Source organism: Endozoicomonas sp. (assembly GCF_051008435.1).
Lineage (GTDB): Bacteria > Pseudomonadota > Gammaproteobacteria > Pseudomonadales > Endozoicomonadaceae > Endozoicomonas_A.
Genome location: NZ_JBPCXO010000302.1, coordinates 1 through 43,467 on the forward strand (window position 1 = coordinate 1; position 43,467 = coordinate 43,467).

General features: G+C 46.5%; 35 protein-coding genes and 2 tRNA genes. 26 read left to right on the forward strand and 11 right to left on the reverse strand.

What is annotated here, in order from left to right; translation table 11 throughout:
* Positions 1-51: 51 nt before the first annotated feature.
* Positions 52-144 (forward strand) — tRNA-Ser (locus ACR2PX_RS15210).
* A gap of 51 nt (positions 145-195) precedes the next feature.
* Here ACR2PX_RS15210 and ACR2PX_RS15215 read toward each other — a convergent pair.
* Positions 196-1,191: a phage integrase gene (locus ACR2PX_RS15215; RefSeq protein WP_434000203.1), complete on the reverse strand. Its 996-nt coding sequence runs from the start codon at positions 1,189-1,191 to the stop codon at positions 196-198.
* 93 nt (positions 1,192-1,284) lie between these two features.
* Between ACR2PX_RS15215 and ACR2PX_RS15220 the strand changes: the two genes are divergently transcribed.
* Positions 1,285-1,587, forward strand: coding sequence for a hypothetical protein (locus tag ACR2PX_RS15220; RefSeq protein WP_434000204.1), 303 nt, complete (start codon positions 1,285-1,287; stop codon positions 1,585-1,587).
* Positions 1,588-1,718: 131 nt separating this feature from the next.
* Positions 1,719-3,026 carry a hypothetical protein gene (locus ACR2PX_RS15225; protein ID WP_434000205.1) on the forward strand — a complete coding sequence of 436 codons (1,308 nt, stop codon included), beginning with the start codon at positions 1,719-1,721 and terminating at the stop codon, positions 3,024-3,026.
* Positions 3,027-3,057: 31 nt separating this feature from the next.
* Here the strand turns inward: ACR2PX_RS15225 and ACR2PX_RS15230 are convergent, their stop codons facing one another.
* Positions 3,058-3,285 carry a hypothetical protein gene (locus ACR2PX_RS15230; protein WP_434000206.1) on the reverse strand — a complete coding sequence of 76 codons (228 nt, stop codon included), beginning with the start codon at positions 3,283-3,285 and terminating at the stop codon, positions 3,058-3,060.
* Between the two features lie 682 nt (positions 3,286-3,967).
* Between ACR2PX_RS15230 and ACR2PX_RS15235 the strand changes: the two genes are divergently transcribed.
* The 4 genes from ACR2PX_RS15235 (at position 3,968) to ACR2PX_RS15250 (ending at position 10,102) form a co-directional block, all read left to right on the forward strand.
* The gene (locus ACR2PX_RS15235; protein ID WP_434000207.1) at positions 3,968-6,472 is read left to right on the forward strand and encodes a hypothetical protein; all 2,505 of its coding nucleotides are present in this window, start codon (positions 3,968-3,970) and stop codon (positions 6,470-6,472) included.
* 15 nt (positions 6,473-6,487) lie between these two features.
* A complete protein-coding gene (locus ACR2PX_RS15240; protein ID WP_434000208.1) occupies positions 6,488-8,278 on the forward strand; it encodes a DUF2357 domain-containing protein in 1,791 nt (596 codons plus the stop codon).
* A 548-nt stretch (positions 8,279-8,826) separates the two neighbouring features.
* Positions 8,827-8,903 (forward strand) — tRNA-Arg (locus ACR2PX_RS15245).
* 284 nt (positions 8,904-9,187) lie between these two features.
* Positions 9,188-10,102: an alpha/beta hydrolase gene (locus tag ACR2PX_RS15250; protein ID WP_434000209.1), complete on the forward strand. Its 915-nt coding sequence runs from the start codon at positions 9,188-9,190 to the stop codon at positions 10,100-10,102.
* A 26-nt stretch (positions 10,103-10,128) separates the two neighbouring features.
* Here ACR2PX_RS15250 and ACR2PX_RS15255 read toward each other — a convergent pair whose 3' ends face one another.
* From ACR2PX_RS15255 to ACR2PX_RS15270, 4 genes are read right to left on the reverse strand one after another with little or no spacing between them, the layout of a single operon-like run.
* A complete protein-coding gene (locus ACR2PX_RS15255; RefSeq protein ID WP_434000210.1) occupies positions 10,129-11,097 on the reverse strand; it encodes a Wadjet anti-phage system protein JetD domain-containing protein in 969 nt (322 codons plus the stop codon).
* Positions 11,097-15,500: a chromosome partition protein MukB gene (gene mukB / locus ACR2PX_RS15260; RefSeq protein ID WP_434000211.1), complete on the reverse strand. Its 4,404-nt coding sequence runs from the start codon at positions 15,498-15,500 to the stop codon at positions 11,097-11,099. The genes ACR2PX_RS15255 and mukB overlap by 1 nt, the downstream gene beginning before the upstream one ends.
* Positions 15,497-16,231 carry a chromosome partition protein MukE gene (locus ACR2PX_RS15265; protein WP_434000212.1) on the reverse strand — a complete coding sequence of 245 codons (735 nt, stop codon included), beginning with the start codon at positions 16,229-16,231 and terminating at the stop codon, positions 15,497-15,499. Before ACR2PX_RS15265 ends, mukB begins: the two co-directional genes overlap by 4 nt.
* Complete coding sequence (locus ACR2PX_RS15270; protein WP_434000213.1) at positions 16,221-17,576, reverse strand: hypothetical protein; 1,356 nt, start codon at positions 17,574-17,576, stop codon at positions 16,221-16,223. Before ACR2PX_RS15270 ends, ACR2PX_RS15265 begins: the two co-directional genes overlap by 11 nt.
* A 742-nt stretch (positions 17,577-18,318) precedes the next feature.
* On the opposite strand from ACR2PX_RS15270, the gene ACR2PX_RS15275 reads away from it, so the two are divergent.
* On the forward strand, positions 18,319-18,540 hold the full coding sequence (locus ACR2PX_RS15275; RefSeq protein ID WP_434000237.1) for a PCC domain-containing protein: 222 nt from the start codon (positions 18,319-18,321) through the stop codon (positions 18,538-18,540).
* Here the strand turns inward: ACR2PX_RS15275 and ACR2PX_RS15280 are convergent.
* The 4 genes from ACR2PX_RS15280 to ubiG all read right to left on the reverse strand — a co-directional run bounded on the left by ACR2PX_RS15280 (position 18,512) and on the right by ubiG (position 22,596).
* Positions 18,512-20,149 carry an HAD family acid phosphatase gene (locus ACR2PX_RS15280; RefSeq protein ID WP_434000214.1) on the reverse strand — a complete coding sequence of 546 codons (1,638 nt, stop codon included), beginning with the start codon at positions 20,147-20,149 and terminating at the stop codon, positions 18,512-18,514. The genes ACR2PX_RS15275 and ACR2PX_RS15280 overlap by 29 nt on opposite strands.
* A 158-nt stretch (positions 20,150-20,307) precedes the next feature.
* Positions 20,308-21,081 carry a YciK family oxidoreductase gene (locus ACR2PX_RS15285; RefSeq protein ID WP_434000215.1) on the reverse strand — a complete coding sequence of 258 codons (774 nt, stop codon included), beginning with the start codon at positions 21,079-21,081 and terminating at the stop codon, positions 20,308-20,310.
* The gene (locus ACR2PX_RS15290; RefSeq protein WP_434000216.1) at positions 21,074-21,793 is read right to left on the reverse strand and encodes an HAD family hydrolase; all 720 of its coding nucleotides are present in this window, start codon (positions 21,791-21,793) and stop codon (positions 21,074-21,076) included. Before ACR2PX_RS15290 ends, ACR2PX_RS15285 begins: the two co-directional genes overlap by 8 nt.
* A 71-nt stretch (positions 21,794-21,864) precedes the next feature.
* Complete coding sequence (ubiG, locus tag ACR2PX_RS15295; RefSeq protein ID WP_434000217.1) at positions 21,865-22,596, reverse strand: bifunctional 2-polyprenyl-6-hydroxyphenol methylase/3-demethylubiquinol 3-O-methyltransferase UbiG; 732 nt, start codon at positions 22,594-22,596, stop codon at positions 21,865-21,867.
* A 32-nt stretch (positions 22,597-22,628) separates the two neighbouring features.
* On the opposite strand from ubiG, the gene ACR2PX_RS15300 reads away from it, so the two are divergent.
* The 16 genes from ACR2PX_RS15300 to ACR2PX_RS15375 all read left to right on the forward strand — a co-directional run bounded on the left by ACR2PX_RS15300 (position 22,629) and on the right by ACR2PX_RS15375 (position 41,352).
* On the forward strand, positions 22,629-22,967 hold the full coding sequence (locus ACR2PX_RS15300) for a hypothetical protein (protein WP_434000218.1): 339 nt from the start codon (positions 22,629-22,631) through the stop codon (positions 22,965-22,967).
* Positions 22,968-23,270: 303 nt separating this feature from the next.
* On the forward strand, positions 23,271-25,898 hold the full coding sequence (gene gyrA, locus ACR2PX_RS15305) for a DNA gyrase subunit A (protein ID WP_434000219.1): 2,628 nt from the start codon (positions 23,271-23,273) through the stop codon (positions 25,896-25,898).
* Between the two features lie 476 nt (positions 25,899-26,374).
* A complete protein-coding gene (serC, locus tag ACR2PX_RS15310; RefSeq protein ID WP_434000220.1) occupies positions 26,375-27,493 on the forward strand; it encodes a 3-phosphoserine/phosphohydroxythreonine transaminase in 1,119 nt (372 codons plus the stop codon).
* Positions 27,494-27,883: 390 nt separating this feature from the next.
* Positions 27,884-28,969 (forward strand): prephenate dehydratase, encoded by a 1,086-nt coding sequence (gene pheA / locus ACR2PX_RS15315; protein ID WP_434000221.1) that lies wholly within the window; start codon positions 27,884-27,886, stop codon positions 28,967-28,969.
* A gap of 247 nt (positions 28,970-29,216) precedes the next feature.
* Complete coding sequence (hisC, locus tag ACR2PX_RS15320; protein ID WP_434000222.1) at positions 29,217-30,326, forward strand: histidinol-phosphate transaminase; 1,110 nt, start codon at positions 29,217-29,219, stop codon at positions 30,324-30,326.
* 87 nt (positions 30,327-30,413) lie between these two features.
* Positions 30,414-32,660: a bifunctional prephenate dehydrogenase/3-phosphoshikimate 1-carboxyvinyltransferase gene (locus ACR2PX_RS15325; protein ID WP_434000223.1), complete on the forward strand. Its 2,247-nt coding sequence runs from the start codon at positions 30,414-30,416 to the stop codon at positions 32,658-32,660.
* A gap of 11 nt (positions 32,661-32,671) precedes the next feature.
* The gene (cmk, locus tag ACR2PX_RS15330) at positions 32,672-33,346 is read left to right on the forward strand and encodes a (d)CMP kinase (protein WP_434000224.1); all 675 of its coding nucleotides are present in this window, start codon (positions 32,672-32,674) and stop codon (positions 33,344-33,346) included.
* Between the two features lie 117 nt (positions 33,347-33,463).
* A complete protein-coding gene (locus ACR2PX_RS15335; protein WP_434000225.1) occupies positions 33,464-33,709 on the forward strand; it encodes a hypothetical protein in 246 nt (81 codons plus the stop codon).
* Positions 33,690-35,369, forward strand: coding sequence for a 30S ribosomal protein S1 (gene rpsA / locus ACR2PX_RS15340; RefSeq protein ID WP_434000226.1), 1,680 nt, complete (start codon positions 33,690-33,692; stop codon positions 35,367-35,369). The genes ACR2PX_RS15335 and rpsA overlap by 20 nt, the downstream gene beginning before the upstream one ends.
* A 374-nt stretch (positions 35,370-35,743) precedes the next feature.
* Positions 35,744-36,037 (forward strand): integration host factor subunit beta, encoded by a 294-nt coding sequence (ihfB, locus tag ACR2PX_RS15345; protein WP_434000227.1) that lies wholly within the window; start codon positions 35,744-35,746, stop codon positions 36,035-36,037.
* 256 nt (positions 36,038-36,293) lie between these two features.
* Positions 36,294-36,614 carry a lipopolysaccharide assembly protein LapA domain-containing protein gene (locus ACR2PX_RS15350; protein ID WP_434000228.1) on the forward strand — a complete coding sequence of 107 codons (321 nt, stop codon included), beginning with the start codon at positions 36,294-36,296 and terminating at the stop codon, positions 36,612-36,614.
* On the forward strand, positions 36,614-37,789 hold the full coding sequence (lapB, locus tag ACR2PX_RS15355; protein ID WP_434000229.1) for a lipopolysaccharide assembly protein LapB: 1,176 nt from the start codon (positions 36,614-36,616) through the stop codon (positions 37,787-37,789). Before ACR2PX_RS15350 ends, lapB begins: the two co-directional genes overlap by 1 nt.
* 109 nt (positions 37,790-37,898) lie before the next feature.
* Complete coding sequence (locus ACR2PX_RS15360; protein WP_434000230.1) at positions 37,899-38,087, forward strand: hypothetical protein; 189 nt, start codon at positions 37,899-37,901, stop codon at positions 38,085-38,087.
* Positions 38,088-38,513: 426 nt separating this feature from the next.
* Positions 38,514-38,747: a FeoA family protein gene (locus ACR2PX_RS15365; RefSeq protein ID WP_434000231.1), complete on the forward strand. Its 234-nt coding sequence runs from the start codon at positions 38,514-38,516 to the stop codon at positions 38,745-38,747.
* Positions 38,744-41,098 (forward strand): Fe(2+) transporter permease subunit FeoB, encoded by a 2,355-nt coding sequence (gene feoB, locus ACR2PX_RS15370; protein WP_434000232.1) that lies wholly within the window; start codon positions 38,744-38,746, stop codon positions 41,096-41,098. The genes ACR2PX_RS15365 and feoB overlap by 4 nt, the downstream gene beginning before the upstream one ends.
* A complete protein-coding gene (locus ACR2PX_RS15375; protein ID WP_434000233.1) occupies positions 41,098-41,352 on the forward strand; it encodes a FeoC-like transcriptional regulator in 255 nt (84 codons plus the stop codon). The genes feoB and ACR2PX_RS15375 overlap by 1 nt, the downstream gene beginning before the upstream one ends.
* 18 nt (positions 41,353-41,370) lie before the next feature.
* On the opposite strand, the gene ACR2PX_RS15380 is transcribed toward ACR2PX_RS15375, so the two are convergent.
* Positions 41,371-41,910: a hypothetical protein gene (locus ACR2PX_RS15380; RefSeq protein WP_434000234.1), complete on the reverse strand. Its 540-nt coding sequence runs from the start codon at positions 41,908-41,910 to the stop codon at positions 41,371-41,373.
* Positions 41,911-42,170: 260 nt separating this feature from the next.
* Between ACR2PX_RS15380 and ACR2PX_RS15385 the strand changes: the two genes are divergently transcribed.
* Together ACR2PX_RS15385 and ACR2PX_RS15390 are read left to right on the forward strand one after the other, a co-directional pair.
* The gene (locus ACR2PX_RS15385; protein WP_434000235.1) at positions 42,171-42,944 is read left to right on the forward strand and encodes a hypothetical protein; all 774 of its coding nucleotides are present in this window, start codon (positions 42,171-42,173) and stop codon (positions 42,942-42,944) included.
* Between the two features lie 181 nt (positions 42,945-43,125).
* Positions 43,126-43,353, forward strand: a complete 228-nt coding sequence (locus ACR2PX_RS15390; protein ID WP_434000236.1) for a MazG nucleotide pyrophosphohydrolase domain-containing protein — start codon at positions 43,126-43,128, stop codon at positions 43,351-43,353.
* The last annotated feature ends 114 nt before the right edge of the window (positions 43,354-43,467 follow it).

Here is a 43,467-nt window from a genome sequence, read left to right on the forward strand (position 1 = left end):
CGGACGCGCCATTTGAAAATAACGACAAATGTCGTTAGCATAGATTGCAACGGTGAGGTGGCCGAGTGGCTGAAGGCGCTCCCCTGCTAAGGGAGTATACGGTTTGTAGCCGTATCGAGGGTTCGAATCCCTCCCTCACCGCCATTTCCTTTCTCTAAGTTGCTGATTCTGCAACGATTTATTTTCCTAGAAATCTTAACTTTCCTCGTGTGTCCACGAAGTGTCCATTTTATTCAATGGGTTCAAGCGTACGGCATCTGTCAGATGATCTTTGCTGAATTTCGCATACTTCACAGTCATCTTGATGTCTGAGTGTCCGAGGATGGTTTGCAGTACTCGTATGTTGCCACCGTTCATCATGAAGTGACTGGCAAAGGTATGTCTGAGAACGTGGCTTGCCTGACCTCTGATCGTTCGTACTCCGCACCTCAATAAAGCCCGTCTGAACGATTCCTGGCTGTTGGTGAACTCGCCTTTCTCCTTTATATGCTGCTTCACCTCCTGAAACAGTTCTGGGTCTAGCGGGATCACACGGTTTTTCTTTGACTTGGTGTAGGTCAGGTAAACCTGATTATCCTTGAAGTGGTGATCTTTCCGGCTCTCGATTTCTCCCCATCTGGCTCCAGTGGCAAGGCAAGCCTTGGTGATTATATAAACGTGCTTATTTATGCAGTTCTGGCGAATGTCCTGAAACAGAATGTGGATCTCATCACTGGTGAGATAGATCAGTTCCTTCTCATGGATTCTGACCTTTTCGACAGACTGTAGCGGATTGCTATAGCCAATAATGCTGTTCCTGCTCAGGAAGTTAAAAACGGCGTTCACATAGCCCAGAATGTTGTTCAGAGTTTTGTCTCCCATTCCTTCATCCCTTTTCAGCTTCTTATAGTGATGCCAGTCACGGGCGGTCATGGTTTTGGCTACGAGGTTGCCTATGGCTTCACAGAAGCGCATCAGGTTTCGCTTAGTACGCTCATTGTCTGCCAGTTCTGCACCTCTGGCCTCGTACCAGATCTCTATCAGCTCATTCAGTCGGCGGTCGTCTTTCTCGACTTTGCTCTTATTCTTGTTGGCGATTTTCTCGTCCCGAAACTGAATGCATTCCAGTTTTGTATTGGCGGTGTGGCGGAATCGCTTCTCACCAATGCGGAAATCTATTTTCCATTGGTTGCCTATCTTTTTTATGGCCATGTTTATGCAGTCTTGGGATATCAGTTAGCTGTTGTTTTTAAAGTACTTTTCCTGATTTTTTAGACAAGTTTTTTACCGTTTGGTTCTCTGTTAATGAAGGAAAAAGTCTGGTATTTGCAGGTTGAAAGTGAATTTTCATCATTGCCTTGGATGCCGTTGTGCTTGGCTTGTTTTTGCGGCGATTTTCCCATCGCCTCAAAAAAAGACGACAGCACGACGGCAAGGTTCCGAGGCAATAATGAAAATTTTTCATGCGGTTTTTGGTTGTTGTTAGTCAGTATGTGTCGTCCGATACTCGGTTGTTGCAGCCCTCAAAAATGCGGTGTATTACTGCAACTAATGGCGCTTGATTTTGTGGCAGAGAAAGGGTTCGAGAGCAGAGAAAGCTCTTTCTGACCTCTTCACTGATTAACCCATTCTGTGCGTGGCTGCAAAGCGCAGCGCAGCCTGCACAGGCAGACGTTCCTGTAGCACGTCTTATAAAAGAAGTAGTAGAAAACATTTTGGTTATAAGAGAAGGATTTCTTATGAAACATTTAGAAAGATACGAACTTTCAGAGGATATGGCGTCCACTACTCCCAACGACAAAGGGTTGCTATTCATTCATCCAAAGTTTGGAAAGGTTGCGGATCTCTATCAGGAGAACTTTCAGATTGTCGGCACCTATGTAGATACTCTCAGGCAACTCTACAGAGGGGCAATGAATCTGAATTTTCTGACAGACTGTGAACATGCCATTGAATACGGTGAAAAGTGTTTTCGATTTCTGGGGTATGACTGGCTCATTGGCAAAAGCTCAAAAGTATCGGGTTATCAGTTCAGGCTCCAGAACAACCAGTTAGGAGTCATCATCTTTTTCAAGATGTTCCATTCAAAAGCCGAAAGTATCGGCTCTCATCTGAAAATAGAATGCTCCCCCTGGTTCCTTGATAACAGACCACCAAAGAAGGTAGATCAGTTTCTCGACAAGATTGCCGCAAGAATACTCAAGTGTGCAGAACCTCACTATCCAGCCATCCACCTTGCGGTAGATATGCAGGGATGGAAACCAGATAACGACCTGTCAGAGAGAATGGTCTGTCGCTCAAAGCGTATAGCTCAGTTCAATGGTATAGATAAGGCTGAGTTTCATTTCTCAGAAATATCCAGCATCTATGATCGTTCTCAGTCGTTTAAATTTGGTTCTCCCAGTGCTGTTCAGCTTGCAATCTACAACAAAACCATACAGGCCAGAACCATCGACAAATTTGATTACATGGAGCATAAGTGGAATGAATCTACGAAGCTAAAAAATGGTAGCTCCGGCTACGATTCTGAACAGGATGTATTCAGAGTAGAACTGCGTTTTCATCACTCCGTGATCGAACAATTTGCTCTTGGTACCTGTAATGCAGAGACAGGTGAAATCGGTGTAAAAATGAACACTTACTCAGATATCATCAATCACATACAAGCGCTATGGGGCTACGGTCTGAAGTCCTTCAAGCTCAAATTCAACAGTAACTACATCGATCCCATCTGGTCAATTCTTCAAGACGACATTATGTTCAGGTTTCCTGAGCCAAGTTATACCGACAACCTGCACTATAAGCGGTACTACAAGAAAGCTACATCATTCAGCGGGAAAAACTACCAGCTGTATTTGGGTAATTTCCTGTCTGCCTGCGCCAGAAAAGCAGAACCCTTCACAAAGGTGTTGAGGGAATTACAGCGAAGCATGATCTGGGAAGATATAGCTCTACATTATGAAAGAAAGCAGACAACAGAGAATCAGCTGATAGAGCGTCTTAAAGACTCTTATCAGGAACGTATTCTCATGGGAGTATCCGTATAGAAAAAAGAAAGGGAGCGAACTCCCTTTCAGGTTACTTCTTGCGGGATGAGGATGCCTGAGGCTCATCTTGAGTCTTCAGCTGCTCATCGAGAATTGCTTTGATAGCGACCAGTTCTTCAACCTCTGCGTTATAGCTCTCACGGATCACTTTGGTCGTGTATTGAGACAGTTGAGCAATTTCGTGTCGCTTATTTTCCAGCTGATTTTTGGTCAGGTGGATTAATGTGCAAAGCATTGAGTTAGTGAGTGTTGTTTTCATGATGTTTACCTCTCTTTTGAATGTAATTTGTTCAAGGCTGACGAGAGGTCGGATCAAATAATTGTTTTCACTTAAAATGTGATCAGAATTTTTGAGTAAGATCGATGTCAGACAAAATTACCAATATTCAAAAGTGAGGTAGTGGGGAGGTAGAAAACAATACGGATAAGATACTGCTCATATACATCAGCCGTGAACGGAGAAAAAAAGCTGAAGTATCTCTGTTGTAAAGGTAATTTTACTAATAAGATATAGAGCTCTCTGGCTAGGAGAGGTAGTATTGCTCTAGATTTTTACTAGATAGTAGACCGCTTCTACGCCATCATGGTGAGCCAAGCCTTAGTTTTCAAGAAATGGTTGAAGGGGCGGTAGCGTAGATAAACTTGCTACGTATTCATGAATAACGACGATTTCGATGGGTATATGTTTTTCTTCTGATTTCTATTAACTAATTTTTAGTGTGTTTTTTTAGAAAATGCAATTAAGTGTAGTTTTGCAAGTTTAAATATAATTAGAAATTAATATTTAAAGGTATGCCATGTTTAAGGTGTTTTGTTTTTATTGGTTTTTATTTGGAAGAATAAAAACGATATTTTAAAGGTTAAGACTAGTGAGAAATGATATCAAAATTTCTATTGTGTTTTAGCTATGTTGATTTTAATTGTAAGATAAGGTGAATAGGATGTACGACACTACAGGAAAAGAATTACTTGTTGTCAAAGATACTGCCTTGGGCTCTCCTGATAAAGGTACTGTAAAAATAGTATTTACAAGAAGTATTCATGATGGAGTAATTGGCCTACCTGATGAAAAAGAGTTCCCCACAGGAGGAGTATGGATAAGTAAAGGATATGAGGATATCGATCAGAAATTTAAAGATGGTGAACTTTTTTTACTAGAAGGGTTTAGTTATCTTGATGATAGAGATCTTCAGGGGGGATCACAAAAGCATCACTCTCATTGGTCTACAGGGCATGCAGCAAAACCTCTTGAAACTAATCAAATGATCCCTGTTATTAATTCTAGCCTCCCTGACAAAAGTACAGGCCTGTGGGACTTTTTAGGTACCCCTCCACAAGGTGCATTCTTTATATTGAGTGAGAATAATGTTTATGGACCTTTTACTGCTGATGTTGTGGATGATGAAGTAACTGTAGCACCATCTTCACAAATGGCGCTTGGGTTACCAACGCACCATATAGCCATGATTAATCTTGATGAATTGCAAAATCAAGGAGTATTCATAAAGCATGGACTTTCATCAGAGGCTCAAGTTACTGCAGGATATGTGCCATCTATAAAAATATTATCACAAAAACTAAATCAAAAAATCACCCAGATAGATTACATAACAGATACGCAGCTAATAACATTTTTCTCGAAAAATAAATTTGGGAAAAGTAGTCCAAGCATTAGTCGAAAAGCAGCAGAAACATTAAAAAAGACGATAGGTGATATTTTAAGACGAGAAAAGCAGGCTAAAAATAATGAGCGGATAAATAGACTAAAAAAACTATTGGATCAATATTTAGAGGGGAGTGATGCTGGCGAGGTAATTGTTGATAACTACTTAAGAAGCTCTGCGGGAAAGGAGTTTCTTACAAGTTATATTAAAGAAAATCCAAGTATGGCGAATAATTATCTTCCAGAATTGAGTTCGAAAAAAGAAGCTTTGGAGATGGATATAAGGGATTTGTCTGCGAAGAAATTGAAGAAGGAGCAGGAGGCGGAATTATCTATTACTGAAGCAAAAGAAAAGGCTGAAGAGGAAATAAAACGAATAAAAGAAAAGTCTGATGATGAATTAAAAAAAGAAAGAAATAAGTTTATGGGGAATCTTGAAAAGGATATTCAAGATAAGCAAAAAGAACTAGAGGATTTGTCGACCAAACGTAGTGAAATGCTTGATGATATTGATCTTCTTGATAAGGCTCATGAGCTCAATGATAAAGTTAAGTTTCTAGAGTGGAGAGAGATTGGTTTAAGGGATACAGTAAAGGCACAAGAAGCAAAATTAAAAAGCCCTGATCTGCCAAAAGAGATGACTGAAATAAAAACTATATTAGATCTTTTGCAAGGGCATTCATACAATAGAGAAAATAATAAAGTAAATTATCTTCCAGCGAAAATAATGGGTAATCTGCCAGATGCAGGATCTAGTTTAATACAGGCTTTTGTAGAAAAATTTGATGATCGTGGTCGAGAGTTTTCCTTTGAAGAAATGGCCAACATTATAATTACCACACAACAATCTTTTCTCACTGTATTTAAAGGTCTGCCTGGTGCTGGTAAAACATCTACAGCAATCAGGTTGGCGAAAGCTCATGGGTTGTTAGAGAATGAAAATGACACCTCTAATTTCTTGAATATTCCCGTCAGTAGAGGATGGGTATCAGGAAGGGACTTTATAGGTTTTTACAATAGTTTGAAGGGGATTTATCAACCATCTAAAACAGGGCTTTACCAATTTTTACAGCACAGTAAAGAGAAAGGAGTCAACAACTCTCTCAGGATGGTTCTTCTTGATGAGGCTAATCTTAGCCCTATAGAGCACTACTGGTCAGATTTTTTAGCCATGTGTGATGGTGAAGGGCGAAATCGACTTATTGATACAGGAATGCATGGCGAGGAGCGGTATCTAACTTCTGGCAACAATCTTAGATTTATAGCAACAATCAATAATGATCATACGACAGAACCTCTTTCGCCTAGATTGTGTGACCGTGTTCCAGTGATATCTATGGATATTCCACAGCTTTCATCACAAACTGAAGGTGATTCCTTTTCATTAAGTGGAGCTGTTCCATATGAGCAGCTTGAGACCTTTTTTGGCTTGCCAAATGAGATGCTAGAAGATGAACCTCTTGTGCTGACTAGCTTTTATGACATATTAGAGAAAAAAGACAAAAATTTTGGTAATCCAGTAACCGTTAGTAAGCGAAAAAGAAATGCAATGTCAGCGTATTACGAGGTCGCTTGCAGATATATGGATAGAAAATATGCAGCTGATTTTGCAATCTCACAGCATGCACTGCCATTGATAAATGGTTATGGAAAGCAGTTCAAGGATCGCTTGGAAAAATTGAGAGATCACGCAGCACAAAACAATCTCTCCAGAACATCGGAGCTTTTAGAAGGCATTTTGATAGATGGTGATGCCTACGTTGGAAGTTATAACTTCTTCTAGGGAGCTCGTTTAACTATGGAACTTTATGTAGAGGTTCTGGATGGAAAAAGAAAGGGTTATCGATTTGCTCTGCCTGTAGGTGAAGATCAGGTAGTGACAGAATCTTTCCCCTTTGTTCTTGAAAGTGAGGCTCTTGCTTTTTTTCTGAAATTAGATGAACCATGTAAATGCGTATCTCTTTGTATAGGTGAATTGACCTACGCTTTCTCACAGGGTAGAAACTCTGATTTCCTAGAATATGAATTACTTCCAGCATACAGGAAAAATGGTAAGCGAGAGGCTCTATTTTTTAATTATTTTGGCATGGCTTTTCTAGGGTTGCATATTGAAACTGAAGAGCATGCAGAAGTTTTAGAAGTTGGTCCTGTAGAGGTTTTGGCAAGAAAAGTCACAGCAACTCAAGCTGAAAGAATGATTGATTTCATTTTGACAGAAACTAACGGACAGCTTCATAAAGAATTTGGAGCAAAAAAATTACATGCTTCTGCCGCAGAAGGGGGGGAAAGACCCCAGAAAGTGGTTGAGCAGTTATTAAAAGATACTGAAATACTTGAGGAAATATCACAGCACATATTGCATCGTCCGTTAAAAGCACTTGCATCTAATCTAACAATTAAAGGGGGAAAAGAAGTCGATGTCTTGCATGAGCAAGGTATTACCTGGCTAATGGAAAATCTATCTGTACTCGAGGAAACTGATGATAGAGACAGAGCTCATTTAATATTTGATAATAGAGCATATCATGCTGTTGAATTACAAACAGCAGTGATGCAGGATCATACTGATATATATGAAAACCGTGTGCTTCATAATTATCTTGAAAATCTGTTGAATTTTAGTCAAGAAGTTCTTGATAACTATAGTCAAAGTGATACAAGTAAGGCGCATAACTCTCATCAAGATTATGTTAGTTTTTTTTCTTGCATGAAGTCATGGATGCATAAAATTAATAGTCATCATGTAACGATTATTCAAAATTGTCGAAGGCGTCTCGCAAAAATACAGTCTATTTATCAAAGATATTTACCAGTGAAGCATTCTGAAGAAGGTATGCCAAAAATCACGGCAAAAGTTAGAGGTAATAGGCACTATTTATTGCTCTTTAGAATGATTATAAGTTGGTATCAGAATAACTTAGTGGATTGGAGATCACATCAGCTGTTTTTGGCGATTAACGCGATGCCCAAGCTATTTGAGTACTATACCGTTTTAAGGGTGAAGCGCTGGTGCATTGAAAGCAGTAATGCGGAGTACAATAAACCTATCGGTAGTATGTGGAGAGGAAACATATACGATAAAGATATTTCTTTATTTTATGAACCTCTTTATTGGATGGTTGGTCACTCAAATGCTGGTGAGATTGTTAATACAGAGCATAGATCGGAAGTTAGTTCTCGTAGTGATAGGCTTGGAAAATCTAGAAACTATGAATATTCCAGAAGATCACCTGATATTGTCCTTGAGGTCAAGGAGGAGGGTAAGGCAAGCATATTATTAGTATTGGATGCTAAGTACACATCAAGGAGTCTTGCCTTCAATCAGTATCTACCAGATTGTACAATGAAATATGTACATGGACTTTCTGGTTGGGATAGTAGGCAAGCAGTTAAAGCTATGATAATTCTATACCCTGATGTAGATGATAAATTTATGGATCTTCATGTAGCTCCTTTCAATGTTTTTGGTCAATATTCACAAATTCCAGCTTTGGGTGCACAAGCACTATCTCTATCACCTTTAAGTGCAACTAAGGGTATAGGGTTTGAAGCTTTACTTGAACGACTTGTTGAGGTTTGTGAGGGCTGAAGTTATTTGAGAGGGCTGTTCATGTAATTTGATAAGCTCTAACTAATCTCTATGTATATTAGTGCTTGCTAAATTAAAGGGATGTGCGCTTTTTATGTAGAGTAAAAGTTGCACATCCCTTTTTTCTACTCGATCCTAGACTTCTTATCTGAAGAGATGCTTGATTGCAGATTCATGTGCTTAAGTACTATACATTCCAAAATTTGTCGTATAGTATCCGCACCACTGCTTGAGAGCAGTTGCTGGGTGCCAGAGAGATCGGTTTTTTAGTCCGTGAAAGGTGTCCAAAAAGTGTCCACAAAATTGACCAATAATGAATTTTATTGACTTAATCGGACGCGTTGATATAGATTTACGGCTCCTAAGTGATTGATTTACTTAGAAGTTGTAGTGATGGAGAAGGATTCGAATCCCTCCCTCACCGCCATTTAATTTCCTAATGCTTTCAAGCGTAAGTGGAATTAAAAAACCTTAGAGCTCAAATATTGAAGTCAAAACGACTTCAATTAATCTCTCTTTCAAAGGAATCTCAGATTCCAAGTCGATACGCGCTCGTAGCTCAGCTGGATAGAGTACCTGGCTACGAACCAGGCGGTCGGAGGTTCGAATCCTCCCGAGCGCGCCAATAAAGAAAAAAGCCGGATCTTTTGATCCGGCTTTTTTTTGTTAACAAGAATACTTCAGATAGCGGCTTCTTTGATCATTTCCTTCCATTGAAAAAGTGAGTTTAATGTTGATGGGTGAGTCGTTGTATTCCGTTATGTCGATAATCCAGTGAGGCAGCCTCTGTCAATGTTGCACTGAATAAGCGAGTGGACTTGACAGAATTTCCAGTATCCTGTGAAACTGCTTATCTGTCGTATGTCGTATGTCGTATGTCGTATGTCGTATGTCGTTCAGAAAATAATAATGATAAAAAACATCACTCAGACTATTTTTGTTCTCCTTCTACTCGCTCTCACTGTCATACTTTCTGCAGCCTGGTACTTTTCCCATCAACTGATGTATCCAGACAGCTATCCCTGTAATCAAGAGCATTACGTATTCTGTGGGTCTCCGTCTGAGATCGGATTGAGTTATGAAGATGTTTCTCTGGAAGCATCGGATGGCCTTCAGCTGAAGGGATGGTTTATTCCAGGTTTGAAAGGTCATCAGGGTATTGTCATGATACATGGCAGGGGAGCCACGCGTCATGAAGGGTTAAGGGACTCAATAGCATTGCATGAACAGGGGTTCAGTCTGCTTCTGATTGATCTGCGCAACTCAGGTTCCAGTCAAAAGTCGTTTAACTCCATGGGCTTTCATGAGGTCAAGGATGTTCATGCTAGCGTGAAATATCTTCAAGATAGAGGGGTTTCTAATATTGGAGTCGTAGGTTACTCCATGGGCGCTACTACCTCTATCATGGCTATGTCTGAGAATGAGCAGATCAAGGCAGGTTGGTTTGATGCCGGCTTTTTCGATCTGAATACGATCATTCTTGAGGCCGGAGAGAGGGATTTTAATCTACCTAAAATGAACTGGTTCAGTGGTCTGGTTAGGTTCTTTTATGAGTGGCGTGGTGATTTGGAAACAGCCCGATCTGCGCCGGTTAATGTGATCTCTAAAATCTCACCCAGGCCCGTAATGATTGTGCATGGGAAGGCTGACAGAGTTGTAGATGTTAGTCATGGAGAAAGGCTCTACAAGGCTGCTAAAGAGCCCAAAAGCTTGTGGATTGTCCCTGAAGGGCGTCACACGCGCACCTGGCAGGCAGATAGGGAGAAGTCCTCAAGATTAATTGGAGAGTTTTTCAATAAAAGTCTGTCTGACTCAGGAGTGTAAAATGTGAAATAGCCTCAAAATTGAGGCTACCTGTCTTTGAAAAAAGACTTAATGTGCTGCTTGAGGCTAGCTAGAAATAGCTTATCGAGCATAATAGCCTCTTGTTCCAGTCTTAGTTGTTTATTCTGAAGTTCTATCAGAATCGGAAATTGGGTTAACAGTTTTCTGTATGAAGTTGTGTTCCAGGATTTTCCTGTTTTTAGACTATAGAGGTCGATATATTCACCCCACCAAGCCGGAAGAAACAGCTCAAGCTTCTCGTTCAGATTTCTGGAAAGCTGTTTAGCAATCTTAAGGCCTTTCTGGTCTAGGTCGCCAAAATGTGACCAGCTAAACTGATCTAGTTTCTGGAGCCATTCAGTTGCAATGCTTTGGTTGTTGCCGGGTACATAGACATAAAGCACTCTGGGAAGTAGGGGTAAAGTGTCCCATGCTCCGGGGTTTTCTATGGTCATTATGTGGAGAGGTTTGTTGGTTTCTAAAGCTGTAAATTGGTCGACGGCTCTCTGGTTGAAAATTAATTCGCCCATAGTATGCATGCTGTTTTCAGCATGTATCGACCAATCAGTAAAGTGAAAAACAGCAGCTTCCGCTGTCCTTATCCTTAAAGTGTCGCATGAAACTGCTGTAATGTTATCAGGGTGAGATCTTGTTGATGATTTGGAGTCTCCAGTCCAGACTGCTTGCGCTACTCGATGATGAAGTTGTGCTGGAAGATCGTTTACTAGCCTGTTTTTCAGAAAGCTAGCCCGTCGCTCCTCCTTGGAATCTATAGGAGAATCCCAGTTCTCACCATAGTTTTTTACCATGTATGGGCGAAGAGAACTTTCGCCACTGGGCGTAAGATCATAGTCGTACTTGGTAGCTTGATTGATTAGATTGTTATCTATCAACCATTGACCAAAGTTTGGCATTTTCCTACGCAGGGTCACCTTGCTATGCTCCAATAGACTTTTGGCTATTGGGGCTGCTTCATCTATTGGATAGTCAGGCATTAAGCATTTTCCAAAGCAACTGATTTGCTTCTTACACCAGAGAAAATCACGTGCTCATAAGGCTCCATCAGACGAACCATGCGGTATGTGACGCCATTCTTGGGAAGTACGTTGTCAGGAGCTCCAACAAGCAGCTGCAGTGATTGATTGGCGCAGAGTTCTTCCAGTGTTTGCAGTGCTCTGGCGTCCAGTCGGGCGGCTTCATCAAGGAAGAGCAATCGGTTGGCTGCATGGCCATTACCTTCTCGATTCTGTGACTCCCAGGAGTGGAGAACCATGGTCAGTACCGCCAGCCCGGTGCCGATGGCTTCACCTGTTGAAAGATTGGTTGGGTTGGCTACTTCAAATTGGCCGGTACCAGCGCGTTGAATCAGAATGTTCAGCTTGATGTACTCTCGGTAATCCAGCAGCTTTTCACCGGTAATGGTACCACCTGTCTCCCGTTTGAATATTTCGGCCAGAGCCTCTTCAACAGTCATTTCGGGTTGTTTGAACAAATCTCCATAGAACTGACTTTGCAGGGCATCCAGAACTTTTCTGAAGCTTTCAATTTCTTGTACTTCGATTTTGATGGATCGAATAGTGCCAAAATGAACGCTGGATAATGCAGAGTTGAGTTGAAATATCTGCTTCCGCTGTCTGTTAATGCTGCGCTGAATGTTCTGGCCCATGTATTCAGACTCTGCCAGGAACCGTTCTTCCGCATCCTTCAGTCGTTCTTCCAGGCGAACCAGGTGTTCTTCCAATTGTTCCAGAGCTTGTCTGGGGTCATCGGAGTTGGAAATGGTTTTATCCATTCGTTCAGCCAGAAGTTGTTGGGCAGACAAAACGCCCTCAAAGAGCTTGGGTAGATCGGACAGGTTGGCTTCTAACAGACTCTGAAGCAGTGAGTTTTCAGGTTCTGGCTTGAGAGCCTGTTCCAGTCTGGCGCGCGCCGATGAAATGTTGTCTTTCAGCTGTTCATTGCTTTCGTGCAGGCGTTGCTGGGATTGCAGTCGGGTCAATAGGCCGGACTCGCTGGCTTTCTCCTGAATGGTTTCCCAATGGTGTCTGGCTGTTTCGCTTCTGGGTGAAATGGATTCTATTTCGGCATGCAGTTTCTGCAACTGATCCTGAAGTTTATCCAGCCCTGAACGGTTTTTTGTGATGGATTCGAACAGAGTGTGATGTTTTGGTTCCAGGGCTTTTAACTGGCTTATAATCTCATCCAGTTGGGCTTTCATCTGATCTGTCAGTGTTTCATGCCAGTCCAGAGGGATGGCATTCATCTCGTTTTCTTTCAGGAGCAGCTGACCTTCGTGGTTTTGCAGCAGGCTTTTATCGGCTGTCATATTGCCTTTCAGCGCTTGTAGCTGATCCTTCAGTAATTCGAGCTCTTTCTGTTGAACCCGCTTTCTTGAATCTTTTTCTTCCCATTCCTGCTTCAGGGATTCTCTCAAAGTGCTGGTTTCATTCTGGCGATGGACCGAGTCTTTGAAGCGCAGGCTGGGCAGTGTCTGTTCTGTACGTTGTAACAGGTCAATGGTGTTGCCAAGCTCAGAAATTCGGCTGCTGAGCTTATCAAGACTGGTTTTGAAGGTTTTAATATCTTCTGCAGGGGGAGTGTCCAGATAAAGGCGGCTGTTTTCCAGTTGATTGATACTATCGGAATGAATCTTGATCCAGTCAGCGGATTCAAGGCATTGGTTGTGTTGGATTTCCAGTCTTTCCAGTGTCATGACAAGATCAGGTTCATCCAGAACCATGGCGTTTGACTGCTGAGAGTCCAGAAAAGAGACAATCTGGTTAAGTGTCTTTAATTCTGAATCTTTCTGAGTCAGTTGGCTCTGAGTCAGTATCAGCTCACTGCGACAATTTTCAATGCTTGTGGCCAGTGTTTGAACGTCAGGTTCCTCCAACCCTATCCATTGAGAAAGAGGGGCCATTTTGTCGAGCAGAATAAACTGTTTTTCAAGTTTTTTGCGATTGACCGCAAGAGTCTGCCTGTCATCAAGGATGATTTCTTCCCGTTCAATTAATCGCTGTTTCTCTTTCTCACGAGCTAGCTTACCAATGGTTGGAAATTCCGGTTCTATGCTGACACGGGAAATGTTTTGAGAAAGATGGATCAGTACACTGCCGTCTTCATCCTGATGCAATGGTGATTCGATGAAGTCATCTTCAGAGAAACTGGTTCTGGAGTCGCCTTGCAGTAACCAAACGTCATTTGGGCGATCCGTCTCCTGTCTAATCAATGTCGCTGCTTTCTCAGTATCCTGTACCAGCAGTGCATTACGTAAAGGCCCCATTTTGGCTTCAAGCCAGGCGGCTTCTTCCAGTGAAATCTCATCATCATCAAAGAACTGACTTACCAGCTGGCCACCTGTGAGCTCGGTGAGCTTTTGCAACTGAATCTGTTCTCTGGACTCGGTCGTTTCAAGTCCTTTCAGGCGGAGTCTGAGGGTGTTCAGTTCCGTTTCAAGTTCAAGGTCCTGGCGGTTGTGTAAATGCTGTTGATTTGTGAGTTCATTACGCAGAGCGCTGAGGTCGTCAGGCTGGCTCAGGTGCAGCTCGCTGTTCAGTTCCAGTAGTGCTTTTTTCAGGCTGTCGTAATTCATCCATAGTGAATGATCTTTCTGTCTCTGAGTTCGCTGTTGTTCCAATGCCTGTTGATGAAGCTTCAGGCTCTGAATGGAATCTGAGAGTGCATGAAGCTGTTCGCTCAAAAGTGTTTTTTCACTCTCCCCCTGCTGTAAATGAGTCAGCCATTGGGCGTGACTGGTCATTGCCTGATTGTAGGGGGAGGGCAGTTTGGCAACGTGTTCACTTAATCGCCGTTGTTCTGAAAGTTTACTTCGAGTTGTATCGAGCTTATCCGTTATGGAAGGTAACTGACGTGTATCCTGCTCTTTGGAGCGCTTTTCCTGAATCCATTTGTCTGATAGTTGGGCAGCATTTAGGGCAGAAGCTTCCTTGTTTTCCAGGGTGGAAAGAATCGGTAAGCACTGATTAAAGTGATTCCTGATATTCTCCATCTGCTCCAGAAGAGGGAGTTTGATGTGATATTCTGCAGAGAGTTCCTTGCGTTGTTCAATATTAAGCTGAAGGATTTGGCTGAGGTTTTTGTCATTCAGGGATTCATCGGACAGCAGGCTGCGACATTGCTCAAGGCTGGATATGGCCTGGTTGTATAGGCCTGCTTTTCGGGCTTCTTCAGAGTATGCGTCTTCAGCGTCAGCCAGCTGCTTAACCAGTGATCGCACATCCTCTTCAATTTGTTCCAGCTGCTGGTGTTGCTCTTGTTTCTGGGCTTCCAGTAAATCAAGTTGTCCGTTCTGCTGCTGCAGGCGCTCATGAATGCAGTCGTTTTCTTTTTTAAGTTGTCTGGATTCGCTATGAAGGCGGTCCAGTGTTTCTGCCTGTTCTTTCTGGGTGCGAGCGACTTCTTCGTGAGCCTCAAGTTGTTCCCTGGTACTGTCCAGTTGCTCAATTTCAAGCTCCAGGGCGCTGATCTGTTGTTGTTGGGCAGTGATGTCAGATCCAGTATGTTCAGCCTGGTTCTGGCAGTCGATCAGTGATTGTCTGAGCTGAACCTGAAGTCTCTGAGCCAGAGCTATAACGCTCTCACCCAACTGATAACTGGAATCCAAAAGCTCTTTGATCAGTTCCCGTTTTTCCCGGGTATCATGAATGCTGTCACGTGTTTTGCGAGTTTCCTGCAGGGCATTCTGCATGGAGCTGACGGACTTTTTGACGTTCTCTTCCGATGTCAGCAGGTAATCTCTGAGTCCTTTCTGCATTTCAGAAGAGAGGCCGCCGTAGAGACTGGTTTCCAGCATACGGTAATAACGCTGACGATCTCGCGCGTTTTCCATCCTTCGCGGGATGATTCGGCACTCAAATTGCCAGTCCATAAACTGTCCGAGTGACTTGAAGCGCTTAAGGGTGCCACCGTGCATGGCGATCTGGTTGGAAAGTGCATTACCCTCAAGAGCATCGTAGCGATTCTCGCCAGCCGGGCTCATAACCAGGTCTTTGATTGAAACCTTGGGGTCTAAGCCGGTAATGGCAAACATTTTCAATTCAACTCTGGGCTTGCCCAGGCGTTTCAGTTGTACGCCAGCGATAACGCGCTCACTGTTGAACAGGGTGTAGTCGACCAATGAGTAGCAAGTACCGCTTTCAATGCGCCCCCAGATACCGTTGTCACTGCGATCCTGACCGCTGTCGGAATTGTTTCTTAATCTTACAAGACGGTTGTCGGGTACACGGTTAACCAGCAGGGCGCCCATAATGGTGGTTTTACCTGCACCGTTATGGCCGATTAAATTGCTCATCCACTGATGCAGGGAGAGAGTTTTAAAGAAAATACCTCGAAAGTTGACCAGTGTCAGACTGTTAATCTGTGTGCGTGCCTGACTCATGCTTCGACTTCCTTGCTCTCGTTATTGTCTTTGGTGGCAGTATCGTTAGGGACCGTTGTATCCGTCGTAGTCCGTTCATCTGCAGCTTCTTCTTCAGCTTCCAGGCAGATAGAACCCGATTGCACCAGTTTTTCCAGGCTCTCGCGGGTCATTTGACCCGCTCTCACAGGCTCGATGAAGCGCATCAGTGGGGGTTGGGTCTGAACTCTGTCGGCTTTCATGCCTTCCATGCGGATCATGCCCAATTTTGCCAGTTGTCTGAGGGATCGTTTGAGTGTATCCATGGCTTTTTCACGATCCAGCTGGGTGTCAATTTTTCTTCTTTCCAGCAGTCGTGCCAGTCGCTCGTCGTCTACCAACATTCGTAAACGTTCAAACAATGTGTCTGCCTTGATCCAGCCGCCGCCTTCCAGTTGTTCCGGGTCAAGATGATAGAGGGCCAGAAGTTGACCCAGAATCATGCTTAACTCATCGAGTTTTTTCGAACGAATCAGGTTTTTATTGCCCAGATTGGGGCGAAGGAAGTAGTAATCTTCCTGAGCACGAATCAGATCAACGCCATAACGCTGGTAGTGCAGATCCAGCCAGGTTTCGCCAGATTGCAGCATGCTATACAGGTGAGTGTGTCTTGCATCAATGTGCTCACCCCGGCGCAGACGACTATCCAGTTCGGGGAAGAGGTCGTCGTTAATGACTTCGGCCAGACTCTGGTAGGGGGTGTTAACATTCAAGCGAAGGTTCTCTCTCTGAAATCTTAATGGGTTTTGACAGTTCCAGTTGCAGGTGTTCGGCTTCAAGGTCAGGCATGATTTCATGCCAGTAGCTTTCAGGAATGTCTCTTGCGTCCCGGAAATGACCCAGTTGTGTCATAGCTTCAAATAACCAGCCGGCCGACTGTAAAAGGTCTGTCATGGCTATTACTCCTGACAATTCGCTCAAGGCTTCTTCATAAGAGGGAAGGTAGCCTTTGTCTGAAACGAATGTTCTTAACCAGCGAGCAATGTCTGCTTTGCGACCTTCAAGGTCATCCATATCTGTCATGCTTTCTTCGTCAATGATGACTTGAGACTGGATGGATTCTGATTGAGGTACGTCAATTTCCCTCAGGCGGATCAAAGGGTCATCACTGCAGAGATTCAAGTGCCATGGCGTCTGGTCATAATTTTGAATGGCGTCCAGGGTTCTTTCCATCAAGGCTTTTCGCTCGTCCATATTGATGAACTGACGAATATATTGATGGGCACGTTGATGGAAGCTCTCCCAGTGTTCCAGTCTTTCTCCACTCCAGTGTTCAATGCGATCCAGGTGTTGTTCCAGTCTGAAGACAGAGTGGGCTGCGAGTTTTCTGTCTGCCGTTTCGCACGCCAGGGAAATAGCTTCCAGAAGCTGTCTCAAATTATGGCAGGAGGCCAGCAGCAGTTGTTGAAGATCCTGCAGTCGGTCCTGAGTGTCATTCAATAAATGTTCACAACGAGTCATGGCGTTTTGCCAGTCGTGTTTCATCAGGGCAACCACTTCTGAGCGGGTTTCTATGGCTTCCTGATCCAGTTGTCTCTGTCGGTGATCGATGGCGGTCACCAGTTGTCTGACAGTGATATCCAGAGGGGCTTCGATTTGAAGGAGCCAGTATTGGTCATTGCCATCATTGATGGCTGCATCCCTGATTTCGCGCAGATGACTCGCTACGGTCATAAAGAGCGTGCTCAGCGCGGTATGGGAGGCATCAAAACCTGTACAGATAGACTCAACAATCTGTTCTGAAACCGGTGGCAGCAGATAGGCATGTTGCTTTTCTCCCATGCCTTCAAGGCAGATCAGCAGATTCTGTTCCAGCAGTCGGCGAATAGTTTCGTTGCATCGACGTTGGGATGTGTCGGAATCACTGTCGACACGATGCTTATCAACCTGTTCATGGACGATATGGAGCTCTTCTTCGCTGAATTCCGGCTGAGATTCCTGATCTTTCCAGTATCTCAGGCTTGCAAGAAAGGCCAGGTCTGCTGGTTGCAGGTTGAGCTTCTGTCCGCTGGTTAAAATATTGCTGATCAGTGAAGGAATGTCACGAGATGCCGTCAATCCATACTCCCTAGCAGTCTATTGTGAAAAATTCTTCTCAGAAACAGAGAGGAACTCTTTCAGTGGCTCATGGCTGTTGATCGTGAAAAGTGCCATCATGCCTCTAATGCGCAGAGGATAAACAAGTGTATCGATTCGTACATGTCCTGTTTGTCCTTCCCTGACATCATGGGGCACTTTGCCAAATTCAGTATGTTCTACAAGTGGCATTAGTAGAGTTTAAACATGATTATGGAAAACCAAACTGGTCACGTAAAGTGGGATTGATAAATAGTGAGCAATATAGTCCCAGATAGGACGCTTTATCCGGACAACTGACACGGTTATAGGGGCAACTGGCAATGGGTCAGGACAACGATTTTAATTAAAGTAGATCCCGGGTTTTACGGCATTATGCCGCGACCAGTAATCTGGTCGGTAGAGAGTAGCCCGGCTTGTTCGGGCTGTCTTTATTCTGTTTCAGTGGTGTTTCTCTTCTTCCCTTCTACTGCTTTGTCCCATTCCGTGTGTTTGTTAAGCTTCCATTCTCACTTGTTGCATACGGCTGTTATGGAAACACATAGTCAACGATTGCTTCCCGGCGATGATCTCTACCTTGAACTTTTGAATCTTGCAAAGGGCTGGCCCGCAGCGTGCCTGTTATCTTGCGTAGGAAGCTTAAGAGAATTGTCTGTCCGATTGGCGGGGGCTGAGCAGGAAAAAATTCTGCAGGGTCCCTTCGAAAGGGCCCGAAATTCTTTCTCTGTCCGGTACCGTTTGCCCATCAGGCTTACATTTACATATCTGTGTTGCGGATAAAAAGGGGCAGGTGTTGGGTGGTCACTTGAAACCGGGGTCGATTATCGACACAACGGCTGAAATAGTAGTGGGTATTCTTAAGGATACCTGTTTCACCCGGGAGGTAGATGGTGAAACAGGTTATCTGGAGCTGGTCGTTAAAAAGGCTTCTCGGGCCAGTTCCTGAGAATTTTACGTCTGACGTTGGCCTGTTCCTCGCTCGACAGGTCACGTATGTGTTTACCGGCGTTCTCGTTATAGATAGCAATGAGTCGACGTGTATTAATTGGGTTAGGAATAACCACATACTGGCGGCCAAACAGATCTTTATTGGCCGCTACAGAAACCTTCAGATTTGGATCAAAGCCATTCTCTTCGAGGTCGAAATCAGAGAGCATGTCACCAATGAAAAGGGCGATCTGGTGTTTTTTCCTGTCGACCTGCCCACTGGTGATAGCGCGGCGTTGAAAGGTCTTAGTGCAGTTTTTCAGCTCTACCGTTGAGCAGTACTCACCTTTTAATACAATGTGGGTTTCATCGGCATCCGGGTAGCCAAGCGCTCTTAATTTTTTGACGGTCAGCTCTTCAATATCTTTTCTGTTTCCCTGCAGGCCCGATGACATGGGTCTTTCGGAAACATAGAAAATATCAAAACCTTTCTCCTTGGCAGCAGCAAGAAATTCAGGGGCTCCCGGAATAGGCTTGGCATTTTTCTGCTGTTCAAGGTACCAGGTGTGTTCATTCTGTTCTGATCCCGGGGCGGGTTGAGTCAGATCGGGCTTTTTGGGGGTGTATTGTAAAACAGTGCCGTTAATGTCTATGACAATAGCCGGGTTTTCCATGGTGTTCTGGTTGAGCTTATCCAGTATTCGGGTGGAATGGTTGTAGGCCTGTTGAGTCAGGGCATGATAATCGGCCGAGGCATACATCCATAACATGGCATTGGTGCTGTGCTGAGCATAAGTTGGATTTTGTATCTGGCTAAAGTGGGATTGATTCAGTGCGTCAAGATTGGCATCGTGTTTTTGTTGAGGGGTCAGCTGATTGAAATTGTCTGCAACTGCAGATTCCCAGCTTCCGTAAATCAGGTTGGGGAAACTGATCCAGTCATTACCGAACCGGTTTCGATACTGTTGTACCCACTGTTGTCTCTGGGTGTAATGACGGCCTTCTACTTCGCCCAGATCATCAAGCTGATCACCCAGTAACATAAGGATGTGATAGCCCTGATCCCGGATTTTTTGCCGTTGCCCTTCTTTAGTCAGCGTTTCGTTGTCTCTTTTCTGGAAAAGCAGAAACTCAGGCCCTTTGATCGGGAATCCCAGGCGCTTCAGGTTGGCCATGGTATCTTCCTTGACCTCATTGAAACGACCAGTGATGTAAAAGATTTCAATACCCTGATTGTCGATCTCATTTAAGAAGTCTGTAGCACCCGGCAGAGCTTCCATTCCCTTGTCTTTCCACCAGGCAATCGAGGCATCGGTTGTTCTTGCGCTGTCGGTACCGACAAGGCTTGAGAAATAGATAGCACCATTGATGAGAGTGTCATCAATGTCGGTCACAATGGCGGCTTTTTTGCCATCAGGGAGTTGATTGAGTGCATTGGCAAGATTGTCTCTCGCCATATTGAAAGATTGGTACACCAGTGCTTCATATTCGGGGGCGTGTTGTTGCCAATTGGACGCAACGACGCGCTCTTCATTCAGATCCCTCTGGGAGTATTCATTACTGAGCGCTGAAGCAAGGGAGGCGGATGCTGCGAATAGCAGTAGCGTTAAGGTGTGAATTCTGGCCATGAATTCCTCGGCATTGTCGACTTATTGTTGGGTTTCGACGATAAAACCTAGTTGAGGGTTCAGGGAGGGCTCAGTTTTTTTTGTTACTGGTTGTATCCAGAGGGTATGGGATTCGTTATGTGTAACCCACAACTTGGGTGGGTCACACATTGGAAATGTCAGAGTGTGGCAATATTCTCTGGATTGCCAGGCAGCTGGGCGTGAAAAGCTTTACCGTTGACTGACTGACTGTCGTTGCCCATCAGATAAAGATAAACAGGCATAATGTCTTCAGGCGTGGGGCGGCTCATGGGATCTTCACCAGGATAAGCCGAAGCCCTCATGGCAGTTCGTGTGCCGCCAGGGTTAATGGTGTTGACTCTGACCTGGCTAAGACCGTCCTCTTCATCCGCCATCACTTGCATCAGACCTTCGGTGGCAAATTTCGAGATGCTGTAGGCGCCCCAATGCGCACGTCCTTTGTGGCCCACACTGGATGAGGTGAAGGCGATGGAGCCTGATTCAGCCTTTCGCAGCAGGGGGAGAACTTCTCTTGATAAGAGGAAGGGTGCCGTCACATTGACATGCATCACTTCATTCCATTTATCCAGATCGTATTGTGCGATTGCCTTGAGTTCACCCAGTAAGCCGGCGTTGTGCAGTAGGCCGTCCAGCTTGCCGAATTCCTTATCCAGGGTTTCTGTCAGGTTGGCATAATCCTGTTCAGAGGCTCCCGCCAGGTTCATGGGGTAAATCGCAGCCTGGGGCCAGCCATTCTCTTCTATCTCGTCATAAACCTCTTCCAGTTTGCTGGTGGTTCTTCCCAGCAAGATCACGGTAGCGCCGTGGCGTGCAAAAGTCAGGGCTGCTGTGCGGCCAATACCACTGCCAGCACCAGTGACCAGGATAATCTTGTCCTGGAGAAGGTTGTCGGGTGCGGTATATTCAAACATCGGTTCCTCTCCGTGGCAGCAGCCACTTGTATTGTTCCAGCAGTGGGAGAATATCTTCTGCAGACGTAACGTTATAATCAGCTTGCCACTGGTCTGGTGTGTCTTCGGGGCTGATAAAACCATAAAGTGCTGCGATAGTCACCATGCCTGCATTTCTGCCAGCGTCGATATCTCGCAGGTGGTCACCTATATAAATGCAGTTGACCGGATTGGACCCGGTCTGTTTACAGGCCAGTATTAAGGCTTCCGGGTCAGGCTTGGTCTGCTTAACATGTTCAGGACAGATCAGTGTTCTGGATCGGTTGGACAGTCCAATTTGTTGTAGCAAAATTTCTGCGTACGCCGAGGGCTTGTTGGTGACAACCCCCCAGGGAACGGCCCTGGCGTCCAGAGCATCGAGAAGCTGAGGCATGCCGTCGTACAGTTTTGCGGCCTTTTCTCTGTCGCTGTTACTGATAAGATCGTCGTATTCATCAAGCAGACGGTTTCTAAGGCTTTCAAGCTTTGGATCAGAAGGTTCAATGCCATAGGCTAGTTGTACCAACTTTCTTGAGCCCTCTGAGACATAGCTTCGAATCAGTTCTCCATCAATGGCTGGCAGATGGTCGTCGGCCAGCATCTTGTTTGCTGTCGTGATGAAGTCTTCCGAAGTATCCAGAAGTGTGCCGTCCAGGTCGAAAAACAAGCCTTCAATGGCGTTTGGGTGACTCATCAGGCCTCCTGTTTATTGGTGAAAATACAGTCTTTCAGGTTTGATGTTTCAAGGTGAACTGTATTTTCGGCTCAAGGCTGTTTGCTACCGTAAATCAGATAGTTGACGTCAGTGTCAGACTTTTTCAGTGAGTACACGCCAGTGACAGGGTTGAAGACCATGCCGGTCATGTCGTGTACTTCCAGGTCATTTTGGCGCATCCAGCTGCATAGCTCGTGAGGCTTAATAAACTTTTTGTGCTCATGAGTGCCCTTGGGTAGCATCTTAAGCACATACTCAGCACCGACTATGGCAAAAAGCCAGGACTTGGCGTTCCGGTTGATGGTGGCAAAAAAGATTTGTCCACCTGGCTTAAGCAGTTTCTCGCAGGCGCGGATCACAGAAGCGGGTTCGGGTACATGCTCAAGCATTTCAAGACAGGTCACTACATCAAATTCGCCTAGCATTTCTTGTGCCAGTTCTTCTACAGGTATTTTTCTATAATTGACTTCAATCTCACTTTCCATGCTGTGCAGGCGGGCTACGGAAAGTGGAGCGTCGCCCATATCAATACCCGTGACGTCGGCACCACGAAGCGCCATGGATTCGCTGAGAATTCCACCGCCGCAACCCACATCCAGCACTTTCTTTCCTGCCAGTCCCACTCTTTCATCAATAAAGTTGAGTCTCAGTGGATTAATTTCGTGCAGTGGTTTGAACTCACCATCCATGTCCCACCAGCGGCTGGCCAGCTCTTCAAATTTTGCAATTTCTGCTGGATCTACGTTTTGCGCTGGGCGTGGTTCGTCCTGGTTTGAAGTCATAGTGTCCAGATTCTCAAGCGGTTAGATTGGGTGTGCGCCGTAATGATGATCTCTCTGAAAATGCAGGCAGCAAGCTTCGAAAGAGTCAGTTGGTTTCCGAAAGTGACAGCGCAGTCTGTATTCTTATTGGCATTATACAGACAGAGTTTTCAGAGTTAAGTGTTCCTGTGTTTCTGATCCGTGCGATGGGAAAAATTGAGGGGCGTCTACTGTTATTTTTCTCTCTGGGTGTGGTTAAACGTCAGGAAAAGGACCAACAGAGGCACTATGTCGTACTTCTGTGTCAGATTTTATCCATAAAATCACTGTGTACACATACTCTGGCTCGCAGTAACGCTGCCAGCTGTGGTATTATTTGCTACTTGATATGAAAAAAGCAGCCATGCATTTTTATCGTGAAAATCATTTTAGCGCTCCTCTGCGTTCAGATAGGGACAGGATGATTTATTACACATGGCTGCCTGTTGATTGAATTGTTCGGGTTGCCGGCCAGCCGGCTGCAAACAACAATACTGGATCATCGGTTGACTGGCAGGTTCAGTACACCGGCGAAGAATGGAAGACTATGGTTCCATTTATTGACGATCTGAGTATTAAGGTTTCCGGCCTTCTGGGTTGAGAAAGGATGCTGACTGGTATCCGGTGGGCGCAAGCTAAAGGACGACTGGGTTTACATGACTGATATCGCCAAAGAGATTCTTCCGGTAAACATCGAAGACGAGCTCAAGCAGTCCTATTTGGACTACGCCATGAGTGTAATCGTCGGGCGGGCATTGCCTGATGTGCGTGACGGACTCAAGCCGGTCCATCGGCGGGTTCTCTTCGCAATGAACGAGCTGAGCAATGACTGGAATAAGCCCTACAAGAAATCGGCACGTGTGGTGGGTGACGTAATTGGTAAATACCACCCTCATGGTGACTCTGCTGTCTATGACACCATTGTTCGTATGGCGCAGCCATTCTCTCTGCGTTACATGCTGGTAGACGGGCAGGGCAACTTCGGCTCAGTGGATGGTGACTCCGCTGCAGCCATGCGTTATACCGAAATCCGGATGCGAAAAATCAGTCATGACATCATGGCTGATCTGGATAAGGAAACGGTTGATTATGTGCCCAACTATGACGGTACGGAACAGATTCCTGCCGTTATGCCTACCCGTATCCCCAACCTGCTGGTTAACGGTGCAGCAGGTATTGCTGTGGGTATGGCTACCAATATTCCGCCCCATAACCTCACTGAAGTTGTAAAAGGTTGTCTGGCTCTTATTGATGATGGAAGTCTTTCTATCGATGACCTGATGGAATACATACCAGGTCCAGACTTTCCTACAGCAGGCATTATTAATGGGCGTGCGGGTATTCTGCAGGCTTATCGTACAGGGCGTGGACGTATTTATATTCGTGCCCGGGCTGATATCGAACATGATGAGAAAAAGAATAAAAGCACCATCATCATTACCGAACTGCCTTACCAGCTGAACAAGGCTCGTTTGATTGAAAAGATTGCCGAGCTGGTTAAAGACAAGAAAATTGAAGGTATCACTGAGCTGCGTGACGAGTCAGACAAAGACGGTATGCGCGTAGTGATTGAATTACGTCGTGGCGAAGTGGCAGACGTAGTCCTTAATAACCTCTATTCACAGACGCAGCTTGAGTCGGTATTTGGCATCAACAATGTTGCGCTGGTCGATGGTCAGCCAAAGCTCCTGAATCTCAAGGAGATGCTGGTAGCCTTTATTCGTCACCGTCGTGAAGTGGTGACTCGCAGAACCGTCTACGAACTTCGTAAGGCTCGTGAGAGAGGCCATCTGCTGGAAGGTTTGGCAGTGGCATTGTCCAATATTGATCCGGTTATTGCTCTGATCAAGGAGTCGCCCACCCCGGCTGAGGCTAAAGAAAAGCTGATTGCTCAGGGTTGGAAGCCAGGCTATGTTACGGAAATGGCGGAGCGAGCCGGTGCTGATGCCTGTCGTCCGGATGAGCTGCCAGAGCACTATGGTTTGCGTGATGGTCAGTATTACCTTTCCCCTGCTCAGGCTCAGGCCATTTTGGAAATGCGCCTGCATCGACTGACCGGTCTTGAGCACGAGAAACTGCTGAGTGAATACCGTGAACTGATTGAAAAGATTGCAGAGCTGTTGCTGATTTTGTCCAGTTCCGAACGGTTGATGGAAGTGATTCGTGAAGAGCTTGAAAGCGTGGTGGAAGAGTATGGCGATGAACGCCGTACTGAAATCACCAGCTCGCGTCGAGATCTGACCGTAGAAGACCTGATCACTGAAGAAGACATGGTGGTCACCCTGTCTCACGGTGGATATGCCAAGACAACCACGCTGGATACTTATCAGGCGCAACGTCGTGGTGGTCGTGGTAAATCTGCTGCTTCGGTGAAAGACGAAGATTATGTTGAGCACATGCTGGTGGCGAATACGCATACCCAGATTTTGTGCTTCTCCAGTAAAGGTAAGGTCTACTGGCTGAAGGTCTACCAGATTCCACCTGCTGGTCGAACCTCTCGTGGTCGTCCGATTGTTAATATTTTGCCTCTTGAAGAAGAAGAGCGCATCACGGCCATGCTGCCTGTGGAAGAGTATACCGAAGGTCACTTTGTCTTTATGGCGACGGTTTCCGGTACGGTTAAGAAGACACCTCTTGAGCAGTTCTCTCGTCCGCGTTCCAGTGGTTTGATTGCCCTGGGTCTTGATGAAGGGGATTCTCTGGTGGGGGCTGAAATTACCACCGGCGAGAAGCAGGTAATGCTGTTGTCCAACTCTGGCAAAGCCATTCGTTTCGAAGAAACAGATGTGCGAGCCATGGGTAGAACGGCCAGAGGTGTTCGTGGAATGAAACTTCAGGATAAGCAGAGAGTCATCTCCCTGATCATTCCTGAAGAAGAGACCGAGATTCTGACAGTCAGTCAGAACGGTTTTGGTAAGCGTACTGGCGTGGATGATTTCAGGATCACTGGTCGTGGCGGGCAGGGTGTTATTTCCATGCAATGCACCGATCGAAATGGTGAGCTGATTGGTGCGATCCAGGTTCAGGATGGTGAAGAAATCATGTTGATTTCTGACCAGGGAACCCTGGTGAGGACCCGGGTCGATGAAATTTCTGTCATGAGTCGAAATACCCAGGGGGTTACCCTGATCAAGGTTCAAGAAGGCGAGAAACTGGTGGGTGTTGCCAGGGTCGAAGAGCCGGAAGAGGTTGAAGGGTTGGCTGATGATGAAGACGCGGAAGAAGCAGATGAGGCTGGGGTAGAAACGCCTAAGGCTGATCCTGATCAAGATCAGGAAAGCTGATTCTGCTTCAAATAATAAAACGCCAGCATCATGCTGGCGTTTTATTTACAGGGATGTAATGTATCCCTGAAATGCACACCGGTATGGATGCCAGGGGTGTTATCGGAGAGTCATTTCTGGAGTTTTGAAAGGACGTGTGCATCCCTGGTAAAACAGGACATAATTAATCGGAACCGGGATGCTCGAAATTCAAGCGTTGAGTTTCGAAAAGTTCATGGGGAAGGTGTATTAGCAGGTTGGTGTCAGATTCCAGTGGGCGGCGTTTAGTGGTCGTTACTGAATCGGCGAGTTTGGGAGCCTGTCGGACTTAAGATAATTTCGGCCTGAATTCCAGAAAGAGCGGCCATCTTTTCCGTTGAATTTGCTTAAATAGGTCAACTATTCGCGCAAATCCAACGAAAAAGCTGACTCGCTCTACTGAAGTTCATGCTCGAAAGCTTAAGTCCGACAGGCTCCTGGCTGCATGGGAGGGTGGTATGAATAATCTGTTGGCGGAAACACTGGCTGGCCTGGAAGGGCGAACCTATAACTTTTCGGCTGGGCCGGCGCCGTTACCTCAGTCGGTACTGGAGCGTGCTCGTGATGAGCTCCTTGACTACAACTGCGAAGGGGCTTCCATTATGGAAGTCAGTCACAGGGGGAAATCTTTTCTTCAGGTGGCAGAGCGGGCTGAGCAGGATTTAAGGGATTTGTTGAAGATCCCTGCAAATTACAAAGTTCTGTTCTTGCAAGGTGGTGCGCGTGGACAGTTTGCAGCGGTTCCCTTGAATCTTAAAGGTGAGAAAACCGGTGCTGACTATGTAAACAGTGGCCACTGGGCTCAGTCTGCCATCAAGGAAGCTCAGCGTTATCTGGATGTGAATGTGATCGCTGATGGTAAAGGGGCTTCCTTTCACACTATGCCTGAAGAGAGTGAGTGGCGCTTCAGTTCTGATGCAGCTTATGTTCACTACACCCCGAATGAGACGATTGGTGGTCTCGAATTCCCATTTATTCCTGACTCGGGTGATGTGCCGCTGGTGGCGGATATGTCGTCCAATATTCTTTCAGGTCCGGTTGATATCAGCCGGTTTGGTGTTATTTATGCCGGTGCCCAGAAAAATATTGGTCCAGCGGGACTGACCGTTGTGATTGTTCGAGACGATCTTCTGGATAGAGGGCATTCGAGCTGCCCTGCAGTGTTTGATTACCGTGTCCAGGCAGACAAGGACTCCATGTACAACACTCCGCCAACCTTTGCATGGTATCTGGCGGGTCTGGTGTTTGAATGGTTGAAAGAGCAGGGCGGTCTGGAAGCGATGAATCAGATCAATGCCCGCAAATCAGGCAGTCTCTATCAAGTGATTGATGACTCCGGATTTTACCACAATAAGGTTGATCCCCGCTGGCGCTCAAGAATGAATGTGCCGTTTACACTGACCAATCCTGAGCTGGACAAAGTCTTTCTGGCGGAGTCTGAGAAAGAGGGCTTTCTTTATCTCAAGGGGCACAAGGCAGTGGGCGGTATGAGAGCCAGTATTTATAATGCAGTACCGGAAGAGCATGTTGGCGCATTGATCGCCTTTATGCGTGAGTTTGAGAGAAAGTACGGATAAACATTCCTTGAGAAAATATCCTTGTTTATCACCTTGATAGGTGAGGCATTGACCAAGGAGTCTGACCGAGAATAGACAGGTCGGCCTAAAATCCAGAAAGAATGGCCCATTTTCCCGATAAATTTGATTGAATAGGCCCACTATTCGCACAAATTTATCGGGAAAATGGACTCGTTCTACTGCATTTTAATCTCGACCACTATTCTCGGTCAGGCTCCAAGGCAAAACATTAACGAAAAAAAATGGTCAATCCGGAGCGTTCTGAGGCTTTTCAGAGAATGCTCCGTTAAATACCTGTTTGAGTCGTTGCAATCTGAACCAGGCAGCTCAAAGGATTAGTCGCTACTGATTGCACGGCTGTAGTCAGTACAGTTAAACGCAGAGAACATTATGACAGATGACAAGTTGAAGGGGTTGCGGACAAAAATTGACAAGCTGGACCGGGATATTCTGGAGCTGATCAGCGATCGTGCACGTTGCGCTCAGGAAGTGGCCAGGGTCAAGCAGGGTGAAGACGCTGCGGCAGTTTTTTATCGTCCAGAACGTGAAGCTCAGGTCTTGCGCCGGGTAATGGATCGTAATGACGGTCCTCTGGATGATGAGGAAATGGCCCGGCTGTTTAGAGAAATCATGTCGGCCTGTCTGGCTCTTGAAGAGCCTGTTCGCGTTGCGTTTCTTGGTCCTGAGGGCACCTTTACCCAGCAGGCTGCCATGAAACACTTTGGGCACTCTGCGGTTTCTGTCCCGATGTCGGCGATTGATGAGGTGTTCAGGGAAGTGACAGCGGGTGCAGTGCGCTATGGTGTGGTTCCTGTTGAAAACTCAACGGAAGGTGTGATCAGTCATACTCTGGACAGTTTCATGGATTCTTCCCTGAAAATCTGTGGTGAAGTGGTATTGAGAATCCATCAGCATCTGCTGGTATCTGAGAACACCCGTCGTGAACATATCACCCGGATATACTCCCATGCCCAGTCTCTGGCTCAATGCCGTAAGTGGCTGGATGCCCACTGGCCAATGGCTGAGCGGGTTGCGGTCAGTTCAAACGCTGAAGCGGCAAAGCGCATCAAAGGTGAGTGGAACTCTGCGGCTATCGCAGGTGACATGGCAGCTGATATTTATGGTCTGGAAAAGATTTCTGAAAAAATTGAAGATCAGCCGGATAACTCTACCCGTTTCCTGATTATCGGGCATCAGGATGTCCCTGTCAGTGGTGGTGACAAAACCTCAATCGTGGTCAGCATGAGAAACCAGCCAGGTGCTCTGCATGCGATTCTTGAGGTGTTCCATGTCCATGATGTTGATCTGACGCGGGTGGAAACCCGACCTTCCCGTTCAGGGATCTGGAACTACGTCTTCTTCATTGATTTTGAAGGTCATAAAGACGATCCGGTTATCCAGAAAGTTCTGAAGAAGCTGGGTGATCGGGCCAATGATCTCCGAGTATTGGGCTCCTATCCCAAAGGTGTTCTTTAATCGACCGATTTTGAACCCGTATTTTTGTACAAAGGGTCGGGTTCAATCTTCAGGGAGGTGCAGTGTGGCCACCCTGTCTGGAATTCAATCTGGCATACGTACCGGGTTGAGGATTGAGTTGGCTGTCCTACAGGGCAGTTGGTTCAGCACAAAGACTAATAAAGCCAAAAGCGAAATGTCGCAGGTCCCGGGCTGCAAAAATCATGTCAGCCTCGTGGCGGCGTTTTAATGAGATAACAGGTGAAATATGGGTTGTGATTTTGTAAAGCTTGCAGTACCTGGAGTGCGTGCTCTGAATCCTTATCTTCCTGGTAAGCCCGTGGAAGAGTTAGCGCGTGAGCAGGGTCTGGATGCCAGTAGCATTGTAAAACTGGCCAGCAATGAGAATCCTCTGGGGGCGGCCCTGTCCTCCCGTGAAGCCATTACGGGTATGATGGGTGACTTGGCCCGGTATCCAGATAGCAGTCTGTATAATCTGCGTGACGCCCTGTCCAGCAAGCTGGCGGTTGAGCCTGAGCAGATTACTTTTGGCAATGGTTCCAATGATGTTCTGGTGCTTTTGGCCCAGTCCTATCTGAGGGAAGGTTGCTCGGCTGTTTTTTCCGAGTATGCCTTTGTTGTGTATCCCATTGCAGTCCAGGCTGCCGGCGCAGAAAGTATCGTAGTCCCTTCCAAAAACTGGGGGCATGATCTTGAGGCTATGGCTGAGGCTATCCGTCCAGACACTCGTTTGGTGTTTCTGGCCAACCCAAATAATCCGACTGGGACCAGCTTTTCTAAAGCAGAGCTTGACGTTTTTCTGAGTAAAGTCTCAGAGGATGTCATTGTTGTATTGGATGAAGCTTACTTTGAATATGCCGCTGACAGCGAACATCCTGATGGTATTGCGTTGCTGAATCAATACCCTAACCTTGTCGTCACCAGGACTTTTTCAAAGGCCTATGGTTTGGCAGGTGGTCGAGTGGGTTACTCTGTTTCCAGCGCTGAAATAGCCAGTGTTCTCAATCGTTTAAGACAACCATTTAATGTTAATAATCTGGTTGAAGCGGCCGCAGTGGCTGTTCTGAACGATGAGGAATATCTCAGGCGTTCCAGGCAGGTGAACCAGGACGGGATGGCTCAGATCGAAGCTGGCTTCAAGTCAATGAACATTGAGTACATACCTTCTACGGGCAATTTCATTACGTTCGATGCCGGTATGGATGGTGTGGAATGTTATCAGCGCTTGCTCAAACAGGGTGTGATTGTCAGACCGGTTGCCAATTATGGTATGCCCGGACATCTTAGGGTTTCGATAGGGCTGGAAGAAGAGAATCAACGGTTTCTCGAGGCGCTGGCCACGGTAAAAGAGTCCTGAACAGTAAAATAGCTTGAGTAGCTATGGCCATCTTTGGTTGTCAGAGGTAATTAAAGGTGGCTTTTTGGTAAAAAGGTTGAACTTGTAGTGATAGAGCAGAACAAGGCCGGTGCTCCACTGAATATTCTGGTGGTAGGGCTGGGTCTTATCGGAGGGTCATTCGCAGCCTCTCTGAGAGACTGCAGTGAAAACTTTCATCTGATGGGATTTGATCTCAGGGATGAATATATCGAAGAGGCGGTTTCTCTCGGAATTGTTTCAGAAGGCTTTAACGATTTTGAACTGGCAGTAGCCCGGGCGGATGTCATCCAGATATCCGTACCCATGCTGGCTATGCCGAAAGTGCTCGAGCAGCTTAAAGATCTGGACCTTACGGGAAAAGTCATTACGGATGTTGGCAGTTGTAAGGGCTCGTTGGTTCAGGCGGCTCAAGAGATTTTTGGCCGGGTTCCGGAAAATCTGGTGCCAGGTCATCCTATTGCGGGTTCGGAGAAAAGCGGTGTTACTGCAGCCAGGGTCGGGTTGTTCAAAAGCCATAAAGTGATTCTTACCCCTCTTGAAAATACCGATCCCGAAGCTTTGTCTCTGGTCAGATATCTCTGGCAATGCTGTGGCGCTCAAGTAAACGCCATGGATATTCGTAGACACGATGAAGTGTTGGCGATGACCAGTCATTTACCTCATCTGCTGGCATTTTCTCTGGTGGATACACTGGCTGGAAATCCTGAAAATCAGGATATATTTCGCTATGCCGCCGGTGGTTTCCGAGACTTTACCCGCATTGCCGGCAGTGATCCGGTTATGTGGCATGATATTGCTCTGGGTAATAGTGAGGCGATTCTGGCCTCGCTGGATCAGTTTTCTGAAGGTTTAACTCATCTCCGTCAGGCCATCGTTGAAAAAGACAGTAAAGGCTTGCTGGCCACTTTTGAGCGGGCACGGTCAGCTCGGCAGCACTTTAACAGTATGCTGGAAAGAAGGGCCTATATGGCGACCCTGAACGAAAATCAGGGAGACTCTGTTACTTTTATAGCCAAGCCGGGCGGTCGTCTGAAAGGCGAAATAAGAGTCCCGGGTGATAAGTCTATTTCTCATCGTTCAATCATGCTGGGAGCTTTGTCAGAAGGCGAGACCGTAATTGATGGTTTTCTTGAAGGTGAAGATGCTCTGGCGACCCTTCAGGCATTTCGGGATATGGGGGTTGCTATTGAAGGCCCTCATGATGGCCGGGTTACCATTCATGGCGTAGGTATGCATGGCCTGAAGCAGCCAGTGGGTCCACTCTATCTTGGCAACGCGGGTACGGCCATGAGACTGATGGCTGGGTTGATGTCTGCCCAGAACTTTGATGTGACTCTGGTGGGTGACAAATCGCTTTCTGCCAGGCCAATGGATCGGGTTGTTAATCCTCTGGTTGAAATGGGTGCTGAGATTGAGACAGCCAGTGGGGGGCGTCCTCCACTGAAAATCAGAGGCGGAAAAAAACTCACCGGCATCGATTATGAAATGCCCATGGCATCCGCTCAGGTACAGTCCTGTCTGTTACTCGCCGGAATGTATGCAGATGGAGAGACCTCTGCGACCGCTCCCGGCGTGGTCCGTGATCATACCAATCGTATGTTGTCAGGTTTCGGGTATCCTGTTGTTGTGGAAAATGGCAGGGTCTCTATTCAAGGTGGTGGTCAGTTACACTCTACGGCCATTGATGTACCTGGAGATATTTCATCGGCTGCCTTTTTTATGGTGGCTGCGACGATTGCCAGTCATTCAGATTTACTGCTAACCCATGTCGGTATTAATCCGACTCGAACCGGTGTGATCAAAATTCTCCAGCTTATGGGGGCAGATATTTCCCTGCAGAATCAGCGTCAAGTCGGTGGCGAGCCTGTGGCTGATATTCGCGTTCGCTCTGCCAGGCTGAAAGGGATTGATATCCCTTTAGCATTGGTGCCACTGGCTATTGATGAGTTTCCAGTGCTGTTTATTGCTGCTGCCTGCGCAGAGGGTAAAACAACTTTGCGAGGGGCGGGTGAGCTCAGGGTTAAGGAAAGTGATCGTATCCAGTCTATGGTGGACGGACTTGTAGCCTTGGGGATTGATGCCGAAGCCCTGGTTGATGGCATGGTGATTGTGGGCGGCAAGCCTTTCTGTGCAGGAACAGTAGACAGTCATGGTGATCACCGGATTGCCATGGCTTTTGTAGTGGCTTCCCTGCGCAGTCAGGGAGATATTCGTATTCTGGATTGTGCCAATGTGGCAACATCCTTTCCTAACTTTGTCAGGCTGGCTTCCAGGGCCGGTCTGGCACTCTCAACAGAAGGTATTCAAGCGTGAGAGAGACTATTATGCCAGTCGTTACCATTGATGGCCCCAGCGGTTCCGGGAAGGGAACGGTTGCGGCTCTACTGGCAAAAGAGTTTGACTGGCATCTGCTCGATAGTGGGGCTTTGTATCGCCTCACAGCACTGGCAGCCATGAATCATGGTGTGGATTTTACTGATGAAAAATCCCTTGAGGTGCTGGCGGGTCATCTGGATGTGCAATTTGAACCGGGTGATGAGGGCGAAGGTCTGAAAATCATTCTGGAGGGTGAGCGTGTTGGCGCTAATCTCAGGACTGAAGAAGTAGGAGCCAAGGCTTCTCAGGTGGCTGCATTGCCGGGTGTCAGGCAGGCACTGTTGAAGCGTCAGCAGGACTTTGCAGAAGCTCCGGGTCTGATTGCAGATGGTCGTGATATGGGAACCGTGGTTTTCCCTCATGCCATTGTTAAGGTTTACCTCACAGCCAGCGCTGAAGAACGGGCCAAGCGTCGTCAAAATCAGTTGCAACAAAAAGGGATTGATGCTAGCTTTGACCAGCTTTTAGCTGACATTATTGCCAGGGACCATCGAGATATGAATCGCGATGTGGCCCCGCTGAAACCTGCCGATGATGCTATTGTTCTGGATAGTACCAGATTGAGTATTCAGGAAGTGTTCAGTCGTGTTGTCGATGTCATGCGACAGAATGGCCTGATCTGATTAAAATTAATCATTTCGGAACATGGAGCCTGACAGGATCCTATGACAGGCTGGTGAGGGAAACTCAGCAGCCTGTTTTTATTAAGGTGGTCTGACCGAATCCTCGGGAAGACTAATGTGAATAACCGGATGGTGCAGATTGCCAGTTACAGCCACCCGGTGTTTTTTGAAAAACAACCCACACTGACTGGCGGTGTGGCCAGCATACGATCAGCGGTAACTGTTGCTGTCTTTCGAGAACAGCGTTGTGATGTCCGACACTTAACAGGGCAAAGCAAAATCGTTTTTCTCGTTATAGACGCTGTGATGGTGTTGATTGAAGTGCTGATTGATAGGAATAATCATGAGCGAAAGCTTTGCTGAACTGTTTGAAGAGAGCCTGAAAGATATCGAAATGAAGCCAGGCGCTATTGTTAGCGGCCAGGTTGTTGATATCGACAGCGATTGGGTTACTGTACACGCAGGCCTGAAGTCTGAAGGTGTTATCCCAAAAGCTCAGTTCCTGAACGAGCAGGGTGAACTGACCATCTCTGTTGGTGACGAAGTTCAGGTTGCTCTTGACGCGGTTGAAGATGGTTTCGGTGAAACCCGTCTGTCCCGTGAAAAAGCCAAGCGTATGGAAGCTTGGGGCGAACTTGAAAAAGCCTTTGAAGCTGAAGAAATCGTTAAAGGTGTTATCTCCGGTAAGGTCAAAGGTGGCTTCACTGTTGACGTTAACACCATTCGTGCCTTCCTGCCTGGCTCTCTGGTTGACGTGCGTCCAGTTCGTGACACTGCTCACCTGGAAGGCAAAGAGCTGGAATTCAAGGTCATCAAGCTGGACCAGAAGCGTAACAACGTAGTTGTTTCTCGTCGTAGCGTCCTGGAAGCTGAAAACAGTGCTGAGCGTGAACAGCTGCTGGAATCTCTGCAGGAAGGTCTGGAAGTTAAGGGTATCGTTAAGAACCTGACCGACTACGGCGCATTCGTAGATCTGGGCGGTGTTGACGGCCTGCTGCACATCACTGATATGGCCTGGAAGCGCATCAAGCATCCAAGCGAGATCGTGAACGTTGGTGACGAAATCAACGTTAAGGTTCTGAAGTTTGATCGTGAGCGTAACCGTGTATCTCTGGGTCTGAAGCAACTGGGTGAAGATCCATGGGTTGCTATCACTAACCGCTTCCCAGAAGGTACTCGTGTATCTGGTCGCGTAACCAACCTGACTGACTACGGCTGCTTCGTTGAGCTGGAAGAAGGCGTTGAAGGTCTGGTACACGTTTCCGAAATGGACTGGACCAACAAGAACATCCACCCATCCAAGGTGGTTGCTCTGGGTGACGAAGTTGAAGTTCAGGTTCTGGACATCGACGAAGAGCGTCGTCGTATCTCCCTGGGTATCAAGCAGTGCAAGCAAAACCCATGGGAAGAGTTCTCCGGTTCCTTCAACAAGGGCGACAAGCTGGCTGGTAAGATCAAGTCTATCACTGACTTTGGTATTTTCATCGGTCTGGACGGTGGCATCGACGGTCTGGTTCACCTGTCTGACATCTCCTGGAACGAAACTGGCGAAGAAGCTGTTCGCAAGTATCGTAAGGGTGATGAAGTTGAAGCTGTTATCCTGGCAATCGACGCTGAGCGTGAGCGTATCTCCCTGGGTATCAAGCAACTGTCCGAAGATCCATTCAACTCTTTCGCTGGCCTGAATGAAAAAGGTACCATCGTTAAGGGTGTGATCAAGGAAGTCACTGCTAAAGCTGCTACTGTAGAGCTGGCTGAAGACGTTCTGGCTACTCTGAAAGCTTCTGAAATCAGTGTTGATCGCGTTGAAGACGCTACCAACGTTCTGAAAGAAGGCGAAGAAGTAGAAGCTCGCATCATCAGTATCGATCGTAAGAACCGCAATATCTCCCTGTCCATCAAGCAGAAGGATCAGGCTGAAGAAAAAGTGGCTATGAAAGAACTGCGTGCCAAGCAGGAAGACGAAGCCTCCGGTCCTACCACTATCGGTGACCTGATCAAGGCTCAGATGGAAAACAAGTAATAGCCATGAATGATGCAGTCTTTTGTCATCCTGATGGCGAAAGACTGTTCATGGTGAAGATTGCTTGTTGAGGAAAGGGGCTTAGCATTCTTTCCTTAACCGTCTAAAAAAACCGCAGCCCAGGCTGCGGTTTTTTTTATGGTTATCAATAGGTTGCTTGATTTATTGAATCGGGTTGGCTAGGGTAGGAACTGTCTGTAATCCCTATCAGGCTGGGATTGCCTGAATTATTAGGCATTCCGGGTTATGAGATGCATAGTCGTTATCGACTATGACTGTTTACCTTCTTACATGTCACCTGATCTGGGTACGGCGTTCGTATTGATGCTGAGACTTCAGTGTCGCCCAAGGGTACAGGGAAAGGAAGAACGACAATGACCCGATCAGAATTGATAGAACGACTGACCGATCAGCAAGATCAGTTGTCGGTTAAGGACGTAGAGTTGGCCATAAAATCTATTCTTGAGCAAATGTCTCAATCCCTTTCCGGCGGAATGCGGGTAGAAATAAGGGGTTTTGGCAGCTTTTCTCTGCATTACAGAGCGCCCAGAGTAGGTCGGAATCCTAAAACAGGTGAATCTGTTGTTCTGAATGGAAAATACGTTCCTCATTTCAAGCCTGGTAAAGATATGCGAGACCGCGTGAATAGCAGTCTCCAGGACCAGTAGAATAAATGTTTGCCAGGAATGTTGGTTTTCCAATTCAGCATTCAGTGAAAATCGGGTGTAGGACATTCTATAAAGCCATGAGTATTGACTAAGCCTGGCTTTGAATGAGGCACCTGAGGCAAGATAATATGAGTGTCAGTCCCAATATGAAAAATAACCTGGTCAATGTTTTTTCAGGGCAAAGAAGGCTTTGGTCATTTTCATGAATGGCTTAGAATCTCATCGTAAATAAGTGATCACTGGAGTTTGATCGGATATGGTCTCTCTTTTGGGTATCTGGCTGAAGCGGCTAGTTATACTGCTGGGCAGTCTGATCCTGCTTGTTATTCTCGTCAATTTTATTGTGGCTAACCCTCAACTGATACGATTTGATCTGGCCGGTTTGTCATTGCCGGAAGTCAAAGCCTCTTCTGTCGTCGTTATCTCCTTTATTATGGGCGGTCTGTTCGGGTTGATGGTCTCACTGGTAGCTATTACGAGACTGAGGCTGGTTAATGCCAGTTTCAAGCGTAAGCTGGATCGCAGAGATGCAGAAATACAAAAACTCAGAGCGAATGCGTTGAAAGGATTAACCTGATGCCTGACATTGCGCTGCTGGCACTGATCATGGTGGCGATGCTGGCAGGATATTTGCTGGGGCGTGCTGAGAAAAAGAAGAAAAAGGAACACTTCCCTGAGCAACCGCTCTCCAAAGAATACTTTGTAGGGCTAAATTATCTGTTAAATGAGCAGACTGATGAGGCTATTGAAACCTTCATCAAAGCGCTGGATCTCAATAATGATACTGTTGATACCTATCTTGCTCTAGGCAGTCTGTTCTGCCGTAAGGGTGAGGTTGAGAAATCCATTCGAGTGCACCAGGATCTTCTGGCAAGACCCAGTCTGACACCGTTGCAGTCGATCCGTGTGCAGCTGGAACTGGCCAAGGATTACATGACTGCAGGTCTGTTTGACCGGGCAGAAGCCATGCTAGTGGACCTTTCCAGGCAAAACCATGAGTACCGGGTGCCAGCCCTTCAGCAGCTCTTAAAAATTTATGAGAGAGAGAAGGAGTGGCAGCAGGCGGTTGAGATTACAGAGTCTCTCCGTAAGCTGTGTGGGGAGCACTATGCATCAAGACTGGCTCATTTGTACTGCGAAATTGCTGAAGAAAAGCTGCGTTTGAATGATCGTTCAGGTGCCAGAAAGTATATCCGTACCGCCTACTCCAGAGACAAAAACTGTGTCCGGGCCAGTTTGATTCTGGGGCGAATGGAGATGGAAGAAGGGCGTGACAGGGATGCCATTAAGGTCCTCCAGAAAGTCTCCTACCAGGATAATCGCTATGTGCCTTTGACCCTGGAAATGTTGGAAACCGTTTGCCATCGAAGTAATCAACAGCGTGCACTGGGGAGTTATCTGGCCCGTTGTCTCAATGAAAAGCCCGGAACGGCGATTATTCTCGCCATGACCGCTCAGCTAATGAACAGTCGTGGAGAAGTGTCTGCGATGGACTTTCTGACGGGTCAGCTGCGCCGCCAGCCTTCTCTGAGAGGACTTAATGCCTTAATGAATATCCAGTTGAATTATCCCTCAGAACCTTCTCTGACCAGTATCAATCTCCTGAAAGAAGTAACGGACCAGATGCTGGTCTCCAAGCCGGTATACCAGTGTTTCAGTTGTGGTTTTTCCGGTAAGGAAATGCATTGGCATTGTCCTGGTTGCCATGAGTGGGGAACCCTTGCGCCCGTTCAGGGAGTAGAAGGGGAGTAATATCTCCCTTTCATTGTCTTACAAGATATTCTTGTCTAATCCTGAATACAGAGTCTTTCAAATAATTGAAGTTGAATGAAAGGCTGACAGGAAGAGAAGGATGTCTCCTATGAGAAAAAGAATAATCAGTTTGACTGCAGTGACCCTGCTTGCCCTTTCTACCCCAGTTTTCTCCGATAAAGCCCCCTCCCGAATGAAAGTTAAAATCAACATTGCAACGGTTCAGGAATTGGATGAAGTTTTAATTGGAGTGCCCCGTACACTGGCTGAGAAAATCATCATGGGTCGGGAAAAATAATGGCCCTTATCAATACATGGAGGATCTCACTCGCATCCTGCAGATGGATGAACAGATTCTGGATAAAAACCGGGAAAGAAATGTCTTTGATTAAAAGTGTTATCTGATTTGCGCCTTGGTACTTTCAGTTTCCTGTTCTGTTTCAATGCATTTAGCGCCTTTCTTCGTTGTCTGAATACTACTATTCGTTATTTAAAACATGATTTATATGAACGAAACATGGATACTTCGGTAATTACGATATTAATTAGTTGAATTGTGAATTGAAACTATTCTCATTTACGCCTAATCTTTGCGTATTTATCAATCTGTTGTTGTCTATTCAGAAACTGCCTCAGGTTGCTCTTTCCACCACATCACCAGATGTATCAGGAAGTACTCTTTGTCGGCCTGCGATCAGTCCGTAGCAAGAGTCGGGAGATTGGGATGACGGTCACTTTGGGGGATCTCCAGACAGGAGAGAAGGCTCAGGTTTCTGCTTTCAGAGAAGCAGGTTCAGCTTATCGCCGTAAGCTGCTGGCCATGGGCCTCACGCCCGGAACCTGCTTTACCGTATGCAGGGTAGCTCCTCTGGGTGATCCCATCCAGCTTCAGGTTCGTGGCTTTCAGCTCAGTCTGCGCCGCCATGAAGCCGCTGCGGTTGAGGTGACCCGTCTATGAAGGATAAAGTCTTTGCCATCGTAGGTAACCCTAATTGCGGTAAAACAACAGTATTCAACAGCCTGACCGGTGCCAGGCAGCATGTAGGCAACTGGCCGGGTGTAACCGTTGAAAAGCGCAGTGGCCGTTACCAACATAAAAGCCAGTCGATAGAAGTCGTTGATCTGCCAGGTACTTATTGCCTGGATGTAGTCGATGATCAGGTTTCGATGGATGAACGCATCGCCAGAGATTTTATCCTCGCCCGGGAAGCCCAGCTGGTCGTTAATGTTATCGATGCTTCAAATATTGAGCGTAACCTCTATCTGACAACTCAGTTACTGGATATGGGGCTGCCGGTCATTGTTGTCCTTAACATGATGGATGTAGCCAAAGACAAAGGCCTCAAGATCCACGCTGAAAAGCTATCGGAACAGCTTGGTTGTCCGGTGCACGCCATGGTGGCATCCCGGGATAAAGGGACCGTAGAATTAAAAGATCTTATTAACCACTGCTTTATCCAGGGTATTGCCCCCGCCGACTCACAGTCACTGGGCATGCCACTGGAAGAATCTGTCGTTTCACTGCAAGAGCGAGTTTCTGGTGAGATCGATGATCCCTCAACCGCTCGATGGGTGGCCCTTAAATTGCTTGAGGGTGAGGCAGATTTCTTAAATCAGGTTTCACTGGAGCTCATTGACAGGGCTGCGGTTGAGCGGTCCCAGATTGAAGTCGCTTATGATGCCGATATGGACATCATCGTGGCAAACGGTCGCTATGAAGCCATTAGTCTCCTCATGCAGGATGCCGTCAAAACAGCAGGTGCTGTCAGTCATGGTTTGACTGAGCGCATTGATAACATTGTTTTGAATCGAATGATTGGCCTGCCTATTTTCTTCGGGGTTATGTACCTGATGTTCATGTTCTCAGTGAACATTGGCAGCGCCTTTATAGATTTTTTCGACATCCTTTCCGGCACTATTTTTGTGGACGGTGTCAGTCACCTGCTGGAAAACATCGGTGCCCCTGGCTGGTTGATCGCACTGCTGGCTAACGGTGTTGGTGGGGGTATACAGACGGTCTCTACTTTTATTCCGGTCATAGCTTTCCTGTTCCTGTTCCTCTCTGTACTGGAAGATTCTGGCTATATGGCCAGGGCGGCCTTTGTTATGGACAGGGCCATGCGTTTTCTGGGCCTTCCTGGCAAAGCTTTTGTGCCGATGCTGGTTGGTTTTGGTTGTAATGTACCCGCCATCATGGCTACTCGTACGCTTGAGAATCAGCAAGACCGCATGCTGACCATTGCTATGGCTCCGTTTATGTCCTGTGGTGCGCGTTTGCCGGTTTATGCCTTGTTCGCTGCCGCCTTCTTCCCGGGCTCAGGTCAGAATGTGGTCTTTACCCTTTACCTCACCGGTATACTGGCTGCGGTTATGACCGGCTTGATGCTGAAAAAATGTCTGTTCAGTGGCGAAGTGACCCCTTTTGTGATGGAGCTTCCCAACTACCATATGCCTTCTGTTAAGCATGTGTTGCTCAGAACCTGGGATCGACTGAAAGCATTCCTGTTCCGGGCAGGTAAGGCCATTGTCGTGGTAGTGGTCATTCTGAATACTTTGAATTCCCTGGGAACGGATGGCAGTATCGGTCATGAAGATACTCAGTCATCGGTGCTCAGTAAAATCGGTCAGACCATCACTCCAGCGTTTGCTCCCATGGGTATGACTGAAGATAACTGGCCTGCTGCTGTGGGTTTGTTCACTGGCATTCTGGCCAAAGAAGCGGTGGTGGGTACACTGAACTCCATGTATACCTCGATTGCCGAACAGGAGAACGGTGCGCTCACCGAGGCCCATGATTTTGATTTCATGGCCGGTTTGAATGAAGCGCTGGCCACGGTTCCGGTCAATTTAGCGGCCATAGCATCTTCACTGACTGACCCACTGGGCTTGAATGTGGGTGATCTGAGTAATCTTGAAGAGGTCGCTCAGGATCAGGAAGTGGAAATGACCACCTTTGGCGTTATGCAGAGGTTGTTCACCAGTGATGCCGCTGTAGTGGCCTATCTGTTAATGATCTTGCTCTATACACCTTGTGTAGCCGCTCTGGGTGCGATCTACAGAGAGTCAGGTCTACGCTGGACATTCTTTGTTGCTGGCTGGACTTTCTTCCTGGGTTATTCTGTTGCCACCATTTATTACCAGTTGTCTCAGATCAGTATCCAGCCTGTCACTGCCATCAGCTGGCTTTCGACCATTCTGGCAGCCATGATACTGATGATGATATTCCTCAGGCGGGCAGGGCAGAGAATGGTGCTCTCTCCTGTTAAGGTGCCAGCTCAAGCACCTCGACGATCCACGGGGTGTCACTGATGCTTTTACCGATCAGGGATTTCCTGTCAGAAAAGGGTGTCTGTACTCTGGCTGAGCTCAGTCAGCATTTTGAAGTTGATCCGGAAGCCATGAAGGGCATGTTGGGGCACTGGGTCAGAAAAGGAAAACTGATAGAAGAGCAGTCCGGCTGCAAGCAGGGTTGTGTCAGTTGTGCGCCTGAGCAGTTGATTGTTTACCGCTGGCAGCATTCCAGTCAGTATGATTTGATTCCTGTCTGCATTCAGCGTGATTAGCCTTACCTGACCAGTTACTTATGGTCGTCTGTATCGATAAACAGGGCTGCGGTATAAATCGTTAGCCTTGTTCTCTCTTTCAGGCTCCCATCCGGGAAGCCTGAAGGTATGGCTGATGATATAGCAGCCTTCTCCCACCTTTGTGTGAAACGCTCCGGCTAATTTTTCCATAGCACCCGGGTAGAGATAACAGATGATCAGCCGTGCATCTTGCCATTCAGTATTGAAAAAATCTTTTTGAATAATCATTACATTTTTCAAGTGCCAGCACCGTATTCTGGCGATCCAGAAAGGAATAGGAGAGCGTTCAATTCCGTAGATGATTCGATCGGGATACTGTTTGGCAAGCATCGGTATCAGAGATCCGAAACCACAGCCCAGTTCATAGATATTGCCTTCAACGTCGGCAGGCAGGCTCTCCCGTAATTTTGATCTTACTTTTCCTGAAGTAACGGTGGGCGTAATGCCTAGACGCAGACTCCAATAGACAATTGAAGCGGTTATGAGGGTGCCTGCCAAAAAGATCAGAGTCAGGATTGCCTGTTCCAAATTAGTCATTCCGCTGAAGGGCTCTTATTCCGCTGAAGGCTCTCATTCCGCTGAAGGCTCTCATTCCGCTGAAGGCTCTGTTGCCAACACTCTTTAATAGTGCTCTGTATTCAATGCTTTGTTCAAGTTCAGACTGGACAGTTTTGTTTAATGAACTAGTTTACAGCTGATTAGGTATTGAAAGTATGACTGGGTATCTCTTCAGAAGCCTGACCGTAGCTCCTGATAAATCTTCTCTCCTGATGAACCTGAAATAATCGCAGGTTGTGATGACAATTAATAAGGCAAGAATTGCGATGAAAAAGCTGGCGATGACTGTCGCTTCTGCTGCAGTCTCAATCACCCTATGGCCTCTATATGCTGAAGAATCGATTCCTTCGCCCAATAACCTTGATGAAGGTTTTCAACACCTGCAATCGGTACTTGGGCGATATGAGCCCATGCAGGCCAGGCAGTTTCGCATCGTGATTGACAAGGAATTCAAAAACAAGCCTATTGAAAATGAGCCGGAAACTTTGACGGTGTCAAAAGGAGAGGTACTCATTGGTAACCCCTATCGAATGGGTGATGCCATTGCCTTTGATATGATTGAAGCCATAAGACAGAAGGTCTACAAAGTCATAAAGAATGATCAGCGAAAGAAGAAATTCCGTGGCCACCGTTATCTGGCCATTCGTAATGTCCTAAGAATGGATGACAGTCATCAATGGCATTTTGAAAGCAGTGTGTTGTCCAACAGTGATCCCCGGGGCGTTGAATCCCATGGACTTAAAGGCAGTATCGACTGGCTGAAGAATGGCTTTGAGATGACAGGCATTACCACAGGAGCCACCAGTACGGCAGAGGGTAAATTCATCTCCGTTGCGGTGTATGCCCAATTGAAATTCTCTCGTGCCGGAAATGAATTGTACATTGAAGATCGCTGGCAGGATTACAAAATGGCCAAAGGGCCCAATGGCCGGTTGCTGCCATTTCCTGATTTTAACCAGCCCGTTGGCCGTTCTGAATCCTGGTACAGCCGGGAAGCATCCTTTCATGAATAGACGAAGATTGTCGTTCAGGAGTCGTCAAACTTACAGGAGTCGTCAAACTTACAGGAGTCGTCAAACTTAAGGTGATTTCGGCCAGCTCTACTGGTATTTTTGCTCGAAATCATAAGTCAGACAGGCACCTGGTGCGATACACTGTGCTTTCAAAAAGGCTTTGAAACACAGGTAGTGTCTTATGAATTCAGAAGTCATTGCGCAGTTGATAGAAGTGGCTCGCACTAAAAACCAATACGACGAGAGTAACAGTTGGTTTCAGGACAGTCAGACCTGTTTCAAAGAGATACACCTGGAACTTAAAGAAGTTTCTGAAGAGCTAGCCTCTGGCAGAACCTGCCATTTGGAAGATGAGTTGGGCGATGTGCTGTGGGACTATCTTAATTTTCTTTTGAGTCTTGATGTATAGGAATTTCAAAGCACAGGTAGAACACCTTTCGTCGTATAGTTTTGCCGGATTTTCCTGAGAAGCAGTCAGGCTGTTTTCCCTGATTCTAAAAAACATCAGTTTTACAGGTAATGC

Coding starts and splice junctions, on each gene's coding strand:
- ACR2PX_RS15220 (WP_434000204.1), top strand. CDS start 1,285: ATGAAGGAAAAAGTCTGGTATTTGCAGGTTGAAAGTGAATTTTCATCA.
- ACR2PX_RS15255 (WP_434000210.1), bottom strand. CDS start 11,097: ATGCCTGACTATCCAATAGATGAAGCAGCCCCAATAGCCAAAAGTCTA.
- ACR2PX_RS15385 (WP_434000235.1), top strand. CDS start 42,171: ATGACAATTAATAAGGCAAGAATTGCGATGAAAAAGCTGGCGATGACT.
- ACR2PX_RS15365 (WP_434000231.1), top strand. CDS start 38,514: ATGACGGTCACTTTGGGGGATCTCCAGACAGGAGAGAAGGCTCAGGTT.
- ACR2PX_RS15250 (WP_434000209.1), top strand. CDS start 9,188: ATGATAAAAAACATCACTCAGACTATTTTTGTTCTCCTTCTACTCGCT.
- pheA (WP_434000221.1), top strand. CDS start 27,884: ATGACAGATGACAAGTTGAAGGGGTTGCGGACAAAAATTGACAAGCTG.
- ACR2PX_RS15375 (WP_434000233.1), top strand. CDS start 41,098: ATGCTTTTACCGATCAGGGATTTCCTGTCAGAAAAGGGTGTCTGTACT.
- gyrA (WP_434000219.1), top strand. CDS start 23,271: ATGACTGATATCGCCAAAGAGATTCTTCCGGTAAACATCGAAGACGAG.
- ACR2PX_RS15350 (WP_434000228.1), top strand. CDS start 36,294: ATGGTCTCTCTTTTGGGTATCTGGCTGAAGCGGCTAGTTATACTGCTG.
- ACR2PX_RS15235 (WP_434000207.1), top strand. CDS start 3,968: ATGTACGACACTACAGGAAAAGAATTACTTGTTGTCAAAGATACTGCC.
- ihfB (WP_434000227.1), top strand. CDS start 35,744: ATGACCCGATCAGAATTGATAGAACGACTGACCGATCAGCAAGATCAG.
- ACR2PX_RS15230 (WP_434000206.1), bottom strand. CDS start 3,285: ATGAAAACAACACTCACTAACTCAATGCTTTGCACATTAATCCACCTG.
- hisC (WP_434000222.1), top strand. CDS start 29,217: ATGGGTTGTGATTTTGTAAAGCTTGCAGTACCTGGAGTGCGTGCTCTG.
- ACR2PX_RS15380 (WP_434000234.1), bottom strand. CDS start 41,910: ATGACTAATTTGGAACAGGCAATCCTGACTCTGATCTTTTTGGCAGGC.
- ubiG (WP_434000217.1), bottom strand. CDS start 22,596: ATGACTTCAAACCAGGACGAACCACGCCCAGCGCAAAACGTAGATCCA.
- cmk (WP_434000224.1), top strand. CDS start 32,672: ATGCCAGTCGTTACCATTGATGGCCCCAGCGGTTCCGGGAAGGGAACG.
- rpsA (WP_434000226.1), top strand. CDS start 33,690: ATGAGCGAAAGCTTTGCTGAACTGTTTGAAGAGAGCCTGAAAGATATC.
- ACR2PX_RS15290 (WP_434000216.1), bottom strand. CDS start 21,793: ATGAGTCACCCAAACGCCATTGAAGGCTTGTTTTTCGACCTGGACGGC.
- ACR2PX_RS15240 (WP_434000208.1), top strand. CDS start 6,488: ATGGAACTTTATGTAGAGGTTCTGGATGGAAAAAGAAAGGGTTATCGA.
- ACR2PX_RS15280 (WP_434000214.1), bottom strand. CDS start 20,149: ATGGCCAGAATTCACACCTTAACGCTACTGCTATTCGCAGCATCCGCC.
- mukB (WP_434000211.1), bottom strand. CDS start 15,500: ATGAGTCAGGCACGCACACAGATTAACAGTCTGACACTGGTCAACTTT.
- ACR2PX_RS15285 (WP_434000215.1), bottom strand. CDS start 21,081: ATGTTTGAATATACCGCACCCGACAACCTTCTCCAGGACAAGATTATC.
- lapB (WP_434000229.1), top strand. CDS start 36,614: ATGCCTGACATTGCGCTGCTGGCACTGATCATGGTGGCGATGCTGGCA.
- feoB (WP_434000232.1), top strand. CDS start 38,744: ATGAAGGATAAAGTCTTTGCCATCGTAGGTAACCCTAATTGCGGTAAA.
- serC (WP_434000220.1), top strand. CDS start 26,375: ATGAATAATCTGTTGGCGGAAACACTGGCTGGCCTGGAAGGGCGAACC.
- ACR2PX_RS15360 (WP_434000230.1), top strand. CDS start 37,899: ATGAGAAAAAGAATAATCAGTTTGACTGCAGTGACCCTGCTTGCCCTT.
- ACR2PX_RS15225 (WP_434000205.1), top strand. CDS start 1,719: ATGAAACATTTAGAAAGATACGAACTTTCAGAGGATATGGCGTCCACT.
- ACR2PX_RS15215 (WP_434000203.1), bottom strand. CDS start 1,191: ATGGCCATAAAAAAGATAGGCAACCAATGGAAAATAGATTTCCGCATT.
- ACR2PX_RS15390 (WP_434000236.1), top strand. CDS start 43,126: ATGAATTCAGAAGTCATTGCGCAGTTGATAGAAGTGGCTCGCACTAAA.